The 55,226-nt window shown below is 67.6% G+C and carries 55 protein-coding genes (1 of these 55 running past the window's edge); 35 read left to right on the top strand and 20 right to left on the bottom strand.

The genetic code is table 11. From position 1 onward, the window contains the following. Nucleotides 1-506, top strand: the end of a protein-coding gene (locus tag KXJ60_RS08920; protein ID WP_291126437.1) for a PLP-dependent aminotransferase family protein. The gene continues 988 nt to the left of window position 1, outside the view; the window shows 506 of its 1,494 coding nt (coding positions 989-1,494); the start codon falls outside the window, past its left edge; it ends in the stop codon at nt 504-506. Nucleotides 507-572: 66 nt separating this feature from the next. Here the strand turns inward: KXJ60_RS08920 and KXJ60_RS08915 are convergent, their stop codons facing one another. The 6 genes from KXJ60_RS08915 to KXJ60_RS08890 all read right to left on the bottom strand — a co-directional run bounded on the left by KXJ60_RS08915 (nt 573) and on the right by KXJ60_RS08890 (nt 5,958). Next, entirely contained in the window at nt 573-977 is a 405-nt protein-coding gene (locus tag KXJ60_RS08915) for a hypothetical protein (RefSeq protein WP_291126435.1), read from the bottom strand. A gap of 116 nt (nt 978-1,093) precedes the next feature. After that, nucleotides 1,094-2,032 carry a S8 family serine peptidase gene (locus KXJ60_RS08910; RefSeq protein ID WP_291126433.1) on the bottom strand — a complete coding sequence of 313 codons (939 nt, stop codon included), beginning with the start codon at nt 2,030-2,032 and terminating at the stop codon, nt 1,094-1,096. A gap of 23 nt (nt 2,033-2,055) precedes the next feature. Continuing rightward, nucleotides 2,056-2,679: a hypothetical protein gene (locus tag KXJ60_RS08905; protein WP_291126432.1), complete on the bottom strand. Its 624-nt coding sequence runs from the start codon at nt 2,677-2,679 to the stop codon at nt 2,056-2,058. A gap of 178 nt (nt 2,680-2,857) precedes the next feature. Continuing rightward, nucleotides 2,858-4,168, bottom strand: a complete 1,311-nt coding sequence (locus KXJ60_RS08900; RefSeq protein WP_291126430.1) for an FAD-binding oxidoreductase — start codon at nt 4,166-4,168, stop codon at nt 2,858-2,860. A gap of 1 nt (nt 4,169) precedes the next feature. Continuing rightward, nucleotides 4,170-5,111, bottom strand: a complete 942-nt coding sequence (gene speB, locus KXJ60_RS08895) for an agmatinase (protein ID WP_291126429.1) — start codon at nt 5,109-5,111, stop codon at nt 4,170-4,172. Nucleotides 5,112-5,220: 109 nt separating this feature from the next. Next, entirely contained in the window at nt 5,221-5,958 is a 738-nt protein-coding gene (locus KXJ60_RS08890) for a GntR family transcriptional regulator (protein ID WP_291126427.1), read from the bottom strand. A gap of 117 nt (nt 5,959-6,075) precedes the next feature. On the opposite strand from KXJ60_RS08890, the gene KXJ60_RS08885 reads away from it, so the two are divergent. Genes KXJ60_RS08885 through KXJ60_RS08875 form a run of 3 tightly spaced genes read left to right on the top strand, consistent with a single transcriptional unit; the run spans nt 6,076 to nt 9,239 of the window. Continuing rightward, a complete protein-coding gene (locus KXJ60_RS08885; RefSeq protein ID WP_291126425.1) occupies nt 6,076-7,068 on the top strand; it encodes a tripartite tricarboxylate transporter substrate binding protein in 993 nt (330 codons plus the stop codon). A gap of 34 nt (nt 7,069-7,102) precedes the next feature. Beyond that, entirely contained in the window at nt 7,103-7,834 is a 732-nt protein-coding gene (locus KXJ60_RS08880; protein WP_291126423.1) for a sulfite exporter TauE/SafE family protein, read from the top strand. Between the two features lie 13 nt (nt 7,835-7,847). Next, the gene (locus KXJ60_RS08875; RefSeq protein ID WP_291126421.1) at nt 7,848-9,239 is read left to right on the top strand and encodes an amidohydrolase family protein; all 1,392 of its coding nucleotides are present in this window, start codon (nt 7,848-7,850) and stop codon (nt 9,237-9,239) included. 19 nt (nt 9,240-9,258) lie between these two features. Here the strand turns inward: KXJ60_RS08875 and KXJ60_RS08870 are convergent, their stop codons facing one another. Continuing rightward, the gene (locus KXJ60_RS08870) at nt 9,259-10,587 is read right to left on the bottom strand and encodes a hypothetical protein (RefSeq protein ID WP_291126419.1); all 1,329 of its coding nucleotides are present in this window, start codon (nt 10,585-10,587) and stop codon (nt 9,259-9,261) included. Nucleotides 10,588-10,704: 117 nt separating this feature from the next. Between KXJ60_RS08870 and gstA the strand changes: the two genes are divergently transcribed. Further along, a complete protein-coding gene (gene gstA, locus KXJ60_RS08865) occupies nt 10,705-11,310 on the top strand; it encodes a glutathione transferase GstA (protein WP_291126417.1) in 606 nt (201 codons plus the stop codon). 92 nt (nt 11,311-11,402) lie between these two features. Here the strand turns inward: gstA and KXJ60_RS08860 are convergent, their stop codons facing one another. Then, the gene (locus KXJ60_RS08860) at nt 11,403-12,626 is read right to left on the bottom strand and encodes a YbfB/YjiJ family MFS transporter (protein ID WP_291126415.1); all 1,224 of its coding nucleotides are present in this window, start codon (nt 12,624-12,626) and stop codon (nt 11,403-11,405) included. A gap of 129 nt (nt 12,627-12,755) precedes the next feature. Between KXJ60_RS08860 and KXJ60_RS08855 the strand changes: the two genes are divergently transcribed. After that, nucleotides 12,756-14,123, top strand: coding sequence for a transaminase (locus KXJ60_RS08855; RefSeq protein ID WP_291126414.1), 1,368 nt, complete (start codon nt 12,756-12,758; stop codon nt 14,121-14,123). 2 nt (nt 14,124-14,125) lie between these two features. Here the strand turns inward: KXJ60_RS08855 and KXJ60_RS08850 are convergent, their stop codons facing one another. Next, a complete protein-coding gene (locus tag KXJ60_RS08850; protein ID WP_291126412.1) occupies nt 14,126-14,722 on the bottom strand; it encodes a hemerythrin domain-containing protein in 597 nt (198 codons plus the stop codon). Nucleotides 14,723-14,797: 75 nt separating this feature from the next. Further along, nucleotides 14,798-17,116, bottom strand: a complete 2,319-nt coding sequence (locus KXJ60_RS08845) for a heavy metal translocating P-type ATPase (protein WP_291126410.1) — start codon at nt 17,114-17,116, stop codon at nt 14,798-14,800. Nucleotides 17,117-17,251: 135 nt separating this feature from the next. On the opposite strand from KXJ60_RS08845, the gene KXJ60_RS08840 reads away from it, so the two are divergent. The 8 genes from KXJ60_RS08840 (at nt 17,252) to infA (ending at nt 21,874) form a co-directional block, all read left to right on the top strand. Further along, a complete protein-coding gene (locus KXJ60_RS08840; protein ID WP_291126409.1) occupies nt 17,252-17,449 on the top strand; it encodes a cation transporter in 198 nt (65 codons plus the stop codon). Nucleotides 17,450-17,454: 5 nt separating this feature from the next. After that, nucleotides 17,455-17,976, top strand: a complete 522-nt coding sequence (cueR, locus tag KXJ60_RS08835; protein ID WP_291126407.1) for a Cu(I)-responsive transcriptional regulator — start codon at nt 17,455-17,457, stop codon at nt 17,974-17,976. A 65-nt stretch (nt 17,977-18,041) separates the two neighbouring features. Continuing rightward, the gene (locus KXJ60_RS08830; RefSeq protein ID WP_291126405.1) at nt 18,042-18,641 is read left to right on the top strand and encodes a Spy/CpxP family protein refolding chaperone; all 600 of its coding nucleotides are present in this window, start codon (nt 18,042-18,044) and stop codon (nt 18,639-18,641) included. A 414-nt stretch (nt 18,642-19,055) separates the two neighbouring features. Beyond that, complete coding sequence (gene minC, locus KXJ60_RS08825) at nt 19,056-19,829, top strand: septum site-determining protein MinC (protein ID WP_291126403.1); 774 nt, start codon at nt 19,056-19,058, stop codon at nt 19,827-19,829. Nucleotides 19,830-19,866: 37 nt separating this feature from the next. Further along, entirely contained in the window at nt 19,867-20,682 is an 816-nt protein-coding gene (minD, locus tag KXJ60_RS08820; RefSeq protein WP_291126401.1) for a septum site-determining protein MinD, read from the top strand. Between the two features lie 3 nt (nt 20,683-20,685). Beyond that, entirely contained in the window at nt 20,686-20,946 is a 261-nt protein-coding gene (gene minE / locus KXJ60_RS08815; protein ID WP_291126399.1) for a cell division topological specificity factor MinE, read from the top strand. A 372-nt stretch (nt 20,947-21,318) separates the two neighbouring features. Further along, nucleotides 21,319-21,591 (top strand): hypothetical protein, encoded by a 273-nt coding sequence (locus KXJ60_RS08810; RefSeq protein ID WP_291126397.1) that lies wholly within the window; start codon nt 21,319-21,321, stop codon nt 21,589-21,591. A gap of 28 nt (nt 21,592-21,619) precedes the next feature. Further along, nucleotides 21,620-21,874, top strand: a complete 255-nt coding sequence (gene infA / locus KXJ60_RS08805; RefSeq protein ID WP_056265133.1) for a translation initiation factor IF-1 — start codon at nt 21,620-21,622, stop codon at nt 21,872-21,874. A gap of 4 nt (nt 21,875-21,878) precedes the next feature. Here the strand turns inward: infA and KXJ60_RS08800 are convergent, their stop codons facing one another. Together KXJ60_RS08800 and KXJ60_RS08795 are read right to left on the bottom strand one after the other, a co-directional pair. After that, nucleotides 21,879-22,907, bottom strand: coding sequence for a patatin-like phospholipase family protein (locus KXJ60_RS08800; protein WP_291126395.1), 1,029 nt, complete (start codon nt 22,905-22,907; stop codon nt 21,879-21,881). Between the two features lie 5 nt (nt 22,908-22,912). Beyond that, nucleotides 22,913-24,010 (bottom strand): 3-deoxy-7-phosphoheptulonate synthase, encoded by a 1,098-nt coding sequence (locus tag KXJ60_RS08795; RefSeq protein WP_291126393.1) that lies wholly within the window; start codon nt 24,008-24,010, stop codon nt 22,913-22,915. 170 nt (nt 24,011-24,180) lie between these two features. Between KXJ60_RS08795 and KXJ60_RS08790 the strand changes: the two genes are divergently transcribed. Next, nucleotides 24,181-24,675, top strand: a complete 495-nt coding sequence (locus KXJ60_RS08790; RefSeq protein ID WP_291126391.1) for a hypothetical protein — start codon at nt 24,181-24,183, stop codon at nt 24,673-24,675. Here the strand turns inward: KXJ60_RS08790 and KXJ60_RS08785 are convergent. From KXJ60_RS08785 to KXJ60_RS08765, 5 genes are all read right to left on the bottom strand, one after another. Continuing rightward, nucleotides 24,656-25,300: a 3'-5' exonuclease gene (locus KXJ60_RS08785; RefSeq protein WP_291126389.1), complete on the bottom strand. Its 645-nt coding sequence runs from the start codon at nt 25,298-25,300 to the stop codon at nt 24,656-24,658. The two genes, KXJ60_RS08790 and KXJ60_RS08785, sit on opposite strands and share 20 nt — an antisense overlap. Before the next feature lie 101 nt (nt 25,301-25,401). Beyond that, nucleotides 25,402-25,833 carry a DUF4148 domain-containing protein gene (locus KXJ60_RS08780; protein WP_291126387.1) on the bottom strand — a complete coding sequence of 144 codons (432 nt, stop codon included), beginning with the start codon at nt 25,831-25,833 and terminating at the stop codon, nt 25,402-25,404. Nucleotides 25,834-25,965: 132 nt separating this feature from the next. Beyond that, nucleotides 25,966-26,388, bottom strand: coding sequence for a PaaI family thioesterase (locus KXJ60_RS08775; protein WP_291126385.1), 423 nt, complete (start codon nt 26,386-26,388; stop codon nt 25,966-25,968). 35 nt (nt 26,389-26,423) lie between these two features. Next, nucleotides 26,424-27,773: an MATE family efflux transporter gene (locus tag KXJ60_RS08770; RefSeq protein ID WP_291126383.1), complete on the bottom strand. Its 1,350-nt coding sequence runs from the start codon at nt 27,771-27,773 to the stop codon at nt 26,424-26,426. 166 nt (nt 27,774-27,939) lie between these two features. Beyond that, nucleotides 27,940-28,533 carry a TetR/AcrR family transcriptional regulator gene (locus KXJ60_RS08765; RefSeq protein ID WP_291126381.1) on the bottom strand — a complete coding sequence of 198 codons (594 nt, stop codon included), beginning with the start codon at nt 28,531-28,533 and terminating at the stop codon, nt 27,940-27,942. Between the two features lie 137 nt (nt 28,534-28,670). Between KXJ60_RS08765 and KXJ60_RS08760 the strand changes: the two genes are divergently transcribed. The 4 genes from KXJ60_RS08760 (at nt 28,671) to KXJ60_RS08745 (ending at nt 33,304) form a co-directional block, all read left to right on the top strand. Then, nucleotides 28,671-29,630 (top strand): LysR substrate-binding domain-containing protein, encoded by a 960-nt coding sequence (locus KXJ60_RS08760; RefSeq protein WP_291126379.1) that lies wholly within the window; start codon nt 28,671-28,673, stop codon nt 29,628-29,630. 96 nt (nt 29,631-29,726) lie between these two features. After that, entirely contained in the window at nt 29,727-31,142 is a 1,416-nt protein-coding gene (gene tcuA, locus KXJ60_RS08755; RefSeq protein ID WP_291126378.1) for an FAD-dependent tricarballylate dehydrogenase TcuA, read from the top strand. Next, nucleotides 31,129-32,301, top strand: a complete 1,173-nt coding sequence (tcuB, locus tag KXJ60_RS08750; RefSeq protein WP_291126376.1) for a tricarballylate utilization 4Fe-4S protein TcuB — start codon at nt 31,129-31,131, stop codon at nt 32,299-32,301. Before tcuA ends, tcuB begins: the two co-directional genes overlap by 14 nt. 25 nt (nt 32,302-32,326) lie before the next feature. After that, nucleotides 32,327-33,304 carry a tripartite tricarboxylate transporter substrate binding protein gene (locus KXJ60_RS08745; RefSeq protein WP_291126374.1) on the top strand — a complete coding sequence of 326 codons (978 nt, stop codon included), beginning with the start codon at nt 32,327-32,329 and terminating at the stop codon, nt 33,302-33,304. Between the two features lie 27 nt (nt 33,305-33,331). Here the strand turns inward: KXJ60_RS08745 and KXJ60_RS08740 are convergent, their stop codons facing one another. Both KXJ60_RS08740 and KXJ60_RS08735 read right to left on the bottom strand, forming a co-directional pair. Continuing rightward, nucleotides 33,332-34,075, bottom strand: a complete 744-nt coding sequence (locus KXJ60_RS08740; RefSeq protein WP_291126372.1) for a class I SAM-dependent methyltransferase — start codon at nt 34,073-34,075, stop codon at nt 33,332-33,334. 116 nt (nt 34,076-34,191) lie between these two features. Then, on the bottom strand, nt 34,192-35,127 hold the full coding sequence (locus tag KXJ60_RS08735) for a LysR substrate-binding domain-containing protein (protein WP_291126370.1): 936 nt from the start codon (nt 35,125-35,127) through the stop codon (nt 34,192-34,194). A 153-nt stretch (nt 35,128-35,280) separates the two neighbouring features. Between KXJ60_RS08735 and KXJ60_RS08730 the strand changes: the two genes are divergently transcribed. From KXJ60_RS08730 to KXJ60_RS08680, 11 genes are all read left to right on the top strand, one after another. Further along, nucleotides 35,281-36,543 carry an ABC transporter substrate-binding protein gene (locus KXJ60_RS08730; protein ID WP_291126368.1) on the top strand — a complete coding sequence of 421 codons (1,263 nt, stop codon included), beginning with the start codon at nt 35,281-35,283 and terminating at the stop codon, nt 36,541-36,543. 65 nt (nt 36,544-36,608) lie between these two features. Beyond that, nucleotides 36,609-37,484: a branched-chain amino acid ABC transporter permease gene (locus KXJ60_RS08725; RefSeq protein ID WP_291126366.1), complete on the top strand. Its 876-nt coding sequence runs from the start codon at nt 36,609-36,611 to the stop codon at nt 37,482-37,484. Nucleotides 37,485-37,495: 11 nt separating this feature from the next. Beyond that, nucleotides 37,496-40,030: a branched-chain amino acid ABC transporter ATP-binding protein/permease gene (locus tag KXJ60_RS08720; RefSeq protein WP_291126364.1), complete on the top strand. Its 2,535-nt coding sequence runs from the start codon at nt 37,496-37,498 to the stop codon at nt 40,028-40,030. A 22-nt stretch (nt 40,031-40,052) separates the two neighbouring features. Continuing rightward, nucleotides 40,053-40,439, top strand: a complete 387-nt coding sequence (locus KXJ60_RS08715; protein ID WP_291126362.1) for a cupin domain-containing protein — start codon at nt 40,053-40,055, stop codon at nt 40,437-40,439. Continuing rightward, nucleotides 40,439-41,899, top strand: a complete 1,461-nt coding sequence (locus KXJ60_RS08710; protein WP_291126360.1) for an aldehyde dehydrogenase family protein — start codon at nt 40,439-40,441, stop codon at nt 41,897-41,899. The genes KXJ60_RS08715 and KXJ60_RS08710 overlap by 1 nt, the downstream gene beginning before the upstream one ends. Before the next feature lie 38 nt (nt 41,900-41,937). After that, a complete protein-coding gene (locus KXJ60_RS08705) occupies nt 41,938-43,716 on the top strand; it encodes a thiamine pyrophosphate-binding protein (protein ID WP_291126358.1) in 1,779 nt (592 codons plus the stop codon). A 119-nt stretch (nt 43,717-43,835) separates the two neighbouring features. After that, nucleotides 43,836-44,558, top strand: coding sequence for an SDR family oxidoreductase (locus KXJ60_RS08700; RefSeq protein WP_291126356.1), 723 nt, complete (start codon nt 43,836-43,838; stop codon nt 44,556-44,558). Nucleotides 44,559-44,589: 31 nt separating this feature from the next. Next, nucleotides 44,590-45,498: a sugar ABC transporter substrate-binding protein gene (locus tag KXJ60_RS08695; protein ID WP_291126354.1), complete on the top strand. Its 909-nt coding sequence runs from the start codon at nt 44,590-44,592 to the stop codon at nt 45,496-45,498. Beyond that, nucleotides 45,495-46,475 carry a tripartite tricarboxylate transporter substrate binding protein gene (locus tag KXJ60_RS08690; RefSeq protein WP_291126352.1) on the top strand — a complete coding sequence of 327 codons (981 nt, stop codon included), beginning with the start codon at nt 45,495-45,497 and terminating at the stop codon, nt 46,473-46,475. The genes KXJ60_RS08695 and KXJ60_RS08690 overlap by 4 nt, the downstream gene beginning before the upstream one ends. A gap of 33 nt (nt 46,476-46,508) precedes the next feature. Continuing rightward, nucleotides 46,509-47,483: a tripartite tricarboxylate transporter substrate binding protein gene (locus KXJ60_RS08685; protein ID WP_291126350.1), complete on the top strand. Its 975-nt coding sequence runs from the start codon at nt 46,509-46,511 to the stop codon at nt 47,481-47,483. Nucleotides 47,484-47,545: 62 nt separating this feature from the next. Beyond that, on the top strand, nt 47,546-49,024 hold the full coding sequence (locus KXJ60_RS08680; protein ID WP_291126349.1) for an FAD-dependent oxidoreductase: 1,479 nt from the start codon (nt 47,546-47,548) through the stop codon (nt 49,022-49,024). 29 nt (nt 49,025-49,053) lie between these two features. Here KXJ60_RS08680 and KXJ60_RS08675 read toward each other — a convergent pair whose 3' ends face one another. Beyond that, nucleotides 49,054-50,043: an ABC transporter substrate-binding protein gene (locus KXJ60_RS08675; RefSeq protein WP_291126347.1), complete on the bottom strand. Its 990-nt coding sequence runs from the start codon at nt 50,041-50,043 to the stop codon at nt 49,054-49,056. A gap of 174 nt (nt 50,044-50,217) precedes the next feature. Between KXJ60_RS08675 and KXJ60_RS08670 the strand changes: the two genes are divergently transcribed. From KXJ60_RS08670 to KXJ60_RS08650, 5 genes are all read left to right on the top strand, one after another. After that, nucleotides 50,218-50,958 carry a TetR/AcrR family transcriptional regulator gene (locus KXJ60_RS08670; protein ID WP_291126345.1) on the top strand — a complete coding sequence of 247 codons (741 nt, stop codon included), beginning with the start codon at nt 50,218-50,220 and terminating at the stop codon, nt 50,956-50,958. A gap of 15 nt (nt 50,959-50,973) precedes the next feature. Next, nucleotides 50,974-52,344: an L-serine ammonia-lyase gene (locus KXJ60_RS08665; protein ID WP_291126343.1), complete on the top strand. Its 1,371-nt coding sequence runs from the start codon at nt 50,974-50,976 to the stop codon at nt 52,342-52,344. Between the two features lie 113 nt (nt 52,345-52,457). Further along, nucleotides 52,458-53,276, top strand: coding sequence for an ABC transporter permease (locus KXJ60_RS08660; protein WP_291126341.1), 819 nt, complete (start codon nt 52,458-52,460; stop codon nt 53,274-53,276). Then, on the top strand, nt 53,273-54,343 hold the full coding sequence (locus tag KXJ60_RS08655) for an NAD(P)-dependent oxidoreductase (protein ID WP_291126339.1): 1,071 nt from the start codon (nt 53,273-53,275) through the stop codon (nt 54,341-54,343). The genes KXJ60_RS08660 and KXJ60_RS08655 overlap by 4 nt, the downstream gene beginning before the upstream one ends. Then, complete coding sequence (locus KXJ60_RS08650) at nt 54,330-55,193, top strand: GNAT family N-acetyltransferase (RefSeq protein WP_291126337.1); 864 nt, start codon at nt 54,330-54,332, stop codon at nt 55,191-55,193. Before KXJ60_RS08655 ends, KXJ60_RS08650 begins: the two co-directional genes overlap by 14 nt. Nucleotides 55,194-55,226: the final 33 nt, after the last annotated feature.

Below are 55,226 nucleotides of genomic sequence, written 5' to 3'. Positions count from 1 at the left end.
GCACCTTCTCCAAGGTGCTCTACCCGGGGCTGAAGATCGGCTACCTCGTGGTGCCCAAGCCGCTGGTGGGCGCTTTCAAGCAGGCGCACTACGACCTCAACCGCCCGGGCCAGATGCCGGTGCAGGCCGCGCTGGCCGAGTTCATTGAAATGGGCCACTTCGCCAGCGCGCTGCGACGCGCACGGCAGAACTATGGCGAACGCCGACAGTGCCTGCTCGAAGCGCTCAAACCGGTGCTGCGCGACACCCCCGAAGGCCCCAGCATCAGCGGCGCCGAACAGGGCCTGCACCTGTGCCTGCGCCTGCCGGCCCAGGTGGACGACCGCGCGCTGGCGCAGCGCATCGCCCAGCACGGCCTCACGGTGCGGCCGCTCTCGGCCTATTGCCTGCAACGCACCGACCTGCGCGGACTGGTGATCGGCTACGGCTACGCGCCGCTGGCCGACATCGAGCGCTGCGGGCCGGTGCTGGCCGCAGCGGTGCAGCAGGTGCTGGGCTCGGCCTGAAGCGGGCACAAAAAAGCCGCCCCGAAGGGCGGCTCTTGCGCAGGGTCAGTGACCGAGCCCGATGGGTCAGCCCTTGGCCTTGGCCTTGGCGGCATTGACCGCGCGCTCATGCACGGCCTTGGCGTCGGCCTTGCACACCTTCTCGGCGTCACCGGCCTGGTCTTCGCACTTTTCCTTGGCGATGTCATAGGCGGTGTCCGCCTTCACCTCTTCCAGCTTGAGCGCGTTGGCCGGGGTGTTCTGGTATTGGTGCTCCAGCTCGGCCTTCTCGACCTTTTCCTTGCCCTTGGCCTCCTGTTCGCACACGTCCTTGGCGTTGTCCTTGACGGTGTCGCAGGCCTTCTTCGCAATCTTGTAGTTCATCTCAATGCGCTGCTTGCCCGCGTCGTATTCGGCCTTGGTCATGGTCTGGGCAGAAGCGAATGCAGAGGCGGCGCACAGCGCCACAGCGGTGAAGGTCTTGATGTACATGTTGCGATCTCCTTGTGGGTTTCGAGAGACTGCATCGTCACCCCGTGCGGCCGCCTGCGCCGTAGGAAAGGCGCGCCGCGCGCTGTAGGAGAACGCGCTGCGCGCTGCGCCTGCGTTTACTTGATCGCCACGGGCGCGAGGGCCCGCGTGAGGCTGGCTTCACCGCGGCCATGCAGCTGCGCCTGGTAGCCCTTGATCGTGTCCTGGCGCGCGGTATTGAGCAGCTGGTTGGTGATCTGCACCGGCGTGGCGCTGGTGAACTTGCTGCCCAGCACGGCGGCGTAGCCCGTGATCACGGGGGCGGCAAACGACGTGCCGTACAGACCGGTCTTGCTGCCCTCCACACCGACCACCAGGAACTGCTTCTGGATCGCGGCATCGGTGCCAGCGGTGTTCGAGTACGAGGCCAGCGTGGCGGGTGCCGCCGTGGTGCCGTTGCTGTTGAGGGCGCCCACGTAGATGGCGGTCTTGGTGCCCTTGAGCGCGAGGTTGAGGTAGTCGGTCTGGCCGCGTGCGTTCTTGCCCAGCACCGCAATGCCGTCGTTGCCGGCGGCCTTGGACACCACGGCGGTGCCGTTTTGCGCGTAGCTGATGATGGAGTTCTCTTGCGCGCTCCAGCGGATCTGGCTGGCGGTGTAGCCGGCGGTGGCCATCATTCCGTAGCTCAGGTTCAGCACGTTGAGGCCCTTGTTGAGCTTCACTGCGGTGCCGCTGCCGAAGTCTTGCGTGGCCACGGTGGCCAGCGGCGCGATCATGCTGGCTTCCAGGGTGGTCCACTGGCCGTGGCGCTGCGACTGGCTGCTCGTGCCGAGCTTGCCGTTGAGCATGGAGTTGCTTCTGAAATCGTCGACCACGGTGATGGTGACGCCCTTGCCTTTGTAGCCCTTCGCCCAGGCGTCGCCGACTTCGGTGCTCATCCAGGCGGGGGTGGCGGCGGCGGCGCTCAGCGAGGCCTCCAGTTGTGCTTCGCCTTGCTGGGCGAACGCGGGCACGGCACACCAAACGCCAGACAAGGCGCCGCACAGCGTGAAGGCGATTGAGGGGGTTGTTTTCATGGTTTCTCTCGGTGGTGGGGGAGCTAGAACGCGCGGGAGATCGACACCGAGATCTGGTGCCGGTCGCGCGGTGTTTCGTTGAACAGGTAACGCAGCGTCTCGGCCGGCTCCAGGGTGGACGCGGCCAGTCGGCAGTTCACGGTCTGCACACCGCCGATGTCGCCGTAGTCGGCGGTGCAACTCTTCTCGCGCAGGCGGCCTCCCAGCGTGGTGGTGGCGCGCACGGTGAGCACGGTGTGGGGGGCCAGGGCTGCGCGGTGGATGAAGCCGAGCTTGAGGCTGGGGTCAATGCGGTACTTGGCGCCGCGCTCGCCCGTGCCAAAACCCCAGATGAAGCCGGTATTGGCCGAGAGCGGCGTCATCCAGGTGGCGCGCATGTCGGTCCAGTTCGAGCTGTACCAAGCGGCGAACTCCACGCGCTCGCCGCCCGACGACTCATAGCCCTGGCCGTGCAGGCTCCTCACCTGACGGGACAGCTCCGATCCCTGGCGGAGTTCGATCAGGCTGGTGGTACCGGGTGAGGGCAGCAGGTAGGCCCAGTCCGCCTGCGCGCACGCCCACGGCACAGCGGCCAGCGCCCACGCGCAGGCGCACTTCCACGCGATCCGCGTGGGCCGGGAAACAGGAAGCTGGGTGGGTCGTGGCATACAAACCGGCTCAAGTGGCCGCTGTGTTGCCGAACGAATCGACGCGCCACCGAGGCGCTTGAGGGCCGTCCGTCGCCGGCTGCGCGACAGGGCGCCGCCGCCGTGCGGTCCGTCACACGGCGCCAACGGCCCGACCAACGGCAGCCCCGGCAAGGGGGCTGGTGGGCCCCCCGGGGCGCTACATCACGTCGCGCAGGCGGTGCCACAGCATGCCCAGCGCCAGGCTGGGCGTGCGCAGCAGCGGGCCGCCGGGAAAGCGGCGGTGCTTGAGGCGCGCGTACACATCGAAGCGGCTGGCCTGCCCTTCGATGGCTTCGGCCACCAGCAGCCCGGCCAGCCCGGTGAGGGCCACGCCGTGGCCACTGAAGCCTTGCACGTAATAGAGGTTGTCGCCCAGGCGGCCGAAGTCGGGCGCGCGGTTCATGCTGATGTCGACGAAGCCACCCCAGACGAACTCCACCGGCACCTCGCGCAGCGCCGGGAAGACCTCGCCCATGCGCTGGCGCATCACCGCTTCCAGGTTCGTGGGCGTGCGCGTGGTGTAGCTCACGCGGCCGCCAAACAGCATGCGGTGATCGGCGCTGAAGCGGAAGTAGTCGAGCACGAAGTTGTTGTCGCAGACCGCCGCGTTGCGCGGGATGAGGCGCGCGCAGAGTTCGGGGTCCAGCGGTGCGGTGCCCACGATGTAGGTGCCCACCGGCATGATGCGCGGCGTCACCTCGGGGGCCACGCGCGGGCCGTACTCGGGCAGCATGCAGTTGCCGGCCAGCACGCCAAAGCGCGCACGCACCTGGCCCCGGGCGGTGCTGGCCACCAGCGTGGCGCCGCGCTGCAGGCCGGTCACCGGCGAGTGCTCGAAGATGCGCACGCCCGCGGCCTGCGCGGCGCGCGCCAAGCCCAGCGCGTACTTCAGCGGATGCAGGTGGCCCGAGCGCTGCTCGCGCGCGGCGGCCACATAGCGCGGGCTGTTGATGAGGCGCGGCAGGTCGGCGCCTTCAGCCCAGTCCACCGCAATGCCGCGGCGCTTGAGGCCTTCCATTTCCTCGTGCAGCTCCTGCGCCTTGCGCGCGGAGTCGGCCACATACACATAGCCGTTGACGCGGTCGCACTCAATGCCGTGCGTGGCAATGCGCGTGTCGATCAGATCGATGGCCTCGAGCGACAGGTCCCAGGCGCGCTGGGCGTCGGCCGCGCCGAGCTGCTGCTCGAACGGGCCCTGCCCGCTGGCGTAGCCCACGATGGCCTGGCCGCCGTTGCGCCCGCTGGCGCCGCTGCCGATGCGATCGGCCTCCAGCACCACCACCGAGAGGCCGCGCTGCGCCATCTCCAGCGCCGCGCTGAGGCCGGCAAAGCCGGCGCCGACCACCACGGCGTCCACGTCCAGCGTCTCCTGCAGCGCAGGCTGCGCGGCGGGCCGCTGCACGCTGGCCTCGTAGTAGCTCTTCTGGTTGAGCTGGGTGTCCGACCCGATCAGTGACCGCGCCCACATCTCAGGCTCCCTTCGCGGCCTGCAGCCGCTTGGCCACCTGGCCACTGAGGTAAGTCCACACAAAGGTGGCGGCCGCGTTGGTGGTGAGTTCGGCGTGGTCGTAGGCGGGGGCCACTTCCACACAGTCCATGCCGATCCAGTGCAGGTCGGCGAGTTCTTCCAGCAGGGTCAGCACCTGCGAGCTCGTCATGCCGCCGGGCTCGGGCGTGCCGGTGCCGGGCGCGAAGGCGGGGTCCAGGCAGTCAATGTCCAGCGTGAGGTAGCACGGCCGCTGGCCGATGCGCGCGCGGATCGCATCGATGGTGGGCTGCAGGCCGGCGCCATCAAGCCCGCGCAGCGCGCGGGCCGTGAAGATCTGGCCGCCCTGGTCGGCCACGTACTCGCGCGCGGCGCGCTCGCCACTGGAGCGAATGCCGATCTGCACCGTGTGCGCCGCACTCACCAGGCCTTCCTGCAAGGCCTCGTAGGTCCAGGTGCCGTGGCCCGAGGGCTCGCCGAAATGGTCGGCCCAGGTGTCGCAGTGCGCGTCGAAGTGCACCAGCGCCAGCGGCTCGCCACCCTGCTGCGCTTTCAGGGCGCGCAGCAGCGAGAGCGTGACCGAATGGTCGCCACCCAGAAACACGCAGTGGTGGCGGGCCATGAGCGCGGCGGCCTGCGCCTCGATATGGCGGCGCACCTCGGGCAGGGGCGAAGCGTTGGGCAGGCGCATGTCGAGCGCGTCGCCCAGGTGCGCCAGCGGCGACACGTCAAACACCGGGTGCGTGCCGTCGCACAGCATCAGGCTGGCGGTGCGAATGGCCTGCGGCCCGAAGCGCGCGCCGGGGCGGTTGGTCACCACGCCGTCAAACGGCACGCCCGCGATGGCAAAGGGCTGGTCGGCCAGCGGCTCGCAGCCCAGGAAACGGTTGGTGTGGTTGGCGTAGGCGAACTGACCCAGGGCCATGGCGGCGTCCTCAGGAGGTGGAAGGCAAAAGGGTGCCAGAAGATACCGCCGGGCGGTGGCCCGCATGAGTCCAATTGGCCGGCCAGGCCGGCGTCCACCGCGCCACCAGCTAGCGCGCCAGCTCCAGGCGGTAGCTGAACGCGTCGGGCCGGTAGGTGCTGGCCTCGAAGTGCACCGGGCGCTCGCCCGTGGAAAACACGGTGCGCTCCACCACCAGCACCGCGGCCGGCGCCTCCAGCGCCAGCAGCCTTCGCTGGCGCGCGTTGGCCAGGGCGGCGCCAATGTCGACCACCGCGCGGATCACGCGCAGGTTCAGGGTGGACTCGTAGACCGTGAGCAGGTCCGTCTGGGCCAGGGTGTCCTTGTCCAGGCTGGCGCCCAGCGTGGGTTCGATCCAGGTGCTGTTCAGCGACAGCGGCTGGCCATCGGAAAACCGCAGGGTCTGCAGCTCCACGCAGGGCGTGCCCGCCGGCAGGCCCAGCGCCTTGGCCGCGCGCGCGGGCAGGCTGGCCTGGCCCAGCGAGAGCACGCGGGTCAGCACCTCGCGGCCCTGGCCTCCCAGCGCTTCCGACAGGCCCTGCAGCCGCGAGAGCTCCTGGCGCACCGGCGCCGGTGCCACAAACGAGCCCTTGCCATGCACCCGCACGATCAGCCCGTCGGCCACCAGATCGGCCAGCGCCTGCCGCACGGTGATGCGGCTCACGCCCTGTTCCTCAATGAGCTGGTTTTCGCTGGGCAGGCGCTCGTGGGTCTGCCATTCGCCGCGCAGGATGCGCTCGCGCAGAGCCTCGCGCACGCGGGCCCGCAAGGTCCAGCCGCCGCCTGGGGTGTCGGGTGTCGTGTTCATGCCGTGGGCTGCCATCCGGTTGCTGGAACGAAGTTTGCTTCTCTTGTCATGACTTGTTATATCAAGTTGAATTCAGCCACCAGACTGGTGCCGTCCCACTTCAGACCGGAGTTTCCCATGTCCCTGAGCGCCCCCCTCTCCCGCCGCCTGGCTATTGCCGCCCTCATGGCCTGCACCGCAGGCACCACGCTGGCGCAAGCCCCTGCGTATCCTGCGCGGCCCGTCACCGTCGTGGTGCCTTTTGCACCAGGTGGCAGCGTGGATTCCGCCGCGCGCCTCACCCTGCAAGCCCTGGGCGACCGGCTCAAGCAACCGTTCGTCGTCGAGAACGTGGCGGGCGCCTCCGGCACGGTGGGCACCCAGCGCGTGGCCCGCGCCACACCCGACGGCTACACCTTGCTTTTCGCGGTGGCCAGCCCCATCAATGTGGCGCCGGTGGTCAAGCCCTCGATCGTGCGCTACGACGCCTTCAAGGACTTCGCACCGATCGCCACCGTCGCCAGCTCCCCGTTTGTGCTGGTAGGCACGCCCAAACTCGCCGCGCCCACCACCGCCGACGTGATCGCGCTGGCGCGCCAGTCACCCGGCAAGCTCAATTACGGCACCGACGGCGTGGGCACCTCCATGCACCTCACCGCCGAGATCATCAAGCTCGGCGCGGGCGTGGACATCGTGCACGTACCCTACAAGAACGGGCCGCAAGTGCTCACCGAGCTCTCCTCGGGCCTGATCGAACTGGCGGTCATGCCGGTCACACTGGCCCAGCCTTTCATCAAGGACGGCAAGATCAAGGCGTATGGCGTCACGTCCCGCCAGCGCTGGCCCTCCATGCCCGAGGTGCCGGCGCTGGCCGAAACGCCGGCGCTGAAGTCGGTGGACGTGGACTCCTGGTACGGCCTCTTCGCGCCCGCCGGCACCGATGCCGCCATCGTCACCCGCGTGGCCGCTGCGCTGCGCGAAGCCCTGAAAGACCCGACCCTGCTCGAGAAGATGAACACCGCCGGCCTCAAGCCTATGAGCATTGAGCGCGACGAGTTCACCGCACTGCTCAAGCGCGAACGCGAGACCCTCGCTGCGGCGGTGAAGGCAGCCGGCATTCAACCGGAATGACGCATGGCTGAGCGGCACCCCACCACACCCGACCATGGGCACTGAGCTGCTCGCCTGGCTGTTGATCGCACTGGCCGGTGCCGCCATTGGCGCTACGGCCATCGGGGGCGTGCTCGTCGTGCCCGTGCTCACCACCCTGCTGGGCGTGCCCCTGCCCACCGCGATCGCGGTCTCCAGCCTGGCCTTTTTCGTCACGGGTGCCTTTGCCCTGAGCGGCACGGGCGCGCTGGCGCGTGTGCGCCACGAAGGCCCGCTGCTGGCGGCGGCTCTCGTGGGCGCCGCCACCGGTGCCACCCTCGCCGCCTGGCTGCCGGCCGACGCCGTGCGCATGTGGATCGGCCTGCTCGCCCTGGTTTCGGGCGTGCACGCGGTGCTGCGCCTGCGCCAGGCCACGCCCACCACCGTGCGCCCCTGGCCCGGCGCGCCGGCGCAGGTGGCCTTGGGTCTGGCCGTGGGCGTGGGCTCGGCCCTCTCGGGCACCGGCGGGCCGGTGATGCTGCTGCCCCTGCTCATGCTGATGCAGCGGCCCGTGGCGCGCGCGATCGTGGCCGCGCAAATCATTCAGCTGCCCATTGCGCTGGCCGCGAGCACCGCGCACGCGCTGGCCGGCCGCATCGACTTCGTGCTGGGCGCCGCCGTGGCCGTGGCGCTCGTGGTGGGCGCGTGGCTGGGCCGCCGCCTCGCGCGCGGCACCGACGTGCGCGCCCTGCAGGCCGCCACCGCCAGCGTGCTGCTGGCGACCGGCGCCTGGTTCCTTTTTTCCTGACCTCTTCGACCCCATGAACTTCCCCGACGCCCTGGCCGCCCCCGAAGTGCTGCTGTGCCCCGAACTCACACTCATCGACGACGCACCGCTCGCCGGGCATGCCGTGGTGCTGCGCGACGGCCACTTTGCCGACGTCGGGTCCGCCACCGAGTTGCAGGCGCGCCACCCGCACCTAGTGCCGGTGCCGCTCCCGCGCCGCCTGCTCATGCCCGGCTTCATCGATACCCACCACCACCTCACACAGTCGTTCGGCAAGGCGCTGGCGTTTGGCGAGCCTTCCGAGATCTTTCGCCGCATCTGGGTGCCGCTGGAACAGCACCTGGACGAAGAGGGTCTGCACCTCTCCGCCAGCCTGGCCGCGCTCGAAGCCCTGCGCGGCGGCTTCACCACCGTGTGCGACGCCGGCACGCGCTCGGCCCACGGCCTGCGCGCCATCGAAGCGGCGGTGCACGAAACCGGCATCCGGTGCGTGCTCGCCCGCATCTGCAACGACGCCGGCCTGGACGACGGCGCGGGCCGCCAGATCGAGCGCGAGGCCGAGCAGCACCTCGCCGCCTCGCACTCCAGCGGGTTGCTCCACGCCTCGCTGGGCATTTCCATCCCCGAAGCCGCCAGCGACCGCATGCTCGAGCGCGTGGCACGGCTCTGCCGCGACGCCGGGGTGGCGTTTCAGGTTCACCTCAACGAGCATCTCGCCTCCATCGAGCGCTCGCTCATTGCGCGCGGCTTGCGCCCGCTGGAGGTGCTGCACCGCGCAGGGGCGCTCGGGCCCGAGCTGCTCGCCGCCCACGCGACCATGGTCACGCCGCGCGAAATCGGCCTGCTGCGAGACAGCGGCGCCGCCGTGAGCTACAACCCCGTGGCCAGCAGCTGGAAGGGCAACGCCGTGGCCCCGGCCCTGCTCATGCACGGGCTGGGCATCCGCATGGGCCTGGGCACCGACGGCACCCGCAGCGACGGCTTCCGGCTCATGGACGCGGCCGAAACCGCGCAACGCCTGACCAGCGGCATGGACATCGGCGACTTCTCCACCGGCGCGGGCTGGACCTGGCTGTCCATGGCCACGGCCGCGGGCGCTGACGCTGCGGGCCTGTCCCGCGTCACCGGGCGCATCGCCACCGGCCTGGCGGCCGACTGTCTCTTGATCGATCTGGACGTACCCGAACTCACACCGTCGTGGGACCTGGGCTGGGAGCTGGTGCGCCTGGCCCACCGCAGCCAGATCGAAGCCGTGCTGGTGCAGGGCCGCGTGCGGCTGTGGCAAGGCTGGCCACTGGACTGGGACGCCCGCGCCCTGATGGCCAGTGCCCGCGAGAAAGCCCAACAAGCCGTTGCCGCGGCGCCCATTCAGCGCATTCACCCCACCTCAGACGCAGCACGTCTGGCACACCCATCGCGAGGCTGAGCGAGCGTCTCTTCGGGGCTCACTTGCCCAGCAGCCCCTTGAGGCCTTCACCAATGCGGTCGCCGATGTTGGCGCCCGCACCGGTGCCCACGCCGGGGGCGATCACGGTGCCGATGGCCGCACCCAGCAGGGCCGCGCGCGTGAGCATCACGGTGGGTTCGTCCACCGTCCCGCCCACCGCCAGCGGCACGCTCGCCACGCCACCGCTGGCGCCACGCGTCACGTCCACCCGCAAGCGGCCCGAGAGCGCGCGCGAGGGCGCCACCGCCACCTCGCCCGTGGCCGAGAGCAGCCCGGATCGGGCCACCAGCTCGCTGAGCTGCACCGCCTGCCCGCGCGTGCCCACCTCGCCGGTGAGCGTGTCCAGCCGCGTCACCCCGCCGCGCGAGAGGCCGACGGTGGCCACGGCCTCCAGCAGGTCGAGCCCCTGCAGCACCGCGCCGTCCACCTTGAAGCGCGTCTGCGTGTGCAGCGCCTCGCGCAGCGCTGCGCCGCTGCCGCGGGGGTTGATGCGGGCCGAGAGCGTGGTGTCGGCTTCGAGCCGGCCGGTGAGCGGGCGGCTGGGCGCCGTGAGGGCAGACACCTCCACGCCGCGCGTTTGCAGCGAGCCTTCCAGCAGCAGGTCGCGCGCCTTCGGGTCGCCGGCCACGGGCAGGGTCACCTTCAGCGGGCCTTGCACCGTGCCACCGCCCACGTCCAGCCGCAGTGTCCAGGCCGTCTGGCCACCAGCGTCTCGCGCCAGGCGCGCCTTCGCGCCTTGCAGCCCGCCCTCGGTCACCTGCACCTCGGCCTGCGCGGGCCAGCCGTCGTCGTCGAGCCGGGCGGTGGCCTGCACGGTGGTGCGGCGGCCTTGTTCGTTGACCCAGGTCACGCCGTCCAGCACCACGCTGCGCGGCAGCCAGCTCAGGTCGAGCGAAGCGCCTTCTTCTTCGGCCCCGGCGGGCCTGGGCGTTGCGTTGGCAGTGGGCCGCGCCGGGTCTTGCAGGCGTGCGCCCAGCAGCACCAGCGTGGCCTGCGGCAGCACCGCCTGCCGCACGGTGAGCGTGGACACCTCCAGACGGCCCGCCAGCAGCGCCGTCCACACCGGCCGGGCCTCCACACGGTCCAGCGTGAGCGCGGGCTGCGCCTGGATGTTCAGCCCCTCCAGCGCCACCGCCGGCAAGGGCCACACCGCCACCGTCACGCGCTGCAGGCTCACCGGCACGCCCAGCGCCGCGCTGGCCTCGCGCTCCACGCGCTGGCGAAAGCCGTCGGAGCCGGTCCACAGGTGCAGGGCAAACACCATCAGTCCGACCAGCAGCACGGTGAGGCCCAGGGCGAAGCCCAGAAATCGGAGGACGCGGCGCATGGCGGCATTGTGGGCAAGGCCGCGCCGCCTGTCCTGTGACCACGCCAAAGCCCCGCCGCCGGTAGCATCGGGGCCGATGCGCCAACCGGCGTCATCGCCATTTCAGGACGAACCCCCATGAAGCTTTACTACTCACCTGGCGCCTGCTCGCTCTCCCCGCACATCGCCCTGCACGAAGCCGGCCTGGCCTTCGAAGCCGTAGCCGCGCCCACCAAGACGCACAAGCTGCCCGACGGCACCGACTACTACACCATCAACCCCCTGGGCTACGTGCCCCTGCTGGAGCTCGACAGCGGCGAGCGCCTGCGCGAAGGCCCGGCCATCGTGCAGTACATCGCCGACCAGGTGCCGCAGAAAAACCTGGCGCCCGCCAACGGCACCATGGCGCGCTACCACCTGCAGGAATGGCTGACCTTCATCGGCACCGAGCTGCACAAGGGCTTTGGCCCGCTGTTCAACCCGGCCACGCCGGAGGACTACAAGACCATGACCAAAGACCGTCTGGCACAACGCCTGAAGTGGGTCGACAGCGAACTGGCCGGCAAGCCGTACCTGATGGGCGACACCTTCACCGTGGCCGATGGCTACCTGTTCACCGTCACCAACTGGGCTCCGCGCGTGGGTGTGGACATCACCGGTTATGCCCACCTGACCGCCTACCGCGCCCGCGTGGGCGCGCGTCCTGGCGTGCAGGCTGCGATGAAGGCGGAAGGCTTGGTCTAGACCCCCCCCGCGCCGCCTGCGGCGTCACCCCCCAGGGGGCATGCCCTGCGGCCCGGCGGAGCCGGTTCCGTGGGCATCTGGACGGGGCTACCTCACGCCAGCGATTTTTGGCGTGTGGCGAGGGCGGCGCCTACCCAGAGCGCCACGGCCGAGAACACCAGGCCACGCGCCAGGCCACCGGGGCCGTCGGCGATCAGGCCCACCACCGTGGGGCCGACGATCTGCCCGGCCGCGAACACGATGGTGAAGGCGCTGATGCCGGCCGCCCACTGCGCAGGCGGCAGGTTGTGCCGCACCAGCGCGGTGGTGGACGCCACCACCGACAGGAAAACACCCCCGAACACGAGGCCGGAAGCCAGCACCCAGGGCCAGCTGGCGGTGAGCGCGGGCACGATGGCCGCCACGCCCAGCAAGGCGTTCAGGCGCGCCAGCGCCTGGCCGTCGCGGTGGCGGTCCAGCAGCCCGGCCCAGATGCGCGACGAGGCCACCACCGCCGCCCCCAGCAGCGCATAAAACGCCGTGATGGCGCCCGGGGTGCTGCCCTGTTCGCGCAGCAGCGCGATCACAAACGTCATGTAGCCGATGTAGCCCACGCCAAAACCGGCATAGCCCGCGAGCGACGCCGCAAAGTCCCGCACACGGAACACGCGCACGCCACCGCCCTGCACGCCTGCGGCCGGTGCCGCCTGGCCCGCCAGCACGCGCGCGGGCCACACCATCAGCGCCGTGGCCAGCAGACACACCAGCGCCAGGCCCCACCACACCCAGGCCCATCCGTGGGCCTGCCCTGCGGCTGCCGCCAGCACCGGTGGCACCCCCAGCGCCGAGACCACGATGCCCAGGCCCGTGCCTCCGTAATACAGGCCCAGCAGAAAGCCGCTGCGCCGGGGCTGGCGCGCGCCCAGCCGCGCCGCCAGCAAGCCGCCGGCAATGAACACCAGCGCACTGGCCACACCCGCCAGCAGGCGCTGCGCCAGCAGCGGCGCCGCCGACGTGAAGAACCCGCTGAGCCCCATGAACAACGACGCCAGCAACGAACCCGACAGCAGCAGGCCCGTGGGCGACAGGCGCCGCATGAGCCAGGGCGTGACCAGCGCACCCAGCAGGTAGCCCAGCGCATTGAAGGTGTTCATGGCGCCGGCCAGCGTGTAGCTCCAGCCCAGGTCCTCGCGCATCGGCGGCAGCAGCAAACCGTAGGCAAACCGCGTGATGCCCAGCGACACCGCCGCCCCCAGCGACAGGGCCAGCGCCAGCCGCAGGTAAGGCGTCGTGTCGGGTGCGGGGGGTGTGGCGTCGTGCGCGGCGGTGTGGTCCATGGCCGGGCCATTGTGGTTCATCCGGGGCCCCGGCCAGCGGTGCCTGCAGCGGTGCCAATTCGGCGCGCCACGAAATGTCCACTGCCTGCCAACGCGCTGGGCGCGCGCTGTCGCACGTAAGCTGGCGCCATGACCTCTCAGCACCCGTCTTCCGACCGCATCGCCGCGTTGCAACAGGCCGAGCGCGAGCGCTTCATGGCCACGCACCCGGCCTCCCTCGCGCTGGCCGACGCTGCCCAGGCGCACTACCTCTTTGGCGTGCCGCTGCACTGGATGCGCGACTGGCCCAGCCCGGCCACCCTGTTCGTGAACGAAGCACAAGGCGTCACGCTGCAATGCGCCGACGGCCTGCGCTACACCGACTTCTGCCTGGGCGACACAGGCGCCATGTTCGGCCACAGCCCCGAGCCACTGGCACAGGCGATCGCGCAACAGGCGGCGCGCGGCCTCACCTGCATGCTGCCGGCGGCCAACACCTTGGCGGTGGGCGAAAGCCTGGCCCGCGTGTTCGGCCTGCCCATGTGGCAGATGGCGCTCACGGCCAGCGACGCCAACCGCTTCGTGCTGCGCTGGGCCCGCGCCATCACGCAGCGCCCGCAGCTGCTGGTGTTTGACGGCTGCTACCACGGTGCCGTCGACGACACCCTGGTGGACCTGGACCCCGTCACGGGCCACATGCTGGCGCGGCCCTCCGTGCTCGGGCAGGTGCACAACCACGCCCACTTCACCCGCGTGGTGCCCTTCAATGATCTGGCCGCCCTCGAAGCCGCGCTGGTGCAGGGCGATGTGGCCTGTCTGCTGGCCGAACCTGCGCTCACCAACTTCGGCCTGGTGCCCCCCGAGCCCGGCTTCTGGGCCGCTGCGCGCGCCCTGTGCCGCGCCCACGGCACGCTCTTCGTCTGCGACGAAACCCACACCATCTCCACCGCCCTCGGTGGCTACGCCCGTGCCAATGACCTCGCGCCCGACTTCCTGGTGGTGGGCAAGGCCGTGGCGGGCGGTCTGCCCTGCGCGGTGTACGGGTTCACGCAAGAAGTGGCTCAGCGCATGCGCCAGGCCAAGCAAGCCGCGCCCGAGGGCCACAGCGGCATTGGCACCACGCTGTCGGGCAATGCGCTGGCGCTGGCTGCCCTGCAGGCGGCGCTCACCCACCTGCACACCAACGCCAGCTACGCGCACATGCTCGCGCTGGCCGAACGGCTGGAACACGGCCTGACCGAACGCATCGAACACGCCGGCATGCCCTGGACCGTCACGCGCCTGGGTGCGCGCATGGAGCTGCAGTTCATGCCGGAGACGCCCCGACATGCGCAAGACGTGCGCGACCATGCGCGCGGCGAACTCGAAGCCCTCACGCACCTCTTCATGCTCAACCGCGGCGTGCTGCTCACGCCATTTCACAGCATGCTGCTGGTCTCACCCGCCACCACGGCGCAGGATGTCGAGCAACTGCTCCAGGTGTTCGACGCGCTGCTCGCCGCGCTCGCCGACCCCTGAATTCACTTGCCGCCCAGGCCCAGCGGCGCGGGTGCACGCAGCACGATGCGGGTGAACAGCCGGTCGAACTTGGGATCGCGCGGCAACCGGTAGCTCAGCGGGTCTTCGTGGCAGGAAAACTCTCTGTCCAGCACCCTCCAGTCTTCATCGGTCAACACCTGCTCGGCGATCGGGAGCAAAGCCGTTTCTTCCAGCCGCATGTGCTCCAGGTAGAACGCCACATAACGCACCGCTTCGTTTTCAAAGTCTGCGCGGTGCATCTCACCCATGTACTCCCAGGCCATCAGCAGGTGCATGAGCTCGCGCACACGCATCTCACCGCTCATGTGGTCGCGCTCAAGCTGTTCGATGGTGGGCAGCAGCTGCGGTGCCGCCCGCACCAGGCGCGGAAAGAGCAGGTTCGATTCCTTGGGGTGGTGGTTCTTCTCCGGGAACGCATCGATGTAGAACAACATGGCGCGCAGCACGTCAAAGTAACCGTCCCGGTTGCAGCCCACCATGGCGTCAGGCCCCACGCGCACCATGTGCGACAGCGACTGCAACATCGCGCTGAGGTTGGCGTGTTCGTCAAAGATCACGCGCATCGATTCGTGTTTCATGGGAATGCTCCGGCAGTTGACCCGAGCATGAAGCCACGCCAGGCGGCCCGCCTTGACGTGCGTCAACACATCCGCTCAGCGCCGGGGCGGTTTCCAGCGCTTGAGCAGCAATGCGTTGCTCACCACACTCACCGAGCTCAGCGCCATCGCCGCACCCGCCACCACCGGGCTGAGCACACCCAGCGCCGCCAGCGGAATGCCCGCCACGTTGTAGGCAAAGGCCCAGAACAGGTTCTGCCGGATCTTGCTCACGGTGCGCCGTGACACATCCAGCGCCGCCATCACCATCATCGGGTCGCCACGCATGAGCGTGATGCCGGCAGCGTGCATCGCCACATCGGCGCTGCCGCCCTGGCTGTGGCTCATGGCCATGCCCACGTCGGCGGCAGCCAGCGCGGGCGCGTCGTTCACGCCATCCCCCACCATCGCCACCGTGTGCACCGAGGCACCCGCTTCGTTCAGTCGCAGTTGACGAACCACCGCGGCCTTGTCGCCCGGCAGCACCTCGGCAATCACCTCACCCTGATCGGCGCGCAGACCCAGGCGCGCGGCCATGGCCAGCGCCGCGCCCCGGTTGTCGCCCGACACCATGAAAAGCCGCACCCCTTGCTCACGCAGCTGGCGGATGGCTTCGGCCGCACCCGCCTTGGGCTCGTCACCGAAAGCCAGCAACGCCAGCACCGACCACACCGCCGTGTCACCCGCGCCTGGCGTCTGATGGGCCAGCACCGACACCGTGGCACCCTCCTCTTGCAAGGCCTGGGCACGCGCCTGCAACGGGCCCAGCGGAGCTCCCAGTTCTTCCATCCAGCGCAAACTGCCCAGCGCCATCGGCACGCCGTTCACACGGCCCTGCCCGCCCCGGCCTGACACCGCCTGCACCGCCATCGCGGCATCGGGTGCCACGTCGATGCCCCGGGCCGCAGCGGCCTCCATCACCGCCCTGGCCAGGGGGTGCGCGCTTTGCGCCTGCAAGGCAGCGGCCGACAGGAGCACCACCTGCTCGTCCACACCCGGTGCCACGTCCATGCCGAGCAGGCGCGGATGGCCTTCGGTCAAGGTGCCTGTCTTGTCCAACGCCACGGTGTCCACCCGGTGGGCGATCTCCAATGCCTGCGCATCCTTGATGAGAATGCCGTGCTGAGCGGCCACACCCGTGCCGGCCATGATGGCAGCCGGCGTCGCCAGGCCCAATGCACACGGGCACGCAATGACCAGCACGGCCACCGCGTGCAGCAAGGCTTCTTCCATGGGCACGCCCACCCACCACCAGCCCACCAGCGTGGCCAGAGCAATCACCAGCACCACCGGCACGAACACCGCCGCCACCTGGTCCACCATGCGCTGCACCGGGGCCTTGCCGGCCTGCGCGTCCTGCACCAGGCCAATGATGTGTGCCAGCACGCTCTGCGCGCCGATGGCACGCACGCGCACGTCCACCGCACCTTCTCCGTTGAGCGAGCCACCCGTCACAGCATCGCCCACCTGCTTGGGCACCGGCAGCGATTCACCGGTCAACATCGATTCGTCGGCTTGCGTCTCTCCTTGCACCACCGTGCCATCGGCCGCAAAACGTTCACCGGGCAACACGCGGATCACATCGCCAGGCAGGAGTTCGTCCACCGCCACATCGGTCAGCTCGGTGCGGCGCACACCATCGGGCAGCAGGTGCGCGTGCGCAGGGCGCAACGCATGCAGCGCCCGAATGGCTGTGGTGGTCTGGCGCTTCGCGCGGGCCTCCAGCCACTTGCCGAGCAACACCAGCGTGATCACCACCGCCGAAGCCTCGTAGTACAGGTGGGCCATCTCACCTGCTTCGCCCCGCCACCACAACCAGGTGGACAACGCCCAGGCCGCCGATGTGCCGATCGCCACCAACAATTCCATGTTGCCGGTGAACGCCTTGAGCGCATGCCAACCCGCCCTGTAGAACCGCGCACCCAGCACAAACTGCACCGGTGTGGCCAGCACAAACTGCACCCAGGCGGGCAGCATCCAGTGCAGGCCGAAGAGGTCTCCCACCATCGGCACGACCAGCGGTGCCGACAACAACGCACCGATCAGCACAGGCCAGGCATCGCGTGGCACACCCATCACGCGCGGTTCGTCCACCGCGTCCATGGCTTCCACGTTGCGCGGTTCATAGCCCGCATCACGCACCGCGCGTTTGACGCGCGCCAACGACTCCGCAGCGTCACCTGCGCTCAGCATCACCCTGGCAGATTCGGTCGCCAGATTCACGGAAGCGTCGGTCACCCCCGGCTGCTTGCGCAGAGCCTTCTCGACCCGCGCGACACACGACGCGCAGGTCATGCCACCCACGCCAATGTCGATCTGGGTCAATGGCAAAGCGTGGGCAACGGAAGCTGGTGAAGGGTCGGTGATGGTGTCCATGAAGTCAGCATAAGCTTTGCCATCGTGGGAAGGTCAAGCGTTCCAGGCCGTCGCGGGAGAAACCATTTTTCTTGACCTTGACACGGTGTCAAGGATCAGAATGCGTTCATCCCAATCACTGAAAAGGATCGCAACATGAAACAAGTCCTCACCGTGCAGGGCATGACCTGCGGCCACTGCGAAAAGGCCGTAACCCAGGCCATCCGCCTGCTGGACCCCCAGGCCCGGGTGGTCATTGACCGCAGCCAGAACCGCGTCGAAGTGGAGTCCGCCCAGCCGCGCGAATCGCTGGAGCAAGCCATCCGGGAAGAAGGCTACGCGGTCGCGGCCTGATCGCCATGCCCGGAAAACCCACCGACGCCGACGCACCGATCCGCTGGCCGGTCAGCATCGGCAAGGCTGCCGAGCTCAGCGGCATTTCACCCAAGATGCTGCGCCACTACGAATCACTGGGCCTGCTGGCCGCCGTGCCCCGCACCGACAGCAACTACCGCCAGTACAGCGAAGCCGACGTGCACACACTGCGCTTTATCCGACGCGCACGCGACATGGGTTTCGGACTGGACGCCATCACCGAACTGGTGAGCCTCTGGCACAACCGCAAACGCAGCAGCGCGAATGTCAAACGCATCACGCAAAAACACCTGGACGAACTGGCCCAGCGCATCGAAGCCCTGCAGGCCATGCAGCGCACGCTGGGTCATCTGCTGCACCTGTGCCCGGGCGATGGTCGACCCGACTGCCCCATCCTGGACGACCTGAGCCAGCCCGCTTCCACATTTGCTGCACGAAGCGAGCCGAAACTTTACAAGCCCGCCACACCGGGGGCACAGCGCGGAAACACCCGCGCCAGACACTGAAGTCACTCCGCAGCCAGACACCCTGTCGTGTGGAGGTTCATCCTCAACAGTCACCAGGAGTTCTCATGAAATCGCTTCACCCACGCGCCCTGATCGCCGCCACACTGGCCACCGCCCTGGTCGGCATGTCGGCCACCGCCCTTGTGCAGGCCTCGGCCCTGCAGCCCTCGGCAGGCGCAACCACACCCGGCACAGCACAACTCGCCCAGGCCACCCCAGCCGCCAAGCCCACGGCACCCACGGCCGAACAGCGCGACCAGAAGCGCGCCGAACACATCGCCCGCATGCAGCAGAAGATGGCCGAGCGCCAGGCCGCATTCAAGACCGAACTCAAGCTCACGCCCGAACAAGAGCCGGCCTGGAACGCATTTGTGGCCCGCACCCAGCCCCAGGCACGTCCCGCACGCGAACACACCCGGGAAGACTGGTCCAAGCTGACCACACCGCAACGCCTGGACAAGATGCAGGCGCTCAAGGCCGAGCGCGATGCGGCCATGGCCAAACGCACCGACGCCATCAAGAGCTTCTACGCCGCACTGAACGCCGACCAGCAGAAGGTGTTCGATGCGAAATTCATGTCGGGCTACCAGCGCGCCGGCATGCGTGGCGAGCATGGCAAGCACCACCATCAGGGTGGCCACCAGCGCATGGGCGTGCCCGTCTGACCACCGGCCGCCAGCCCGAGCGGTGTTCTGTCTTCTTGTTCTTATAGATACTTAAATACTGAATAGCAGTAGTAGTAGAGGGCGCTGTCCGGTGTGGACAAGCGCCCTTTTTCTTGTCGTATCAAGGACTTGGCGCGCTCAGAAGCCTGTGTGAAGTGGCCGGTTTCTCAAGGTCATGAACTGGGATAACCCGCGAGCTGGCGCATCTTCTGTGGACAACCTGATGCTTGTTCAAAAGTTACACACAGGGTTGTGCCCGAAAGGGCGGATCGACCGTGTGAAACATGCCCTGACACCTGCACCGGGCAGCAGCGCGGGATGGCCCGACCCGGCTGTTAAGATGCGCCGCTTCCACAGCCACAGCTGCCGACCCGGCGTTCCAGCGGCTGGCCCGTTTTTGGATCTGTTTCGCCCATGTCTGTCGCCCTTGCAGGAAACGCGCCCGCCACTTTTGAGATCAAGAGTGCCCACCTGCCCCTGGTGGCCCTCATGCTCAAGTCGTCCGATCTCACCCGCCTGGCCGAAGAGCTGGCGCAGCGGTTCGGTGACATTCCCGACTTTTTCGACAACGACCCGCTGGTCATCGACCTGCACCCGCTCAATGTGGCCGAGGCCAACGCCTTGCCCGATTTCGGGGCACTGCAGACCTTGCTGCGGCAGTACCGCCTGACGCCGCTGGCGGTGCGGGGTGGGACCATCGAACAGACGTCGCTGGCCATGGCCGCGGGCCTCACGCCCACGCCCGACGCCACCGTGCAGCGCACGGCCCCGGCCACATCACCCACCGACATCGCTTCGGTGCGTGAGCCCGTTGCGCCGACGACACCCACCGCTCCACCCCCCGGTGCGCTGGTGATCGACAAGCCCTTGCGCTCGGGTCAGCAGGTCTATGCGCGTGGCCGCGACCTGGTGGTGATGGCCATGGTCAATCCGGGTGCCGAGGTCATTGCCGACGGCCACATCCACGTGTACGCGCCGCTGCGCGGCAAGGCCATTGCAGGGGCGCGCGGCAACGCCGATGCCCGCATCTTCGCCCTGTCGATGGCGCCCGAACTCATTTCCATTGCCGGCATTTACCGCACCAGCGAGGTTGCCCTGCCCGAATCCGTTCAGGGCAAGACCGCTCAGGTGCGCCTGGTGCCCGGCCCTGACGGCGACAAACTGGTGATCGACGCCATTGGCGCCTGAGACCGCCCCCACTGTTTGAATTGAAGGACTTCTCACCATGACCAAGATTGTTGTCGTCACCTCCGGCAAGGGCGGCGTGGGCAAGACCACCACCAGCGCCAGCTTCGCGTCGGGCCTCGCCCTGCGCGGCCACAAGACCGCCGTGATCGACTTCGACGTGGGCCTGCGCAACCTGGACCTGATCATGGGTTGCGAGCGCCGCGTGGTGTACGACCTGATCAACGTGATTCAGGGCGAAGCCAACCTGAACCAGGCGCTGATCAAGGACAAGCAGTGTGACAACCTGTTTGTGCTGGCGGCCAGCCAGACGCGCGACAAGGACGCACTCAGCCAGGAAGGCGTGCACAAGGTGCTGACCGACCTCACCGAGATGGGTTTTGAGTACATCGTGTGCGACTCGCCAGCCGGCATCGAGACTGGAGCGCTCATGGCCATGCACTACGCCGACGAGGCCTTGGTCGTGACCAACCCGGAAGTCTCCAGCGTGCGCGACTCAGACCGCATCCTGGGCATGCTGGGCAGCAAGACGCAGCGCGCCATCGAAGGCAAGGAACCGGTCAAGGAACACCTGCTGATCACCCGCTACAACCCGGGCCGCGTGGCCGACGGCCAGATGCTCTCACTTGAAGACATCCAGGACATCCTGCGCATCAAGCTCATCGGCGTGATCCCGGAGAGCGAAAGTGTGCTGACCGCGTCCAACCAGGGCACACCGGCCATCCACCTCAAGGGCACCGATGTGGCCGAGGCTTACAGCGATGTGATCGACCGCTTTCTGGGTGCCGAAAAACCGCTGCGCTTCATCGAGGCCGAGAAAGTGGGCTTCTTCAAGCGCCTGTTTGGAGGGAAGTAAGGCATGTCGATACTCTCCTTCCTGCTCGGTGAGAAAAAGAAGACCGCCAGCGTCGCCAAGGAGCGGCTGCAGATCATCCTGGCGCATGAGCGCAGCGGACGCAGCGCTTCCGAGCCGGATTACCTGCCCGCCCTCCAGCGTGAGCTGGTGGCGGTCATCAGCAAGTACATCAAGATCAACCAGGACGACATCAAGGTTCAGCTCGACCGCCAGGACAACCTGGATGTGCTCGAAGTGAAGATTGAGCTCCCGGATCGCAAGTAAGTCCCGGCCGCCAAAACGTGCTGCTGCGCGTTTTGCCGCGCCGTGTTACAGTGCGCGGTCGCCTTGAGCGACCAGCCGCGCCCCAGCTTCACCGCCAGGACGCACCCGCCCCCGGCAGAGGGGCTGCTGGTCCAGCCCCTCCAAGGCGCGTGCCACACGGCTCTCTCACAGCACCGTGGCCCTCTTTCTCCCTGCTGTTGCCGATGCCTCTGCCGTGGCTCGTGCACCGGTTCCGGCCTGATGCCTTGCGCGTTGGGCCAGTGCCGGAAGAACCGGTGGGGCACCCCGGCGCTTGGGGCTGCCACCTGTATGTGTTTCGGGCCGTACCGATGTCATGGCTTTGACCAGGGCTCTGGCCCACTGATGTTTTTGATGATTCCAACGATTTCCACGATTCCAACGACTGCCACGCACGCTCCCCTGACGCTGGGCAAGTACCGCATTGCGGCTTCCCCGCGGCTTCTCCCCGGTGGCCTTTTTGCTGCCCAGGTGTCCATCGCCAGCGGGCAAGGCAGTGCATCCACCGCCCGCGTGATGCGGTTCGACAGCGCTTTTGCCACACACGCCGCCGCGGCCGACTACGGCCTTGCGCAGGGCATTGACTGGGTGCACGATGCTGCCCGCCAGTCGGCCCGTCCCAACTGACCGATACACTTCAAGCAAAGGAAACACCATGGCCAAAGAAGAACTGATCGACATGATGGGCATCGTCAACGAGGTGCTGCCCGACACGCGCTTTCGCGTCACGCTGGACAACGGTCACCAGTTGATCGCCTATTCCGCCGGCAAGATGAAGAAGAACCACATCCGCATCCTGGCGGGTGATCGCGTTTCGCTGGAGCTCTCGCCTTACGACCTGACCAAGGGCCGCATCAACTTCCGCCACATCGAAGGCCGCGGCCCGATGGTGCCGCGCAAGCCGCGCTGATCCTTCAGTCAAACAGGGCTTGAAGGTCGACGCTGCTGCGTCGGCCAACGTCGGCATGGTGGGCCGACAGCCACGCGCTGCCGTGCTCACGGCCCAGCGCAAACAGCATTTCGAAAAAGCGCATGTTCGCGGCCACCTTGCTCTCGGTGCTCAGCTCGCGCATCACGTCACTGGCTTCGATCACGTGAAAGTGCGTGCCGGCCAGTCGCCGGTCCAGGTCGCCCCTTCGCCACCACGCGGTGCGCGCCGCCCGCTCCCGAAGGTCTGCAAACATGCGCATCTCGCGCAGGAACGTGGCGTTGAACGCCAGCTCCATCATCCGGCTGCGGATGTCTGGCGCTGACTGCGGCACGGCGCTGTGCTTTAGCGGCGCGAGCATGACCAGCAGGATGTCTCGCGCACGGCACTCGTGAAACAGCGGAAACACCGCCGGGTTTGCCGCATAGCCTCCATCCCAATACGGTTCACCATCGATCACCACGCTGCGGTGCAGGGTGGGCAGACACGCCGAGGCCAGCACGGCGTCTGGCGTGAGCTCTGGTTCGCGGAACAAGCGCAGCTTGCCGCTGTTGGCGTGGGTGGCGGCCACAAACAGCTTCACCGGGCTGTGCGCGCGCAGGCGCTCGAAGTCGACCTGCTTTGACAGGATCTGGCGCAGCGGGTTGAGATCGAAAGGGTTGAGCTGCTCGGGTGAGAAGTATTGCGTCCACTGCAGCAGGAGCTGCATGGCGGGCGCCAGCCGCATGTTTTTGCCGTCGGCCGTGGGCTGGGCCACTTCGAAAGGCAGGCTGGTGGCCACCGCGATCCAGAAGTCGCGCAACGCCGCACGTGCGCCGTCGGCGCCACCCACCATCAGGCCTTGCGCAAGCATTACCGCGTTCATCGCGCCGGCACTGGTGCCGCTGACGCCCTCGAATGGCAGCCGACCGTCTTCCAGCAAGGCGTCGAGCACGCCCCAGGTGAAAGCACCGTGCGCGCCACCGCCTTGCAGGGCGAGGTTGACAGCGGGCGCCGCGCGCCAGGCCAGGGCCATTGTGTTCAGCCTCGCGCGCGGCGCGCACGCACCGCCGCGGCCAGGCCTTCGAGCACCGGCATGGTCTGTTCAAACGAAATGCAGGCATCGGTCACGCTCACGCCGGCCTGCAGCGCCTGGCCGGGCACGATGTCCTGGCGGCCTTCATGCAGGTGGCTTTCGATCATCACACCCACGATGCGCCGGTCGCCTGCGGTCACTTGTGCCGCCACGTCGGCGGCCACGTCGATTTGCCGGCGGTGCTGCTTGCTGCTGTTGGCGTGCGACACGTCCACCATGACCTGCTCGCGCAGCCCGGCTTTGTGCAGCAGCGCGCAGGCGGCGCTGACGTCAGCGGCGCTGTAGTTGGGTTGTACGCCGCCCCGCAGGATGACGTGGCAGTCGTCGTTGCCGCGTGTCTCGAAGATGGCGGCCTGGCCCATCTTGGTCATGCCCATGAAGGCGTGCGAGGCGCTGGCCGCCTGGATGGCGTCGGACGCGACCTTCACACCGCCGTCGGTGCCGTTCTTGAAGCCCACGGGGCAGCTCAGGCCGCTGGCGAGCTGGCGGTGGCTCTGGCTTTCGGTGGTGCGCGCGCCGATGGCGCCCCAGCTCACGAGGTCGCTGATGAACTGGGGGCTGAGCAGATCGAGGAACTCGGTGCCCACCGGCAAGCCCAGCGCCAGCACGTCGAGCAACAGCGCCCGCGCCATCTCGAGCCCCTCGTTGATCGCGAAGCTGCCATCGAGGTGCGGGTCGTTGATGTAGCCCTTCCAGCCCACGGTGGTGCGCGGCTTCTCGAAGTACACGCGCATGACCACCAGCAGGTCTTGCTGCACGGCATCGGCCTGTGCCTTGAGCAGGCGCGCGTACGCCATGGCCTGTGCATGGTCGTGGATGGAGCATGGGCCGACCACCACCACCAGGCGATCGTCCTGCCCGTGCAGCACACGCGAGATTGCGGCGCGGCTGGACTCCACGAGTGCCTGGGCTTCGAGCGGTGCGGGCAGCCATTCCTGCAGCAGCGCGGGCGTGATGAGCGGGCGCACCGCGCCGATGCGCAGGTCGTCGATGCGGGTGGTGTCGTGGGTGGTCAGGACGGTGTGGGGGGTGTGGGTTTTCATGCGGGTCGGTGTGTCGTGTTCATGACAAAGGGTGGCGCCACGCCGTGGCAAATGCCCAAAAAGTCACGCAGCGGTGGATTCTGGGGCATGAGCGGGTTCAAGCCGGGCGCTCGCGGGTCGAAACAAGTTGTCACACACCCTTCTTGGGTGGCTCAACGACAGAGGCCCGCATGAAACCTTTTTACCTCGCGATGGCGGCGCTGTGCGTCACAGCCGGCCCGGTGCTGGCCCAGACCGCTCCCGCCAGCCCACCGGCCATGCAGCTCGATGCCCCCCGCAATGAGGTGTGGCTCAACGTGGGCGGCTTCTCGCGCCACTTCTCGCGCAGCAATGGGTACAACGAAAACAACCTCGGCCTTGGCGCGGAATACCGCACCAGCCCCGAGGTGTCGTACATGGCCGGCGCTTACTACAACAGCGTGCGCAAGACCACGACGTATGCCGCCGTGAACTGGCAGCCCTGGTCGATCGGTCCCATCAAGCTCGGCGCCACCGTGGGCGTGATGGACGGCTACCCGTCGCTGGCCAAGGGCGGCACCTTTTTCGCCGCCTTGCCCATGGCGACCTGGGAAGGCAAGCGCTATGGTGTGAACGTCGGCGTGATCCCATCCATCGGCAAGGTGGACGGCGCGGTGATTGTCCAGTTCAAGCTGCGCGTGTACTGAGCGCGGCAACATCCGCGCGCTGCGTGTGCGTCTGGATGAAGCGCGGCAGCGCAGCGCGCGTGCAGCGTTGCAGCGCCATGAGAAACGCATGATCGGGCACGCCCACGCCGTGGCGGGTGCGCAGGTCGTGCTGAATGCGGCCCAACAGCTCGGCGGCCATCTCGGCGTCGGCCAGTGCGCGGTGCGCTTGCCCGGTGCGTGGCAGCCGGAAAAAATCCACCAGTGACCCCAGTTTGTGGCTCGGCGCTTCGGGGTAGAGGCGCCGCGAAAGCAGCACCGTGCAGGCAAAGGGCTGCAAAGCTTGTGCACCAGCGCGCTCGAGCTCGGCCGCCCAGAACCGCCGGTCAAAAGAAGCGTTGTGCGCGACCATGGGCACATCGTCCACGAAGCGTGCGGCGTCTCTCATCACGGTTTCCGCCGTCGGGGCCGAGGCGATCATCTCGTTGGTGATGCCGGTGAGCTGTGTGATGAAACCAGGGATGCGCACCCCCGCGTTCATCAGGCTCTGGTAGCGGTCCACCACGCGGCCGTGTTCGGTGATGACGATGGCCACCTCGGTGGCACGGTCGCCCAGGCCTGGCGAGATGCCGGTGGTTTCAAAGTCGATGACGGCGATGCGGGACATGGGCTGAACTGTAGCGCCACGCCCGCCCTCACCCACCCGCCGCACAAGGCAGCAAGCCCCCGCGCCTTCGAGGGCGTGGGGGCTTGTGTGCGGTGAGTGGCTTAACGCAGTTGCAGCGTGGTGTCGCCCTGCAGCTGGCCCACCTGGGTGGACATGTTCACGCGCGGCTGCACGGGCTGCATGGCCATGGTTTGTGCGCTGTAGCGGCCGGGGTTGAGGTCGCGGTAGGTGGCGCCGGTCTGGCCATCGGCCACCAGTTCACCACGCGCCCAGGCGTCGCGCAGCTCGGCTTGCACTTCGGCACGCGTCTTCATCGACGTGGCGGGCATCGCGCTGTAGCGGCCGGGGTTGAGGTCGCGGAAGGTGGCGCCGGTCTGGCCGTCGGCGATCAGGGTGCCGTTGCGCTGGGCTTCCATGAGCTCGGCGCGGACCTGGTCACGCGTCTTGGGGGCGGAGGCGTCGGCTGCGAAAGCCATGCCGGCGGAAGCGGTGGTCAGGGCCAAGGCGATGAGGGAGAGGCGTGCGGTTTTCATGAGGGTTTCCTTTCGGTTGTGCCGGCAGAGCCAGCGTTGGGTTGCCCACTGAATACGCGTTAACCCTGCCCTCTGGATTCAAAAAAAATCGGCATCGACACAAATGCTCACAAAATCGCGGGCGGACCCTTGTCAGGCACTGGCCTTGGGGTACAGCACCATCTGCGTGCAGCGAAACAGCGCAATGGTCTTGCCCGTGTCGTGGTGGGTGACGACCGCGTCCCACACCTGCGTGGTGCGGCCCACGTGCGCGGGGCGTGCCACGCACTCAATGGTGCCTTGCAGTGCGGTGCCCAGGTGGTTGCTCTTGAGTTCGATGGTGGTGAAGCCGTTGGCCTCTTTGGGCAGGTTGGCCACGCAGCCATAGCCACAGGCGGTGTCGGCCAGCGTGACGATGCTGCCTGCGTGCAGGAAACCATTCGGGGCCATGGTGTGCGGCTTCACGGCGAGCTCGGCGCGCACCTCGGCCGGGCTCACGAGCGTGAACACCAGGCCCAGGTGGCCGGGCAAGGCACCTTCGCCGCGTGCGTTGAACTGCTGGGTGAGGTCGGTCATGAAGGTCTCCTGGGGTGATGAAGGAAAGAAGGGATTCAACGTGTCCAGCTGCCCATGCGGATGGCGATGGCGAGCGTGGAACCATAGACGACCAGGCTGAAAGCGATCACAGCAAAGAGGGCCGTGGCGGACGTCTCGAACACGTGCACGCACAGCCAGCCGCCCACCACCAGCACCACGAGGCGGCCCATGCTGGCGGTGAGCGGCCAGAGCATGCGGCCTGCGCCCTGCGATGCAAAGAACAGCGCCAGCCCCAGGCCGAAGAACGCGTAGCAGCCGCCCACGATGCGCAGGTAAGGCGCGCCCACGCCAAGCACCTCTGCGTCTTGTGTGAAGAGGTTCATCCACAGCCCAGGCGCGATGGCGGTGACCACGCCGATGGTGCCGGTGATGGCCGCCACCACACCGCCACCGAGCCAGGCCACACGCACCGCGCGCGCCGACTGCCCCGCGCCCATGTTGGTGGCCACCATGGCGGTGAGTGCCGTGCCGAAGCCAAAGGCAATGGGCACCAGGATGTATTCGAGCCGCGCGGCCACGCCATAGCCCGCGAGCGCGGCCGTGCCGTAGTGGCCCACGAAGCCCGTGGCCACCGCAATCGAGGCGTTGCTGATCACCGGGCTGAGCGAGGCCGGCAACCCCACGCGCAGGATGTCGCGCCAGAGCGCTGCGCGCGGCAACCAAGCGGTGCGCCTCAGGTTCACCACGCCCTGGGGGCGCAGCAGGTAAGCCACCATCACCAGCGCAGAGAGCGCGTTCACCGCGAGCGTGCTGGCGGCAGCGCCGCCCACCCCCATGCCGGGCAGCGGACCCCAGCCAAACACCAGCAGAGGCGCCAGCGCCAGGTGCAGCAGCGCGGTGCCCAGCAACAGCAAGGAAGGCAGCAACATGTTGCCCGCGCCGCGCACCACCGCCGCGAGCACGTTGGTGAACCAGATGACCGCCGCGCCGCCAAACAGCACCTGGGCATACGCCAGCGCCGCGCCCAGCGCGGCACCGCGCCCGCCCATGCCGCTGAAAATGCCGCGCCCGAAACCCAGCAACGCCACCATGAACAGCACCGCCAGCAAGGCGGCGATCAGCAGTGCCTGCTGCGCGAGCCGGCTCGCATCCTCATGCCGCCCCGCACCCAGTGCCCGCGCCACGGCGGCCGTGGTGGCGCCGCCAATGCCGCCGGCCGACATCTGCAGCATCAGCATCGAGAGCGGAAACACCAGCGCGATGCCCGCGAGCGCATCGGCACCCACCCGCCCCAGGATGTAGCCGTCGTAGCCGATGACGACGGTCGTGGCAAACAGGCCCATCACATTGGGCGTGGCCAGTTGCAGCAGCGTGGGCAGCAAGGGCGCGTGCAGCATCTGCTGCACCCGGTTCTGGGCGGTCATGCGCGCGGGCCCCGCAGGCAGGTGCGTTGGATGGAGGCGGTGGCTGGGTGGCGTTTCATGAGGGGAGTCCCGGGCGGATGGAAGCGCCCTCGAATATGACGGGTGTCATATTCAAGGGTGAAGGAGATCTGGACCGCGAACGCGGTGGCAGGGTGAAGTCCATGGCTCAGCCGGGTGAGCCGGTGGTGTCGTGTTGCGCCAGCAAGGTGCGGCGGTTGGCGGCCAGCAAGGCGCGGCCTTCGGCGTTGTCGCCCAGCGCGCGCGCCAGCTGCAGCGCGCCCACCATCTGGCTCGCCAAGGCGGCTGCGGTGCCCGGCGCGGCGCCTTCGGGCAGCGCGCGCTCCACCGTCGCCACCAGGCCGCGCACGCGCTGCGCAGCGGCCTCGCGCACATCGGCCGATTGGCGTGGCATCTCGGACGCGAGCGCGGCCACCGCGCAGCCGGTCTCGGTGCCACCCAGGTGCGCATCCGACAGGTAACCCTCCACCAGCGCGCGCAACGGGCTGGCCCCGGCGGCGGCGCGCCGGGCCGTGCTTTTGGCGATGCGCTCGGCGCTCTGCTGCCCGGCGTGCGCCAGGGCCTCGGCCAGCAGCGCGTCGCGCGAGGCGAAGTGCGCATAAAAGCCGCCGTGCGTGAGCCCGGCCTGTTTCATGATGTCGGCCACGCCCACCCCTTGAAACCCCGCGCGGCGGATCGCCTTGGACGCGGTGTCCAGGATGCGTTCGTGCGTGAGGGCCTTGCGGTTGGGCGCGATTTCCATGGTGGCGGGAGTGTAGCGGGAAATATGATGATCGTCATATTTCCCAGCTGAATGGCCCATCGTTGGCAAGGGCACAGACCCGCATGCGATCATTCCGCACATCACGATGTGTGATGGCAACCGACGGAGCACGCCCCATGGAACTGCGACAACTGCGCTACTTCGTGCGGGTGGTGGAGCTGGGCTCCATGGGCCGCGCGGCGATCGACCTCGACCTCGTGCAGTCTGCCCTGAGCCAACAGATCAGCCGCCTGGAGAGCGAGCTGAGCACCCGGTTGCTGCAGCGCACGCCGCGTGGCGTGGTGGCCACCGAAGCGGGTGCCGCCTTCTTTCGCGAAGCGCAGCTCACGCTGCGCCATGCCGCGCAGGCGGTGCGCGCGGCGCAGCAGGCCCGGCTCTCGGGTTCGGTCAGCGTGGGGTTGGCGCCCACGACCGCGGCCATGCTTGGCCTGCCCTTGATGCAGGCCATGCAGGCCCGGTACCCGGACGTGCGGCTGCACATGGTGGAGAGCATGTCCGGCCACCTCGCGTCCCTGCTCAATGCGCGCGAGCTGGACCTGGCTGTGCTGTTCGATGCACGCCTGCAATCCCAGTCCGAAGGGGCTGGCAGCCGCCTCTGGCAGGTGCAGTCCCTGCTGTCGGAAGACCTGTTCCTCATCGGTGCCCGACAGCCTGACCGTGTCTGGCCGCCATCGCTGCCGCTGGCCGCGCTGGCGGACGAACCCCTCATCCTGCCGACCGGTCCGCACGGGCTGCGCAGCACGCTGGACGCGGCTTTCGCGCGTGCCGGTGTGGAGCCGCGCATCGTGCTGGAGGTGGACTCCCTCGCCATGCTGATGGCCGCCGTGGACGCCGGTCTGGGCACCACGCTGCAGCCGCGCGCCGCGCTCGGCCGTTTCCCCGATGCCCAAGAACGCTTCGACGTGGTCCGCATCGAAGACCCCCAGGCCAGCCGCGTCAACCTGCTCTGCAGCCTGTCGGAAGACGAGCTCTCGCCTGTGGCCCTGGCCGCGCGCGTCGTGATCCGCGACACCGTGCGCGAATTGGTGAACAGCGGCCGCTGGCCTGGTACCCACCTGACCCATCACGAACCGTGATGCCCTCATGCCGTCGGTGTGCTTCACCGGCGGCGGCTCGCTCCCTACATTGGCGACCAGCACCGGGCCTTGCCGGTGCGCTGCAAGGAGCGAAGAGTGGAACCCGATGTTCTGGTGATTGGAGGCGGTAACGCCGCCCTGTGCGCGGCGCTCATGGCGCGCGAGGCCGGTGCCAGCGTGCTGCTGCTCGAGGCCGCGCCTCGGGCATGGCGCGGTGGCAACTCTGCTCACACCCGCAATCTGCGCTGCATGCACGACGCGCCGCAAGATGTGCTGGTGGAGGCCTATCCCGAAGAAGAGTTCTGGCAAGACCTGCTCAAGGTCACCGGCGGACAAACCAACGAACACTTGGCGCGCCTGACCATCCGCGCGTCGTCCCACTGCCGCGACTGGATGCGCCGCCATGGCGTGCGTTTTCAGCCACCGCTATCCGGCGCGTTGCACGTGGCGCGCACCAACGCCTTCTTCATGGGCGGAGGCAAAGCCCTGGTGAACGCGTACTACCGCAGCGCCGAGCGGCTCGGTGTGGGTGTGCGCTACGAAACGCCGGTGGACCGCATTGAAATGCGGGACGGCCGTTTCATCGCGGCGCACACGCGGGCTGGCGAACGCATCACCGCCAAGTCCTGCGTGCTCGCTGCCGGCGGTTTCGAATCCGACCTCGCCTGGCTGCGTGAAGCCTGGGGGCAGAACGAGCGCGGCGAGTGGCCCGCCGACAACTTCCTCATTCGCGGCACCGCCTACAACAAGGGCGTGCTGCTGCGCCACCTGCTCGACGACCACGGCGCCGACCGCATCGGTGACCCCACCCAGGCGCACATGGTCGCCATCGACGCGCGTGCACCGCTGTACGACGGCGGCATCTGCACCCGCATCGACTGCGTCTCGCTGGGCGTGGTGGTCAACCAGGAGGCGCGCCGCTTCTACGACGAGGGCGAAGATTTCTGGCCCAAGCGCTACGCCATCTGGGGCCGCCTGGTGGCCCAGCAACCGCAGCAGATTGGTTACTCGGTCATCGACAGCAAGGCCATCGGCCGCTTCATGCCGCCCGTGTTTCCGGGCGTGAAAGCCGACACCCTGCCCGACCTCGCCCGCCAGCTCGGCCTGGACGTGGACACCTTCATGCACACCCTCAACAGCTACAACGCCGCCTGCCGCGTTGGCACCTTCGACCACACCGCGCTCGACGACTGCCACACCGACGGCGTGACACCGGCCAAGACCCACTGGGCGCGGCCCATCGACACCGCACCCTTCTACGCCTACGCCGTGCGCCCCGGCGTCACCTTCACCTACCTGGGCCTGCGCACCGACGACACCACCGCGGTCCGCTTCAACGACCAGCCCAGCCCCAACCTGTTTGTGGCTGGCGAAATGATGGCCGGCAACGTGCTCGGCAAGGGCTACACCGCCGGGGTGGGCATGTCGATCGGCACGGCCTTTGGCCGCATCGCGGGCACCCAGGCCGCACGCGCCGCACAGCAGCAAGGAGCCCGCCATGCAAGCGCTTGAAGCCCTCACCCGCGACGCACGCGCCCTCGCCGCTGGCGACATCGTGCTCTCCGCACCCGAGGCCGAAGTGGCGCGCGAGATGCAGATCTGCAATGCCTGCCGCTACTGCGAAGGCTTCTGCGCGGTGTTCCCGGCCATGACGCGCCGGCTCGAATTCGGCAAGGCCGACATCCATTTCCTGGCCAACCTCTGCCACAACTGCGGCGCCTGCCTGCATGCCTGCCAGTACGCGCCGCCGCACGAGTTCGCCATCAACGTCCCCAAGGCCATGGCCGAGGTGCGCGGCCAGACCTATGCCGACTACGCCTGGCCACCTGCGCTGGGCAAGCTCTACCAGCGCAACGGCCTCACGCTGAGCGTGGCGCTGGCCGCCGGCCTGGCCATCTTCCTGCTGCTGGCCGTGGCGCTCAAGGGCAGCCTGTGGCCCACCGACCTTGCGGGCAACTTCTACAACCTGTTCCCGCACAACCTGCTGGTGAGCCTGTTCGCGCCGGTATTCCTTTTCGTGGTGTTGGCGCTCGGCATGGGCGTCACACGCTTCTGGCGCGACGTGACCCCCGCCACCAGCGGCGCGCCGCTGAATCTGCCGGCCACCACAGAGGCCACGCACGCAGCACTGCGCCTGAAGTACCTGGACGGCGGCCACGGCGACGGCTGCCCCAACGAGGACGACGCCTACACGCTCTCGCGCCGCCGCTTCCACCACTTCACCTTCTACGGTTTCATGCTGTGCTTCGCCGCCACCAGCGTGGCCACGGTCTACCACTACGTGTTCGGTTGGGTCGCGCCCTACGAGCTGCCCAGCCTGCCCAAGCTGCTCGGCGTGTTGGGGGGCGTGAGCCTGCTGATCGGCACTGTTGGCCTGTGGCGCCTGAACCGCCGCCGCCACCCGCTGCATGGCGACGTGGCGCAAAAGCCCATGGACCTGGGCTTCATCGCCCTGCTTTTTCTCACCAGCGCCACAGGCCTGGCGCTGTGGCTGCTGCGCGGCACACCCGCGCTGGCCATCGCCCTGTGCCTGCACCTCGGTGCGGTGATGGCCCTGTTTGCCACGCTGCCCTACGGCAAGTTCGCCCACGGTGTGTTCCGCACGGCGTCGCTGCTGCGGTTCGCGGTAGAGAAGCGGTTGCCGAACCCGGTGGGGCTGAGCGCGGATTGATTCACCCACCCTGAAAGAGACCACGATGAACAAACGACAACTGCTGCTGCGGGCCATCGCCATCACCACCGCTGCGCTGATCTTCGGGCCCGCACAGGCCCAGGACTTCCCGCCCAAGAAGTCGGTCACGCTGGTGGTGGGTTTCGCCGCTGGCGGTGCCGCCGATGCGGCCGCGCGCCTGATCGCGAAAAAGCTCGCGTCCAACATCGGCCAGTCGGTGGTGGTCGACAACAAGGGCGGCGCGGGCGGCAACATCGCGCACCAGTTCGTCGCGAATGCCGCGCCCGACGGGTCGGTGTTGCTCTTCGGCTCCATCGGCCCGCTGACCATTGCGCCGCACATCATGAAGGTGCCGTACGACCCGTTCAAGGACCTTGCCGCCGTCTCCGGTGGCGTGAACTTTCCCAATGTGCTGGTCGCGCACACCGGCCTGGGTGTAAAGAACCTCGCGGAGTTTGTTGCGCTGGAGAAAAAGAAGCGCGGCAGTCTGGACTACGCCTCCACCGGCGCGGGCTCCGCCTCGCACCTGGCCGGCGAGCTCTTCAACCAGCGCGCGGGCATCGACATGGTCCACGTGCCCTACAAGGGCGGAGCGCCGGCGCTGCAAGACCTGCTGGGCGAACGGGTGGCGTCTTACTTCGCCGCGCCACCCACGGCCCTGCCGCACATCGAGACCGGCAAACTCGTGCCGCTGGCCACCACCGGCCTGACCCGGCCCGCTTACCTGCCCAACATTCCCACCGTGGCCGAGGCCGGCTACCCGGGCTTCGAGGCCCTGAACTGGTACGCCTTCGTGGCGCCGGGCAAGACACCTTCACCCCTGCTGGAGCGCTGGAACCAGGAGATCGTCAAGGTGCTCAACGACGCCGAAGTGAAGAGCGCCCTGAATCAGCACGGCCTCACGCCCCAGCCCATGAGCCGGGCCGAACTCACCGAGTTCATGCGCAAGGAAGATGCGAAGTGGAGCGCCATCGTGCGCGAACGCAAGATCACCGCCAACTGATGGCGTGAGGCAAGCGCCGGGCTCTCATCACGGCCGAATGGCCGTGTACTCCGAGAAGATCCCCAGCTCCGTGTGGCGCTTGACCTGCACGAAGCCGGCGCGCTCCATGGCCTGGAGGATCTGCTCCGGCGGAATGCACGATTCGATCGTGTCCCAGTAGAAGCGCCACAGCTCCGCGCTGCCGCGCGCGCGGGCCACCACGCGCGCCAGCGTCGGCACGATGCGGCGCATGTAGAACTTCAGCATCGCGCGCGAGAAGCCGCTCGAAGGCTGGCTGATTTCCAGAATCAGCACGCGCCCGCCCGGCCGCACGACGCGGTGAAACTCGCGCAGCGCAGCGTCCACGTCCGACACGTGCCGGAAGGCGTAGCCAAAGCTCAGAAAGTCCGCTTCGCCATCGGCGCAAGGCAGCGCCTCTGCGATGCCTTCGCGCAACTCGATGCCGGGCAGGTCCACCTGCGCGAGCATGCCGGGGCTGGGGTCCACGCCGATGAGGCGACCTTTCTCGCCGATCACGGCGCAGGCCTGTCGCGCCAGCAGGCCGGTGCCAATGCCCACGTCCACCACCTTGTCGCCCGCGGCCAGACCGGCCCGCACCAAGGCTTCGCGCCGGTACCAGCTGCCCGATCCGAATGCCATCGTGCGTTCGATCCGGTCGTAGTCGACGGCGGTCTCGTCGAAGATGCGGCGCACGTAGCGCGTGTGGTCGGCTTCGTCGCGGTAGTAGTCGGGCAGCGGGGCATGCGGCAGGTGCTGGGTGGGCTCTGTCAAATGGGTGCTCCTTGGGCCAGAGGCCTTGAGGGGTGAAACGGATGCGCGTGGGTTAGCAGGTTAACGCAGACCCGCAGCGGCAAAAGAGCATGGCGCAGGCCAGTGGCCCCACCCCGTCAGATCAGGTTCACGCCTCGCCAGTCCCCACTGGTCACCAAGTCTTTCACCGTTTCCCGCAGCTCAGCGCGTACCGCCGCTGCCGCAGGCGTGAGGCGGTCGGCCACCACTGAAAACAGATAGTTCGGTCGCTTCATGTCGGCGTCGGAAAACGCCAGGGTGCGCCAGTGCTCGCGCATTTTTCCCTCGAGCAGCGCGGCTGACATGGGCTTGATGGTGGCGCCCATGCCGTCGCGCACGCAGGTCATCAGCAGCGAGAGTGAATCGATCTCAGCCACGATGCGCGTGGTCAGATTGCGCTGCTCGAACTCGGCGGAGATGCGGCGGCGCAGGCCGTGAATGCCGGTGGGCAAGATGAGGGGCAGCTCGGCCGTTTCCGCGCAGCTGAGCTTGATGCGGCGCGGGGCCACAAGGTCGCTGTCGTCGGGCAGCATGACGAAGAGCTCTTCCTCCACCAGCGGTTCGGCGGGCAGGTCGGGCACGGCGTCGCGGCTGAACAGGATGGCCAGGTCGAGCTGGCCCAGCCGCATCATCTGCGCCAGGTGGCCGCTCATGCCCTCCACCACGTTGAGCACCACGCCCGGGTACTTCTCGCGAACCCGACGCATGAAGGGCACGCCTACCGCGCACACCGTGGTGGCCGCCAGGCCCACCGACACCATGCCGTGCACGGTGCCCGGCTCCTGCCGCGCGATCGACAGAGCCTGGTCCAGCTGGCGCAGCATGAAGCGGGCGTGGTGGTGCAAGGCTGCACCGTTCTCCGTGGGCGTGACACCCTTGGCGGTGCGGATGAGCAGGGGCTTTCCGACCTCTGCTTCAAGTTTGGCCACGTGCTGGCTCAGCGCCGGCTGCGCGATGTAGAGCTGGCGTGAAGCCTTCGCAAGGCTCCCGCTTTCCACGATCTGCACAAAGTATTTGAGTTGTCGCAGGTCCATGCCGTGTCTCCTTCTGGTGTGCGCCGAGCATAGTGGACAAGGCCATAAGCAAAAGCGATAGCCCATCTCGGAAAACAGTATTTTCCCTCTGAGAAGGTCCTTCCTATGATCGCGCCTGCATCCCGGAAGACCCTTACAACAGGAGACAAGCGCATGGAATCGAAAACGCAATCGCAGGTGGCTTCGGCGCATCGCCGCACGATGCTCAAGACCGGTGCCCTGGTGGCAGGCAGCGCGGCACTGGGCTTGCCCATGGTGGCCAATGCGCAGGCTGAAAAAATCAGAATCGGGCATCTCACACCGCTCACCGGCTTTCTGGGCGCTTTAGGCGACTATGCCGTGCAGGGCATCAAGATGGCGGTGGAAGAAGTGAATGCCGCCGGTGGTGTGCTGGGCCGCCAGATCGATCTGATCAGCGAGGACTCGGTGAACCCGCAGACTGCTTCGAGCAAGGCGCAGCGCATGATCGAGCGCGACAAGGTGGCCTTCCTCATGGGCGAGATCAACTCCGCTTCGGCGCTCACCATCTCCCAGGTGGCCGCACGCAACAAAACCCTGTTCATGAGCATCGGCGCGCGCTCCGATGCCCTGCGCGGCAAAGACTGCAATCGCTACACCTTCCACGTCGACATCCCGGTCACCGTGATGGTCAACGCTGCGGGTGAAGCGTTGATGCGCGAGGGCCTGGTCAAGGGCAAGAAGATCTATGCGCTGACCTCCGACTACCTTTTTGGCCACGATCTCTCGCGCCAGGCCAAGCGCTTCTTCGCGGCCAACGGCGGCACCGTCATTGGCGATGAGCTGGTCCCTACCGACCTCACGGACTTCAGCTCGCAGATGATCAAGATCCGCCAGGCGCGGCCCGATCTCATTGCCACCAACCTGGGCGGCAACCAGGTCACCAACTTTGTAAAGCAGTACGCGGAGTTTGGTCTGCAGATTCCGGTGGCGGGTTTCAACCTGAACACCGCCGATGCGTGGGCAGCCGGTGAAGGCAACCTGGGCGGCATCTGGCCTACGGTGTGGCACCACGAACTCAAGACACCGGGCTCGCAGGCGTTTGTGGAGAAGTTCACCAAGAAGTACGGCCGCATCCCCGAGAACCACGCCTGGATCGAATACGTGTCCTTGATGATGCTGGTGCAGGCGATCAAGGAAACCAAGTCTGTGGACACCGACAAGGTCATTGCGTACTTCGAGAGCGAGGCGCAATTCGACGTGCTCAAGGCACGCAAGGCGTACTTCCGCAGCTGGGACCATCAGCTCATGCAGGAGGCCTATCCCTTCACCGTCAAGCCCAAGGGGCAGGCCAGAAACAAGCAGGACTTTCTGCAGTTCGGTGAAGCCGTGCCTGGCGCCAACGAGCCCCTTGAAAAGCTCGCCCCGCCGAAGTCGGAGAGCGTTTGCAAGATGTAAACGCGCGCTGAGCGGCCCTTTCCGGCACCGCTCGGTGCCGGTTTTCCTTCCCTTTCCGGACTCCCATGGAAATCGTCTTTCTGCTCGAGCAGGTCGTCAACGGCCTGGTGCTCGGGGGCTACTACTTGCTGCTGGCCCTGGGCCTGTCGCTCATCTTCAGCGTGGGTGGCATCGTCAACCTGGCGCACGGCGCCTTTTATGCGCTGGGCGCCTACCTGTCGCTCGAAGTCATCAAGGTCACCGGCTTCGGCCCGAGCATTCTCATCACGCCTTTGCTGGTGGGCTTGCTAGGCATCCTGTTCGAACGGTTTCTGTTGCGCCGCTTTTACGCGGCCGACCCGATCCTCAGCCTCTTGGTCACCTTCGGGTTGGCGCTGGTGGCCGAGCAGGCCTTGCGCATGATCTGGGGCTCTGCCCCATTGGCCTCCACCATGCCACCCGAGTTCAAGGGCAGTGTGATGTTGGGCGAGTTTCTGCTGTCGAAATACCGTCTCTTCATCCTGGCGGTGGTGATCGTGGTCATGACCGGCATCTGGCTTTTGATGCACAAGACCGCCTTTGGCCGCGTGGTTCGCGCCGGTGTGCAAAAGCCCGACATGGTGGCGGCCCTGGGCATCAAGCTGCAGCCCTACATGACAGCCATCGTCGTGCTGGGCGTGGCCACGGCAGCGCTGGGCGGCGTGCTGTTCGGCCCGATTGCCATCGTGCATCCGGCCATGGGCATGGAGATCATGACGGTGGCCTTTGTGGTGGTCGTCATCGGTGGCCTGGGCAGTTTTTGGGGCGTGGTGGCCGCGGCGCTTCTGGTGGGCGTGGTGCGGGGCATCACCACCCACTTCATGCCGGCGGCCAGCGAGGCATCGATGTATGTCCTGATGTTCCTGGTCCTGATGTTCCGTCCGCGCGGCCTGCTGGGCGAGCGCATCGAGCGCTTCGAGTGAGATCCCGAACCATGTTGTCCTTTCTGACTTCCAAACACCGCGCCCTGTGGATCGGCGCCGTGGGCCTGGTGGCCCTGCCCCTTGTGTTCCAGGCCATCGGCCTCACGCTGGATTCCGCCACGGTGGTGGTCATCCTGGCCGTGGCGGCCATGGGGCTGAATCTGCTGGTGGGCTACACCGGCCTGGTTTCCTTCGGCCATGCGGCCTGGTTCGGCATTGGCGGTTATGCCGCCGGCCTGGCGCAACTGCACTGGTTCAAGAACCAGATGCTGCTGCCCATGTTGTTTTCGGTGCTGTTCACCGCCACGCTCTCACTGGTCATCGGCTTTCTCATCCTGCGTCGGCGTGGGGTGTACTTTTCGCTGCTGACGCTGGCGCTGTGCGCGCTGACCTTCGCCATCTCGTTCCGCTGGACCAGCCTGACTGGCGGCGAGGGCGGTCTTGGCGGCATCGAGCGCGCCACCTTCGGGCCGATCGATCTCAACGGCCACCTGAGCTACTACGTGTTCGCCGCGCTCATTGGCTTTGCGGTGCTGGTGTTGCTGCACCGCGTGGTGCGTTCGCCCTTCGGGCATGTGCTGGTGGCCATCCGTGAGAACCAGCAGCGCGCCACCTTTCAGGGCTACAACGTCGAGCGCTACAAGCTGGTGGCCTTTGTGCTGTCGGCTACGGTCACCGGCCTGGCCGGCTCGCTCATGGTGTTTCTGCACCGCCTGGCGGCGGCCGAGTCCACTGCCGTGCACTTCTCTGGCGAATTGCTGGCGATGGTGGTGATCGGTGGCATGCACAGCTTTCTGGGCCCGGCGCTGGGCGCGGTGTTCTTTCTGCTGTTTCGCGAGCTGTTCTCGATGTGGACCGACAACTGGCTGCTGTGGTTCGGCCTCATTTTCGTTGGCTTCATCATCTTCTCGCCGTCGGGCCTCACCGGCATCTGGGGGCAGATCCAGCGGCGCCTGCGGCCACCGCCCGAAGACGGCGCGGCCATGAGCAAGCGCAAGATCTACGAAGGCCTGCCCCTGCCGGAGTTTCTTCGGCCCAAGCGGCGCGATGGCGCGGTGCTGGAAGCCAGCGACATCGGCATGCGATTTGGCGGCATCCAGGCGGTGCGCGGTGCCAATCTCTCGGTGCAGGCCGGCCAGATCCACGCGCTGATCGGCCCCAATGGTGCCGGAAAGACGACCACCTTCAACCTGATCTCGGGCATGTTCCCGCCCAGCACCGGCAGCGTTCGCCTGCACGGGCAGCCCATTCACGCGCTGGCGCCCGACCGCATCTGCCAGCAAGGCCTGGCGCGCTCGTTCCAGATCACCAACCTTTTCAAGGGTCTGACGATTGAGGAAAACCTGCGCCTGTCGCTGCAGGCGCGGCACCCGGCGCGCTTCAACATCTGGCGCGACATCGACAGCTATCCCGAGATCCATGCCGAGACGGCCGAGCTCATGAAATTTCTCGGGCTGCAGGGCATGGAGGCGGTGGGCGGCGGCGACCTGTCGTACGGCGGACAACGCTTGGTGGATCTGGGCATCGCGCTGGGGTCCAAGCCCCAGGTGTTGCTGATGGACGAGCCACTGGCCGGGCTGGCCGCCGCCGAGCGCGAGCGTGTCTCGCGGCTGGTGACCACCATCGCCAGCAACATTCCGGTGCTCATCGTGGAGCACGACATTGACCGCGTGCTCGCGCTGTCGCACCGCGTGACGGTGATGAACCAGGGCGAGGTGCTGATGAGCGGTTCGCCCGCCGAAGTGCGCGACGACGCCCGCGTCCAGGCCATCTACACCGGCACCGGCACGCCACCCGTGACCGGGCGCACCGGGGAGGCAACCGGCGACCGCGCCTTGGTGCTGGACTTCGACCAGGTCAATGCCTTCTACGGCAAGAGCCACATCCTCAATGACGCCAGCCTGCAGGTTCGCGGAGGCGAGATCGTGGCCCTGCTCGGACGCAACGGGGCGGGCAAGTCCACACTGCTCAAGAGCCTCATGGGACTGGTGCCACCCGCCAGCGGCCGTGTGATGTTCAACGGGCGGGACATTGCCGGTCTGAGCGCACCCGACATCGCGCGGCTGGGTATTGGTTACGTGCCTCAGGGCCGCGGGCTGTTCGCGGGCATGACCGTGGCCGAAAACCTGTCGCTCGGCCGCTTGTCCCGGCCCACCGACGGCAGCACCGGCGTGGTGTGGGACGAAGAGAAGATCTTCGAGTTCTTCCCGCGCATCAAGGAGCGCATGCACATTGCGGCGGACTATCTGTCTGGCGGCGAGCAGCAGATGGTGGCCGTGGCGCGAGCGCTCTCGGGCAACGTGAAGCTGCTCTTGCTCGACGAACCGTTCGAAGGTCTGGCCCCCACGGTGGTGCAGGAACTCTTCACCGTGTTCGACCGGCTGCGCCAGCACATCTCCATCGTCATCGTCGAACACAACCTCGACCTCGTGCTCGCGCTGGCCGACCGCGTCTACGCGCTGGAGCGTGGCGCCGTGTTCCATGAAGGGCCGGCCGAGCCGCTGCTCACCGATCTCGATTACCGCAAACAGATCCTCTGGCTCTGACAACCACTAGGAAGGACACAACATGAACCAGAAACCGGCGCTGCGACTGCTGCTGGAGAAGATGGCCAACATGCCCTGGAAGGAATACCCGGGCCATTTCGGCGGCGCCCTGTCCAAGGAGCTTGCCGGGCCAGGAACCACCGGCAGCTCGCGCGTGGACTTCCGCATTTCGCGCTACGCCCCTGCCGCCTACGTGGAAGAACACGTGCACAAGGTGCAGGAGCAGGTGTACTACGTGCTCGAGGGCGAGGGCATCCTCACGCTGGATGACACAAAGAACCTGATGCGCCCCCACGACTACGTGTATGTGCCCCCCGGCGTGCGGCACAGCTTCACCAACACGGGCACGCAAGGCCTGGTGTTCCTGGTGATCACCACGCCCGCGAGCGACGACGAGGAGACGCGCTGATGGACCGACAGGCCACCGCCGTGTTTGACACGGCCATGGGTGCGACGCACCAGTTGTTGATTGCTGGCGCCTGGGTCGAAGGCGCTGGTCCCCGCGTCACCGTGCAGGACAAGTTCCGGCTGCAACCCTGCGCCACCATTGCCACCGCCGACGCGGCGCAAGTACGCCTGGCCGTGGATGCGGCACATGCGGCCTTCCGCCGTGGCGCCCCGGTGGCCTACGAACGTGGCATGGTGCTCGACCGTGCCGCCGCGCTGATGGAGGAGCGCCTGCCGACCTTCGTGCGCACCATGCAGATCGAAGCCGGCTTCACCCAGGCCGACGCCACGGGCGAGGTGCGGCGCTGCATTCAGACGCTGCGGCTGTCGTCGGAGGAGGCACGGCGCCTGGCGGGCGACGTGATTCCCCTCGCCGGCGCGCCCGGGCAGGCCGGTCGCCTGGGCTTCACGCTGCGTGTGCCGCTGGGCGTGGTGGCCGCCATCACGCCGTTCAATTCGCCGCTGAACACCGTCACACACAAGGTCGCGCCGGCCCTGGCTGCGGGCAACGCGCTCATTCTCAAACCGTCCACACACACGCCCTTCACGGCCAGCCTGCTGGTGCAGGTGCTGCTGGACGCCGGCGTGCCCCCGGGCTTTCTCACCCTGCTGCACGGCAGTGGCGACGTGGTGCGGCATCTGCAGGCCGATGACCGCGTGCGCTTCTTTGCTTTCACCGGCAGCACCGAGGTGGGCCGCCTGATCCAGCAGGCGGCGGGCCTTCGGCGCACGCAGATGGAGCTCGGCTCCATCGCCTGCACCATCGTCTGTGAGGACGCCGACCTCGACATGGCCTTGCCCAAGATCGTCAATGCGGGCTACCGCAAGGCCGGCCAGGTCTGTACCTCGGTGCAGCTGCTGCTGGTGCATGAATCGCTGCAGGCCACGGTGGAAACGCGCCTGGCCCAGATGGTCAAGGCGCTCCCCTATGGCGACCCGATGGACCCCAGGACGTTTGTCGGCCCCGTGATCAGCGAAGAGGCAGCGCGCCGCATCGAAGACTGGGTGGCGCAGGCGGTGGCTGACGGTGCGCAATGCCTGGCCGGTGGCACACGCGAGGGCGCCGTGGTGGCGCCCACGTTGCTCACCCGCATCCACGACGGCATGCGCGTGGGGTGCAGCGAAATCTTCGGCCCCGTGGTCTGCATCGTGCCGTTCAAGACACTGGCGCAAGCCATCGACCGTGTCAACGCCACGCCCTTCGGGCTGGCCACCGGCCTCTTCACCAACCGCCTGGGCGATGCGCTGGCGGCGGCCCAGAAGCTGGAAGTGGGTGGCGTGCACGTCAACGAGACTTCGAGCTCGCGCGTGGACCTCATGCCTTACGGCGGCTCCAAGGACAGCGGCTTTGGCCGCGAAGGTCCGCGCTATGCCGTGCACGAAATGACCGAAGAGCGCGTGGTGACCTTCACGACCGCGTGAGACAGTGCAAACACTTTTGATTTGACCGAAAGCAAGACATGCCCAAGATGAAAGGCGGCGAGCTGATCGCCCAATACCTGGTTCAGGAAAAGGTGCCCTATGTGTTTGGCATCTGCGGTCACGGCAACGTGGGCATCCTGGACGCGATGTACGACGTGCGCGATGAGCTCAAGCTGATCTCGCCGCGCCACGAGCAGTGCGCGGGCCACATGGCCGACGCCTACTTTCGTGTCAAGCACAAGCCGGTGGCCACGCTCACCAGCACTGGTCCCGGCTCGGCCAACATGGTGATGTCCTGTGCCACCGCGCTCTCGGACTCCTCGGCCTTCCTGTGCATCACCTCCAATGTGCCGACCTCGCAGCACAACCGCGCACCATTCCAGGAGCTCTACAAGCACAACCAGGCCGACTTCGCGCAGGTGATGCGCCCGGTGGTCAAGCGCGCTTTCCAGCCCTCGCGCGTGGACATGCTGCCACTGGCCTTGCGCCAAGCCATGGACACCATGGTCACCGGTCGGCCCGGTCCGGTGAACCTGGACATTCCGTACAACGTGTACCAGGAAGAAGCCGACGTGGAACTGCCACCGCCTTCGCATATCCACCGCGCTCACCGCCCCGGCGCCAGCGACGTGGACGTTGCCGCCGCGCTGGACCTGCTGGCGGCAGCCCACAAGCCGGTGCTTTTCATTGGCCACGGCGCCACGTTGTCGGAAGCCGGCCTGGAGATCACCACGCTGGCCGAACTGCTCGGCATTCCTGTCATCACTTCGCCCAACGGCATGGGTTGCATCGCTGGCGATCACCCGCTGGCGCTGGGGTTCATCGGGCGCAACGGCGCCTACCCCGCCAACGAGGCCGGTCGCCGCGCAGACCTGGTCATCACGCTGGGCACGCGCTTTGACGACCGCAGCTCGTCAAGCTGGCACGAAGGCTATTCGTGGAACTTCCCCAGCACGAAGCTGGTGCATGTCGACATCGACCCGCAGGAACTCGGCCGCAACTACGCGCCCACGCTCGGGGTGATTGCCGACATACAGGTCTTCACGCGCCAGCTGCTCAACGCGCTGCCCGCGCGCACCGGCATCACGGCGGCGCGCTACGCGCCCTGGCTGGCCGAAGTGCAGGGCTGGCAGGCCGAGTGGGAAGCGTTCGTGCGCCCCCACTTTGGCGACAGCACCAACCCGCTGCGCCCCGAGTTTGTGGTGGGCACGCTGCAGAAGGTGTTGCCCGACGATGTGATCCTGGCGCTGGACTCCGGCGTGCACCACAACTGGTTCATGCAGTTCTGGCAGGCCAAACGGCCACAAAGCATGCTCAACAGCTGGGGCTACTCCAGCATGGGCTTTGGTGTGTGCGGCGTCATGGGCGCTGCGCTGGCGGCACCCGACCGGCCCTGCGTGGCGGTGGTGGGTGATGGCGGCTTCACCATGGCGCCCTACGTGTTGTGCACAGCCGTCGAATACAACCTGCCGGTGGTCTGGATTGTGTGGAACAACTTCGCCTGGGGGGCCATCCGCGACCTGCAGTACGGCCTGTTCGACGGTCGGGAAATCGGCACCGCCTTCTACAACGGCACCACGGGCGAGCGCTACAACCCCGACTTCGCTGCCTGGGCCCGGGCGTGTGGCGCCGACGGCTACACCGTGACGCGCCCGCAGGACCTCGGCGCCACCGTGCAGCAAGCCCTGAAGAACAAGCGCCCTTGCGTGATTGATGTGCACGTGGACGCCGAAGTGCGCCCGCCGTCCACCGGCACTTGGCAACTGCCCCCGATTCCCTACAAGGAACCGATCTACGGCAAGCCATGGAAGGCATGACCCCCCTGCGCCGCTGACGCGGCTTGCCCCCGGAAGGGGGACGCTGCCCGCGGCCCGGTACAGCCCCTTCCGTGTCAGCCCTGGACAAGACATCGCGATCCTCAACGATTGGAGAACCCATGAGCAAGAAAAAAGCCCTGGTATTTGGTGGCACGCGCGGCATCGGCGCGGCCTGTGTGCAAAAACTGGCCGAGAGCGGCTACGACGTGGCCTACACCTATGTCAGCAGCGCGCCCGGCCTGCCAGCGCAGATCGGTGGCTCACACACGCGCGGCTATTCGGTCGACATTTGCGACGCCGCCCAGGTGGAGCAGGTGTTTGCCGATGTTGCGCGCGACTTTGGCGGGCCGGTGCACTGCGTGCTGGCCAACGCCGGCATCAACGTGCCGCCCGGACCATTGGCGCAGTTTGACCCTGCCAATTTCCGCAAGCTGGTCGAGGTCAACATCGTGGGCGCCTTCAACGTGCTCAGCGCCGCGGCGCGCCACGTGGCCGATGGCGGCAACATCATTGGCCTGACCACCTCCATGGTGCGCGTGGCGGTGCCCGGCGGCGGTCCGTACACCGCAAGCAAGGCGGCGGTGGAAAGCCTGCTGCGTTCGCTGTCCAGGGAGCTGGCGGGTCGCAAGGTGCGCGTCAATGGCGTCGCACCGGGGCCGGTAGACACCGACCTTTTCCGGGCAGGCAAGGACGACGCCGCCGTGGCGCGCTCGGCCGGCATGAGCCCTTTCAACCGCGTCGGCCTGCCCGAAGAGGTGGCCGAAGTGGTGGCCTTCCTCGCATCCGACAAGGCCTCGTGGGTGCACGGTCAGATCGTGCAGCCCAACGGCGGCATGGTGTGAGCCGATGGCGCAGGCACTGGAGCGGCCACGCATGAGACTCGCCGTGTTCACCAAGAACCTCACCAACCCGGCCTACGGCGCGGCGCGGCTGGGTGCCGAGCGCGCCGCCGCAGCACTGGGCGGTGTGGAAGTGCTGCATTTCGTACCGCAAACACCAGACGATCCGGTGCAACAGAGCGCGCTCATCGCCGAGGCGCTGGCCTTGCAGCCGCGCCCCGACGCGTTTGTGCTCTCGCCTGTGCATGCCACGAAGGTGGACCCAGCCATCCGCCGCGTGGCCGAAGCGGGCATTCCCATGATCGGCTTCGTCAATCCCATCGACGCCGCACCCAGCGTGTCCTACGTGAGCTCGGACGACCACGCCCTCGCCTTGGGCATTGCACGCCACCTGTTCCAGCACTTGCAGGGCGCCGGCCGTGTGCTCATCGTCACCGGGCCCGAGGCTTCCTACACCAGCAATGAACGCTTGCGGGGTTTCCGGGACGCCGTGGCGGCGTTCCCCGGCATCGCCGTGGCGGGCGTGATCGCCGGCGACTACGACCGCAGCGTGGCGCGTGAGCGCACCTCGCAATGGCTGCAAGGGCACGGCGGGCCCGACGCCTGTCTGGTGGCCAACGACATCATGGCCGTGGGCGTGCTCGACGCGCTGGACGCGGCCGGGCGCCACGCCACCGTGGTGGGCGTGAACGCCATTCCGCAGGCCATCGACGCCATCGCCGCTGGCCGCATGCTGGCCACGGCCGATTTCAACGCCATGCAGATGGCCTACCTCGCCGCGGAATGCGCGGTGAGTCATCTGCGCGGCGAGGCTGTGCCCGAGCGCATCGAACTCCCTGTGCAGATCGTGGACGCCCGAAATTGCCAGCAGTGGAACCTGCCCTACGAAGCGCGGCCCGTGATCACGCTCGACCAACTCAACGACCGGAGACAAGCCCCATGAAAAGACGTTCCCTCGCCCGGCTGAGCCTTGCCGGCTTGCTCGCCCTGGCCGGTGCAAATGCTGCACTGGCCCAGGCGCAGGACTATCCGACCCGCACGGTGCGCATCGTCGCGCCGCTGGCGCCCGGTGGCGCTGTCGACATCCTCGCGCGCATCCTGGCCGAGCGCCTGCAGGCGCAATATGGGCAGCCCGTGATCGTGGAGAACAAGCCCGGCGCCAGTGGGCACCTGGGTGCGCAGTTCGTGGCGAAGTCGCCAGGCGACGGCTACACGCTCATGGTCGGCACCATCGGCATTCATGCCGCCTACGGCAGCTACAAGAAGCTCACCTACAACCCGGCCACGGAGCTGCAGCCCATTGCCATCCTGGGCGAAGCGCCCAACCTGGTGGTGGTACCTGCCAATTCGCCTTACAAGACCTTCGGTGATTTTCTGGCCGACGTGAAAGCCCACCCCGGCAAGGTCAACTACGCCTCGGCCGGCGCGGGTACGTCCATCCACATGGTCACCGCGTTGTTCGAACTGGCCAGCGGCACGCGCATGGCGCACGTGCCGTACAAGGGCAGTGGCCCGGCGCTGGTGGACCTCATGGCCGGCCAGGTGCAAGTGATGTTCGACAACATGTCGTCGAGCATGCCGCACATCCAGGGCGGCAAGCTGCGCGTGCTCGCGGTCACCGGCCCCCGGCGCGATCCGCGGTTCCCTGACGTGCCCACCATCGCCGAGTCTGGCGTCCCTGGCTACAGCGGTACTTCGTGGTTCACGTTTGCAGCGCCAGCCAGCATGCCGGCCGCACTGGCGGACAAGCTCAGCAAAGACGTGCAGCGCGTGCTGGCTTCGCCAGAAGTGGTGGCCCGCTACAACCAGCTGGGACTGAACTACGCGCCCAACACGCCGGCCGAAGCAGCCGCGTTTTTCAAGACCGAAACGGTGAAGTGGAACCGCGTGATCGAAGCGGCCAACCTGCAGCTCGACTGAGCCCTTCACCCCTTAGAACCGGAGACAAGCGACATGCTCAAAAGAACTTTCCATCGAACAGTGCTCGCCCTGGGCTTGGGCGCACTGGCCCTGCCCGTGCTCGCGCAAGATACGTACCCTTCGCGGCCCATCAAGCTGGTGGTGCCATATGCCGCGGGCGGGCCGGCCGACATGCTCGCGCGCATGGTGGGCGAGCGCCTGGCGCCGCGCCTGGGGCAACCGGTGGTGATCGAAAACAAGCCTGGTACCGGGGGTCACACCGGTGCCGAGCAGGTGGCAAAAGGAGCGCCCGATGGCTACACGCTGGTGCTTGCCACCATCGCGCACAACGGCGCCGTGAAGCTCTACAACAACCTGCGCTACGACCCCGCCAAAGACCTGCAACCCGTGATCCTGGTGGCGGAAAGCCCGAGCGTGCTGCTGGTCAACCAGAGCGTGCCCGCGAACTCCGTGAAAGAGCTGCTGGCACTGGCGCAAAGCAAGCCAGGCCAGTTGAGCTACGGCTCTGCCGGCAACGGTTCGGCCATGCACATGGCCGCCGAGCTGTTTCGCTACATGACCAAGGTGGACTACGTGCACGTGCCCTACCGCGGGGGCGCACCGGCCATGGCCGATCTGCTGGGCGGGCAGATCCAGTTGCTTTTCGAGAGCCTGGGCACCGCCCACCCGCACCTCAAGAGCGGCAAGGTGCGTGCGATCGCCGTTACCGGCACACAGCGCGACCCGAGCCTGCCCGACGTGCCCACCGTGGCCGAGGCGGGCGTGCCGGGTTACGCGTCGGTGCCCTGGTACACCATCTCCGCACCCGCCGGCGTGCCCGCTGCCGTCGTCAACAAGCTCAATGCCGAGATCAATGCCGTGCTGAAGGCGCCTGATCTGGTCGAACGTTGGCACGCGCAGGGCGTGGTGGCGCTCGGCGGCACGCCGGCCGACGCACTCAAGCGCAACCAGATGGAAACCACCAAGTGGAACGCCGTGATCACCACGGCCAACATCAAGGTGGATTGATGGAAGACCCCGGGTACCTTGAGCAGTCCCGGACCGTGTGACGGTGGTCAGTGAGGATGTGGATGCTGCAGGAAGAAACTTTCGACGTGGTGGTGGTGGGTGGCGGTGGCGCGGGCCTGGCGGCGGCCATCGAGGCGGCCGAAAGCGGGCGGCGCGTGGTGCTGCTGGAGAAGAACCCCCAGCCCGGAGGCTCCACGTCCTGGTCGATCGGCTCGGTGAGTTCCAGTGGCACCCCGCACCAGCGCAGGCGCGGCATCCAGGACACGCCGGCCGACCACTGGGCCGACATGCCCGGCTTTGCCGGCGAGCTCGCCGATCGCGACAACCATGGCCTACGCCGCGTGTTGTGCGACGAGATCCCCGGCACCTTTCAGTGGCTGCTCGATTCGGGCGTGCGCTTCATGGGCCCCATGCCCGAACCGCCGCACCGCCAACCGCGCATGCACAACGTGCTCCCCAACTCACGGTCCTTCATCTACCACCTGCTGCGGCGCGCGAGGCGCGCCGGGGTGGACATTCGCACCGGGCTGCGCGTGAACGCGCTGCTGCAAGAGGGCGATCGCGTGGTGGGCGTGCGCGCCAGCCGCGAGGGTGCTGGCGAGCCTGCGCGCTATCTGGCCCGCGGCGGGGTGGTGCTGGCCGCCGGTGACTTCACCAATGGCCCGGAATTCAAGGCGCGCTTCATGGGCGAACAGGAGGCGAAGGTGGAAGGCGTGAACGTCAGCGCCACCGGTGACGGCCAGCGCATGGGCGAAGCGCTGGGCGCACGCATCGTCAACGGTGACCTGGCCCTCGGGCCCGAGATCCGTTTCATTGCGCCAGCCACCGAAAACTTCATGCGCCGCCTGCCGCCGTGGCGCTGGCTCGCCGTCACCATGGAGTGGGCGATCGACCACGTGCCGCCCTTCATCCTGCGTCCGCTGATGATGAAATTCCTCACCACGGCGCTGGCGCCCTCCACCACGCTGTTTGATGCGGGCGCGGTGCTGGTGAATCGGCGCGGCGAGCGCTTTGGCGACGAACGCGACCGCCCGGCATGGCGCCTGCCCGACCAGCCCGGCAAGGTGGGTTACATCGTGATCGACGCTGCCCTCGCGCAGCGCTTTTCGCAATGGCCGGACTTCGTGTCCACCGCGCCGGGTGTCGCGTATGCCTATGTGCCCGACTACCGCCGCAACCGGCCCGACGTCTTCACTGAAGCGCCCACGCTGGAGGCGCTGGCGCAACGTCTGGGCATGGACGCTACAGCCTTGGTGCACAGCGCCGCGCAAGGTGGCGTGCGCGCCCTGGGCGCGGGGCCCTTTGTGGCCATGGGCCCCGTGCGATCGGTGTTCGTGCACAGCGAGGGCGGCCTGATGGTGGACACCCAGCACCGCGTGCTGGGTGCCAACGACCAGGTGTTGCCAGGCCTCTATGCTGCCGGCTCCACCGGCCAGGGCGGTTTGCTGCTCAAGGGCCACGGCCACCACCTGGCCTGGGCATTCGTGTCGGGCCGCCGCGCGGGGCGTTTTGCGGCTGAAGCCTCAGGCTTGAGAGCCTGATCGCGGGCTAGGTGGCCCGCTGCATGCCATCACTGCCCCGTCATGCGCACCTTAGAGTCCAGGAAATCGTTGGTGAACATGGTGGCGGGGTCGAACGCCTTGTCGATGCCGATGAGCGAGCCCACCAGTTCGTAGTCGGCCTTCACGCGGCCAGCGTCAAATGCGCCGAGCGCCACCTTGGTCGTGGTGTCGTCGCGCATCAGCATCTTGATGCGCCCCCACTGGTCGCGCTGGTTGTCGGCGCTCAGGCCGCTGACGTCCGCCATCAGGGCTTGCAGGCAAGGGTCGAAGGACTTCACGCAGGCGTCGTAGGCGCGCTGCGTGACCGCCACGAACTTGGCCACGAGGTCCTTGTTCTTGTCGAGGAACGCGCGGTTCACCACGATCGAATTGCCGTACACGTTCAGGCCCACCGAACGCCACGGCGCAAAGCCCAGGTCGTTGCCAAACTCGCGCACCTTGAGGTCGTGCTCGTTGTAGAAGTCCGAGATGATGTCCACCGACTTGGCCTTCAGTGCGGCCACCTTGGCTTGCGGGCTGAGGTTCACGAAGTTCACAGATCCGGCGTCGATCCCGGCGTTCTTGGCAAAGGCCGGCCACATCAGGCGCGCGGCATCGCCGGGCGGGTTGCCGATCTTGCGGCCTACGAAATCCTTCGGGCCATTGATGCCGGACGACTTGAGCCAGTAGAAGCCTTGCGGCGTGTTGGCGTAGATCACCATCACGGCGGTGAGGTCGGCGCCCTTGCCGCGCGCCTGCATGGCCGTGGGCAAATCGGCAATGCCCATCTGCGAACCACCCGAGCCCACGCGCTGGGCAGTGGCGGCCGAACCCCGACCCGACTCGATGGAAAGGTCGATCCCTTCTTTCTTGAACCAACCTTGCGACTTGGCGTAGTACAGCGGTGCGTGATCGGCCGTGGGCGTCCAGTTCAGCATGAGCGTCACGTCGGCCGCAGAGGCGGACGCTGCTGCCAGGGACAAGAGGGCGGTGCTCGCTGCGGCGATGAGTTTTTTCATGATGACCCAGGGTTGGTTGAAGAGATGTGTACGGTATCAACTTTTTTGTTGATAATCAACTGGACGTTTGAAAAAGTCACTCCGTCGCGCCGCGCGCGACGCACGGTGCCTGCGGCCAGGCCGCACCACCGTGTCGGGTAGAGTGACCCGCAGGACAACGACGGGAAACCTCTCATGACCACCGCCGCGCGAAAGACCCCAGCCCGAAGCCCCGCCAAAAAGGCGGCGCGCGCCCCCGCTGCAAAGGCCACACAGGCCCCCGCCCGCGCCGCCCGGGCGCGCGCCAACCTGCCGCTGCGCGACGCCGCGGCCACCCGCGAAGCGTTGCTGGTGGCCGCCGTCGAAGAGTTCGCACGCAACGGATTTGCCGGCGCGCGCGTCGACCTCATCGCCGCCTCGGCCGGTGTGAACAAGCAGCTGGTCTACCACTACTTCGGCAACAAGGAAGGCCTCTACCGCGACGCGCTTGAAGCTGTTTATGCCCAGCTGCGCGAGAAGGAGCGCGCCTTGTCCCTGGCCGACATGGCCCCTGCGGAGGCCATGGCCGCTCTGGTGGGCTTTTCGTTCGACTACCTGAGTGAGCACCCCGAATTCATCTCCCTGCTGGCAGATGAAAACCGCAACGCGGGCCAGCACATCCGCGAGTCGGCGTCGCTGCAGCAGATGCACCTGCCGCTGGTCGAAATGCTCGAGGCCACGCTCGCGCGCGGTGTGACCGAAAAGGTGTTTCGCGACGACTACGACGCCATCAACCTCTACATCTCGGTGGCGGGTCTGTCGTACTTCTTCTTCTCCAACAACCACACGCTGTCGGTCATCTTTGCAAAGAAGCTCAGCAGCCGCGCGGCACATGCACAGCGCCGCAAGCACGTCATCGAGTTCACGCTCAATGCCCTGCGCCCGGGCACCGACTGAACCACGGAGCAGGCCATGACACTGAGTGTGCTCGACATCTTCAAGATCGGCATCGGCCCGTCGAGCTCGCACACCGTGGGGCCCATGCGCGCGGCCGCCCGGTTTGTCGATGGTCTGGCCCGGCGGGGCTTGCTGCCTTCGGTGGCGAGCGTGCGCGTGGCACTGCACGGCTCGCTCGGCGCCACCGGCAAGGGGCACGGCAGCAGCGGCGCGGTGTTGGCGGGCCTGGAAGGCGCACAGCCCGAAACGGTGGACGTGCCCGCCATGGAAGCCCGCATCGCGCAGATCCGCGCCACGCGCAGCCTGAACCTCGCGGGCCAGGTGCCGGTGCGCTTCAGCGAGCCCGACCACCTGCTGTACTTCCGCAAGCCCTTGCCAGGGCATCCCAATGGCATGCGCTTCGAAGCCTGCAATGCGGATGGCGAAACCATCGACGCGCGCGAATACTTCTCGGTGGGCGGTGGCTTTGTGGTTGACGCGCAAAGCCAGGGACCAGGCGCCGCATCCGCTGTCGATGTGCCCCATGTCTTTCGCACGGGTGATGAGCTGTTGGCGCGCTGCCGCGAAACGGGGCTGTCGATCAGCGCGCTGATGCGCGCCAACGAAGCGGTCTACCGCCCGGCCGACCAGACGTCGGCGGCGCTCGCGAACCTGTGGGGGGTGATGCAGGCCTGCGTGCAATCGGGCTGCTCACGCGAAGGGGTGCTGCCCGGTGCGTTGAACATCCGCCGCCGTGCGCCGCAGCTGGCCCGCGATCTCCATGCGAACCCGCAGGCCGGCCTGCTCGACCCGCTGGTGGTGCTGGACTGGGTAAGCCTGTACGCGCTGGCGGTGAACGAGGAAAACGCAGCCGGTGGCCGCGTCGTCACCGCGCCCACCAATGGCGCGGCCGGCATTGTGCCGGCGGTGCTGCACTACTACACGCGCTTCGTGAACGGCGCCAATGCCGAAGGTGTGGAGCGCTTCCTGCTCACGGCCGCCGCCATCGCCATCCTCTACAAGGAAAACGCTTCCATCTCGGGCGCCGAAGTGGGCTGCCAGGGCGAAGTGGGCGTGGCCTGTTCCATGGCGGCGGGTGCGCTGGCCGAAGTCATGGGTGGCACGCCACTGCAGGTGGAAAACGCCGCCGAGATCGGCATGGAACACAACCTCGGCCTCACCTGCGACCCGGTGGGGGGCCGCGTGCAGGTGCCCTGCATCGAACGCAACGCCATGGGCGCGGTGAAGGCGGTGCACGCGGCACGCATGGCCTTGCGCGGCGACGGCAAGCACTACGTGTCGCTCGACAAGGTCATCAAGACCATGGCACAGACCGGCGCCGACATGAAGACCCAATACAAGGAAACCTCACGCGGTGGACTGGCCGTCAACGTGATCGAGTGCTGACCCAAGGAAACTCTTGTCAACTAAATAGTTGACAGCGAATCACCCGCTCCCTATGATTCGCCGCAAGGTGCTTGCCAACGTGGCACAGGCACCCATGCGAAGGAGTTCTGCAAATGAGCGTTCCACCTGCCGCCGCCACGGCGCCGGCTGCAAGGCCCGTGCAGGGCACGGGAGATACCCCTGTCTGGCACCGCTGGGCCACCATCGCAGGTGTCCACATCGCGTTGGTGGTGCTGTGGGAAGTGGTGGTGCGCGTCTTCGAGGTCCGCAGCTTCGTGCTGCCCGCGCCGTCGGCCATTCTTGCCACCCTGGACAACCCCAGCCACGCGTGGTTCTCCAACACGCTGGTGACGGCCATGGAGGTGTTTGGCGGTTACCTGCTGGGCCTGGTGGCGGGCGTGCTGGGCGCACTGCTGTTCGTGACGAGCAAGCGGCTCACGCTGCTGCTGTTCCCGGTGCTGGTCACGCTGAACATGGTGCCCAAGGTCGCCATGGGTCCGTTGATCATCGTGTGGTTCAGCTACGGCATCGGGCCGAACATCCTCATCACGTTCAGCCTGTGCTTCTTCCCCATCCTGCTCACCACGATCCGGGGCCTGAACGAAACCGAGCCTGACCTGCTGGACCTCGTGAAGGCACTCAACGGCTCGCGCTGGCAACTCTTTCGCTACATCCAGCTGCCGGGCTCCCTGCCTTACCTGTTCTCCGGCATGAAGGTCGCCACCGTGCTGGCGGTGGCCGGTGCCGTGGTGGGCGAGTTCATCGCCTCCGACAAGGGCCTGGGCTACCTGATGATCCAGGTGCAGGCCTCGCTGGACACGCCCGCGGTCTTCATGGCCGTGCTGCTCATCACGGCACTGGGCGTTCTTCTCTACGGGCTCGTTCTGTTGCTGGAACGGCTCTTCATCACCCAGGACGCGAGACTGCAATGACCACCCCACACGACACCCTGAACGGACCCTTCCTCGAAGACCTGCCGCTCCCCGAACGTTTCCCCACGGAAGAGGCGCTGGACGACTTTCTGGCCGTGCCCTCGCAAGACCTCGTGCGCGACATGGCGCGCACCGAGGGCGATCTGATGATCCTCGGCGTGGGCGGCAAGATGGGCCCGACGCTGGCGCGCCTGGCACGCAACGCGATGGCGCGAGACCGCCGCGTGATCGCCGTGGCCCGCTTCAGCGAGCCCGGCCTGAAGGAAAGCCTCAACGCCCACGGCATCGAAACCCTGGCCTGCGACCTCCTCGACCGCCAGGCGCTGCAAGCCTTGCCGCAGGCGCCCAACATCATCTTCATGGCCGGCCGCAAGTTCGGTGGCGACGGCAACCTGCCGCTCACCTGGGCGATGAATGCGCTCGTGCCCGCCATGGTGGCCGAGACCTTCAGCCGCTCGCGCATCGTGGCCTTCTCCACCGCCTGCGTGTACCCCTTTGTGCCGGTGAACGGCCAGGGCGCCGCTGAAGACCTGCCGCCCGACCCGCCGGGCGAATACGCGCAGTCCTGCGTGGGCCGCGAGCGCCTGTTCGAACACTTTTCACAACTGCACCAGACCCCGGGGCGCCTGTTCCGCCTGAGCTACGCCATCGACATGCGCTACGGCGTGCTGGCCGACGTGGCCTCCAAGGTCTGGCGCGGCGAGCCGGTGGACGTGACCATGGGCCACGTCAACGTGATCTGGCAGGGCGATGCCAACGCGCAGGCACTGCGCTGCCTCGCGGCCGCCACGGTGCCCACCTCGCCGCTGAACGTGAGCGGCCCGGAAACCACCTCCATCCGCTGGCTGGCGCAGGAGTTTGCGCGCCGCTTCGGCAAGCCGGTGGAAATCACGGGTGAAGAAGCGCCCACCGCCTGGCTGATGAACACCGGCGAGGCCGAGCGCCTGTTCGGCTACCCGCGCATTGCGCTCAAGCAGATGATGGGCTGGGTGGCCGAATGGGTCGCCCACGAGCAGCGCATGCTGGGCAAGCCCACCAAGTTCGAGAAGCGGGATGGCAAATACTGAAGCCATCGCCGTGCAGCGCGTGCCAGCCCTCACACCCGAGGTGCAGGCGCAGCTGCAGCAGCTGGTGGTGCACAGTCACTGGAACCAGCTCCCGGCCGACTGGGCGCAGTTCTTCCAGCTCGGCACGGTGCATGCCGTGCGCGACGCGGGTTGTGCCATCACCGCCAGCGGTGCGGTGTTGCCCATGGGCGCGCCCACCGCGCCGGGTCCGCCGGTGTCGTGGATCAGCATGATCCTGGTGAGCCCTGCGCAACGAGGCTGTGGCCTGGGCCGCGCCGTGTTTGCCAGCTGCCTGGCTCAAGTGCTGGCCGACCACCGCGTGCCCATGCTGGATGCCACCCCGCAAGGCGAGGCGCTGTATGCAAAGTTCGGCTTCGAGCCGCAATGGCGTTTCACACGGTGGCGCCGCGCGAGGCAAGAGGCCGTCACCGGGGGTGCACTCCCCATGGCCAATGGCGTCGACCATCTGCTGCGCCTGGACGCGCAGGCCCTGGGCTTTGAACGCGCGGCCTTGCTGCGCGGCCTGGCCGCGCGCGAGGGCGCGATGTGCCTGCGCCTGGGCGATGCCACCGCGCTGCTGCGCCCCGGGCGTACCGCCACCCAGATCGGCCCGATGCACGCGCACGACGAAGCCGACGGCGCGGCCCTGCTCGACGCCATCGCGGCGGCAAGGCCCGAGGCCCTGGTGATCGACGTGCCGCAAGGCCGCCCCCGCATGGAAGCGCGCCTGCAGGCCGCCGGCTTCACGCCCGAGCGCCCCTTTGCGCGCATGGTGCGCCATGCCGGCCATGCCCTGGCGCCTGCGCACACCGCCATCGTGCAAGCCGTGGCCGGCCCCGAATACGCCTGAGACCCCCACCGCCCGAACCGCCCACCCCCGAGG

This window comes from Hydrogenophaga sp., assembly GCF_019264445.1.
In the GTDB taxonomy this organism is placed as follows: domain Bacteria; phylum Pseudomonadota; class Gammaproteobacteria; order Burkholderiales; family Burkholderiaceae_C; genus Hydrogenophaga.
Note: the sequence above shows the minus strand (reverse complement) of the source record. Positions and strands in the feature narration are given on the sequence as shown.

Excerpts from the sequence above, each read along its gene's own strand:
- KXJ60_RS08915 (WP_291126435.1), bottom strand. The coding sequence starts at position 977 with ATGTACATCAAGACCTTCACCGCTGTGGCGCTGTGCGCCGCCTCTGCA.
- KXJ60_RS08910 (WP_291126433.1), bottom strand. The coding sequence starts at position 2,032 with ATGAAAACAACCCCCTCAATCGCCTTCACGCTGTGCGGCGCCTTGTCT.
- KXJ60_RS08905 (WP_291126432.1), bottom strand. The coding sequence starts at position 2,679 with ATGCCACGACCCACCCAGCTTCCTGTTTCCCGGCCCACGCGGATCGCG.
- KXJ60_RS08900 (WP_291126430.1), bottom strand. The coding sequence starts at position 4,168 with ATGTGGGCGCGGTCACTGATCGGGTCGGACACCCAGCTCAACCAGAAG.
- speB (WP_291126429.1), bottom strand. The coding sequence starts at position 5,111 with ATGGCCCTGGGTCAGTTCGCCTACGCCAACCACACCAACCGTTTCCTG.
- KXJ60_RS08890 (WP_291126427.1), bottom strand. The coding sequence starts at position 5,958 with ATGAACACGACACCCGACACCCCAGGCGGCGGCTGGACCTTGCGGGCC.
- KXJ60_RS08885 (WP_291126425.1), top strand. The coding sequence starts at position 6,076 with ATGTCCCTGAGCGCCCCCCTCTCCCGCCGCCTGGCTATTGCCGCCCTC.
- KXJ60_RS08880 (WP_291126423.1), top strand. The coding sequence starts at position 7,103 with ATGGGCACTGAGCTGCTCGCCTGGCTGTTGATCGCACTGGCCGGTGCC.
- KXJ60_RS08875 (WP_291126421.1), top strand. The coding sequence starts at position 7,848 with ATGAACTTCCCCGACGCCCTGGCCGCCCCCGAAGTGCTGCTGTGCCCC.
- KXJ60_RS08870 (WP_291126419.1), bottom strand. The coding sequence starts at position 10,587 with ATGCGCCGCGTCCTCCGATTTCTGGGCTTCGCCCTGGGCCTCACCGTG.
- gstA (WP_291126417.1), top strand. The coding sequence starts at position 10,705 with ATGAAGCTTTACTACTCACCTGGCGCCTGCTCGCTCTCCCCGCACATC.
- KXJ60_RS08860 (WP_291126415.1), bottom strand. The coding sequence starts at position 12,626 with ATGGACCACACCGCCGCGCACGACGCCACACCCCCCGCACCCGACACG.
- KXJ60_RS08855 (WP_291126414.1), top strand. The coding sequence starts at position 12,756 with ATGACCTCTCAGCACCCGTCTTCCGACCGCATCGCCGCGTTGCAACAG.
- KXJ60_RS08850 (WP_291126412.1), bottom strand. The coding sequence starts at position 14,722 with ATGAAACACGAATCGATGCGCGTGATCTTTGACGAACACGCCAACCTC.
- KXJ60_RS08845 (WP_291126410.1), bottom strand. The coding sequence starts at position 17,116 with ATGGACACCATCACCGACCCTTCACCAGCTTCCGTTGCCCACGCTTTG.
- KXJ60_RS08840 (WP_291126409.1), top strand. The coding sequence starts at position 17,252 with ATGAAACAAGTCCTCACCGTGCAGGGCATGACCTGCGGCCACTGCGAA.
- cueR (WP_291126407.1), top strand. The coding sequence starts at position 17,455 with ATGCCCGGAAAACCCACCGACGCCGACGCACCGATCCGCTGGCCGGTC.
- KXJ60_RS08830 (WP_291126405.1), top strand. The coding sequence starts at position 18,042 with ATGAAATCGCTTCACCCACGCGCCCTGATCGCCGCCACACTGGCCACC.
- minC (WP_291126403.1), top strand. The coding sequence starts at position 19,056 with ATGTCTGTCGCCCTTGCAGGAAACGCGCCCGCCACTTTTGAGATCAAG.
- minD (WP_291126401.1), top strand. The coding sequence starts at position 19,867 with ATGACCAAGATTGTTGTCGTCACCTCCGGCAAGGGCGGCGTGGGCAAG.
- minE (WP_291126399.1), top strand. The coding sequence starts at position 20,686 with ATGTCGATACTCTCCTTCCTGCTCGGTGAGAAAAAGAAGACCGCCAGC.
- KXJ60_RS08810 (WP_291126397.1), top strand. The coding sequence starts at position 21,319 with ATGATTCCAACGATTTCCACGATTCCAACGACTGCCACGCACGCTCCC.
- infA (WP_056265133.1), top strand. The coding sequence starts at position 21,620 with ATGGCCAAAGAAGAACTGATCGACATGATGGGCATCGTCAACGAGGTG.
- KXJ60_RS08800 (WP_291126395.1), bottom strand. The coding sequence starts at position 22,907 with ATGGCCCTGGCCTGGCGCGCGGCGCCCGCTGTCAACCTCGCCCTGCAA.
- KXJ60_RS08795 (WP_291126393.1), bottom strand. The coding sequence starts at position 24,010 with ATGAAAACCCACACCCCCCACACCGTCCTGACCACCCACGACACCACC.
- KXJ60_RS08790 (WP_291126391.1), top strand. The coding sequence starts at position 24,181 with ATGAAACCTTTTTACCTCGCGATGGCGGCGCTGTGCGTCACAGCCGGC.
- KXJ60_RS08785 (WP_291126389.1), bottom strand. The coding sequence starts at position 25,300 with ATGTCCCGCATCGCCGTCATCGACTTTGAAACCACCGGCATCTCGCCA.
- KXJ60_RS08780 (WP_291126387.1), bottom strand. The coding sequence starts at position 25,833 with ATGAAAACCGCACGCCTCTCCCTCATCGCCTTGGCCCTGACCACCGCT.
- KXJ60_RS08775 (WP_291126385.1), bottom strand. The coding sequence starts at position 26,388 with ATGACCGACCTCACCCAGCAGTTCAACGCACGCGGCGAAGGTGCCTTG.
- KXJ60_RS08770 (WP_291126383.1), bottom strand. The coding sequence starts at position 27,773 with ATGACCGCCCAGAACCGGGTGCAGCAGATGCTGCACGCGCCCTTGCTG.
- KXJ60_RS08765 (WP_291126381.1), bottom strand. The coding sequence starts at position 28,533 with ATGGAAATCGCGCCCAACCGCAAGGCCCTCACGCACGAACGCATCCTG.
- KXJ60_RS08760 (WP_291126379.1), top strand. The coding sequence starts at position 28,671 with ATGGAACTGCGACAACTGCGCTACTTCGTGCGGGTGGTGGAGCTGGGC.
- tcuB (WP_291126376.1), top strand. The coding sequence starts at position 31,129 with ATGCAAGCGCTTGAAGCCCTCACCCGCGACGCACGCGCCCTCGCCGCT.
- KXJ60_RS08745 (WP_291126374.1), top strand. The coding sequence starts at position 32,327 with ATGAACAAACGACAACTGCTGCTGCGGGCCATCGCCATCACCACCGCT.
- KXJ60_RS08735 (WP_291126370.1), bottom strand. The coding sequence starts at position 35,127 with ATGGACCTGCGACAACTCAAATACTTTGTGCAGATCGTGGAAAGCGGG.
- KXJ60_RS08730 (WP_291126368.1), top strand. The coding sequence starts at position 35,281 with ATGGAATCGAAAACGCAATCGCAGGTGGCTTCGGCGCATCGCCGCACG.
- KXJ60_RS08725 (WP_291126366.1), top strand. The coding sequence starts at position 36,609 with ATGGAAATCGTCTTTCTGCTCGAGCAGGTCGTCAACGGCCTGGTGCTC.
- KXJ60_RS08720 (WP_291126364.1), top strand. The coding sequence starts at position 37,496 with ATGTTGTCCTTTCTGACTTCCAAACACCGCGCCCTGTGGATCGGCGCC.
- KXJ60_RS08715 (WP_291126362.1), top strand. The coding sequence starts at position 40,053 with ATGAACCAGAAACCGGCGCTGCGACTGCTGCTGGAGAAGATGGCCAAC.
- KXJ60_RS08710 (WP_291126360.1), top strand. The coding sequence starts at position 40,439 with ATGGACCGACAGGCCACCGCCGTGTTTGACACGGCCATGGGTGCGACG.
- KXJ60_RS08705 (WP_291126358.1), top strand. The coding sequence starts at position 41,938 with ATGCCCAAGATGAAAGGCGGCGAGCTGATCGCCCAATACCTGGTTCAG.
- KXJ60_RS08700 (WP_291126356.1), top strand. The coding sequence starts at position 43,836 with ATGAGCAAGAAAAAAGCCCTGGTATTTGGTGGCACGCGCGGCATCGGC.
- KXJ60_RS08695 (WP_291126354.1), top strand. The coding sequence starts at position 44,590 with ATGAGACTCGCCGTGTTCACCAAGAACCTCACCAACCCGGCCTACGGC.
- KXJ60_RS08690 (WP_291126352.1), top strand. The coding sequence starts at position 45,495 with ATGAAAAGACGTTCCCTCGCCCGGCTGAGCCTTGCCGGCTTGCTCGCC.
- KXJ60_RS08685 (WP_291126350.1), top strand. The coding sequence starts at position 46,509 with ATGCTCAAAAGAACTTTCCATCGAACAGTGCTCGCCCTGGGCTTGGGC.
- KXJ60_RS08680 (WP_291126349.1), top strand. The coding sequence starts at position 47,546 with ATGCTGCAGGAAGAAACTTTCGACGTGGTGGTGGTGGGTGGCGGTGGC.
- KXJ60_RS08675 (WP_291126347.1), bottom strand. The coding sequence starts at position 50,043 with ATGAAAAAACTCATCGCCGCAGCGAGCACCGCCCTCTTGTCCCTGGCA.
- KXJ60_RS08670 (WP_291126345.1), top strand. The coding sequence starts at position 50,218 with ATGACCACCGCCGCGCGAAAGACCCCAGCCCGAAGCCCCGCCAAAAAG.
- KXJ60_RS08665 (WP_291126343.1), top strand. The coding sequence starts at position 50,974 with ATGACACTGAGTGTGCTCGACATCTTCAAGATCGGCATCGGCCCGTCG.
- KXJ60_RS08660 (WP_291126341.1), top strand. The coding sequence starts at position 52,458 with ATGAGCGTTCCACCTGCCGCCGCCACGGCGCCGGCTGCAAGGCCCGTG.
- KXJ60_RS08655 (WP_291126339.1), top strand. The coding sequence starts at position 53,273 with ATGACCACCCCACACGACACCCTGAACGGACCCTTCCTCGAAGACCTG.
- KXJ60_RS08650 (WP_291126337.1), top strand. The coding sequence starts at position 54,330 with ATGGCAAATACTGAAGCCATCGCCGTGCAGCGCGTGCCAGCCCTCACA.